At 63.1% G+C, this 55,780-nt stretch carries 50 protein-coding genes, 3 tRNA genes, 1 other RNA gene and 1 pseudogene (1 of these 55 cut by a window edge); 24 read left to right on the plus strand and 31 right to left on the minus strand.

Annotated elements, in window-relative coordinates; genetic code table 11:
* The 3 genes from ACW5W4_RS05245 to ACW5W4_RS05255 form a co-directional block, all read right to left on the minus strand.
* Positions 1 to 527: GTP-binding protein (locus ACW5W4_RS05245; protein ID WP_456688651.1), on the minus strand; the 527-nt coding region annotated here is incomplete at its 3' end.
* Positions 528 to 699: 172 nt separating this feature from the next.
* Positions 700 to 774: transfer RNA gene (locus tag ACW5W4_RS05250), tRNA-Gly, on the minus strand.
* A 38-nt stretch (positions 775 to 812) separates the two neighbouring features.
* Positions 813 to 897, minus strand: a tRNA-Tyr gene (locus tag ACW5W4_RS05255).
* A gap of 259 nt (positions 898 to 1,156) precedes the next feature.
* Between ACW5W4_RS05255 and coaA the strand changes: the two genes are divergently transcribed.
* A complete protein-coding gene (coaA, locus tag ACW5W4_RS05260; RefSeq protein ID WP_408795957.1) occupies positions 1,157 to 2,095 on the plus strand; it encodes a type I pantothenate kinase in 939 nt (312 codons plus the stop codon).
* Between the two features lie 63 nt (positions 2,096 to 2,158).
* On the opposite strand, the gene birA is transcribed toward coaA, so the two are convergent.
* Together birA and murB are read right to left on the minus strand one after the other, a co-directional pair.
* Positions 2,159 to 3,124, minus strand: a complete 966-nt coding sequence (gene birA / locus ACW5W4_RS05265; RefSeq protein WP_456688652.1) for a bifunctional biotin--[acetyl-CoA-carboxylase] ligase/biotin operon repressor BirA — start codon at positions 3,122 to 3,124, stop codon at positions 2,159 to 2,161.
* The gene (murB, locus tag ACW5W4_RS05270; RefSeq protein ID WP_456688653.1) at positions 3,121 to 4,155 is read right to left on the minus strand and encodes a UDP-N-acetylmuramate dehydrogenase; all 1,035 of its coding nucleotides are present in this window, start codon (positions 4,153 to 4,155) and stop codon (positions 3,121 to 3,123) included. The genes birA and murB overlap by 4 nt, the downstream gene beginning before the upstream one ends.
* 197 nt (positions 4,156 to 4,352) lie before the next feature.
* Between murB and ACW5W4_RS05275 the strand changes: the two genes are divergently transcribed.
* Positions 4,353 to 5,006 carry a potassium channel family protein gene (locus ACW5W4_RS05275; protein WP_427261259.1) on the plus strand — a complete coding sequence of 218 codons (654 nt, stop codon included), beginning with the start codon at positions 4,353 to 4,355 and terminating at the stop codon, positions 5,004 to 5,006.
* Entirely contained in the window at positions 5,003 to 6,361 is a 1,359-nt protein-coding gene (locus ACW5W4_RS05280; RefSeq protein ID WP_456688654.1) for a TrkH family potassium uptake protein, read from the plus strand. Before ACW5W4_RS05275 ends, ACW5W4_RS05280 begins: the two co-directional genes overlap by 4 nt.
* A 78-nt stretch (positions 6,362 to 6,439) precedes the next feature.
* Here ACW5W4_RS05280 and ACW5W4_RS05285 read toward each other — a convergent pair whose 3' ends face one another.
* On the minus strand, positions 6,440 to 8,440 hold the full coding sequence (locus ACW5W4_RS05285) for a DNA topoisomerase III (RefSeq protein ID WP_456688655.1): 2,001 nt from the start codon (positions 8,438 to 8,440) through the stop codon (positions 6,440 to 6,442).
* A 361-nt stretch (positions 8,441 to 8,801) separates the two neighbouring features.
* Between ACW5W4_RS05285 and ACW5W4_RS05290 the strand changes: the two genes are divergently transcribed.
* Together ACW5W4_RS05290 and torA are read left to right on the plus strand one after the other, a co-directional pair.
* Positions 8,802 to 9,932 carry a NapC/NirT family cytochrome c gene (locus tag ACW5W4_RS05290; RefSeq protein WP_427261256.1) on the plus strand — a complete coding sequence of 377 codons (1,131 nt, stop codon included), beginning with the start codon at positions 8,802 to 8,804 and terminating at the stop codon, positions 9,930 to 9,932.
* Positions 9,933 to 9,954: 22 nt separating this feature from the next.
* On the plus strand, positions 9,955 to 12,435 hold the full coding sequence (gene torA / locus ACW5W4_RS05295) for a trimethylamine-N-oxide reductase TorA (RefSeq protein WP_456688656.1): 2,481 nt from the start codon (positions 9,955 to 9,957) through the stop codon (positions 12,433 to 12,435).
* A 160-nt stretch (positions 12,436 to 12,595) separates the two neighbouring features.
* On the opposite strand, the gene ACW5W4_RS05300 is transcribed toward torA, so the two are convergent.
* From ACW5W4_RS05300 to ACW5W4_RS05315, 4 genes are all read right to left on the minus strand, one after another.
* Positions 12,596 to 13,057: a hypothetical protein gene (locus ACW5W4_RS05300; protein ID WP_456688657.1), complete on the minus strand. Its 462-nt coding sequence runs from the start codon at positions 13,055 to 13,057 to the stop codon at positions 12,596 to 12,598.
* Between the two features lie 113 nt (positions 13,058 to 13,170).
* On the minus strand, positions 13,171 to 14,520 hold the full coding sequence (locus ACW5W4_RS05305) for a sensor histidine kinase (RefSeq protein ID WP_427261253.1): 1,350 nt from the start codon (positions 14,518 to 14,520) through the stop codon (positions 13,171 to 13,173).
* A gap of 37 nt (positions 14,521 to 14,557) precedes the next feature.
* The gene (locus tag ACW5W4_RS05310; RefSeq protein WP_408795973.1) at positions 14,558 to 15,214 is read right to left on the minus strand and encodes a response regulator transcription factor; all 657 of its coding nucleotides are present in this window, start codon (positions 15,212 to 15,214) and stop codon (positions 14,558 to 14,560) included.
* A gap of 24 nt (positions 15,215 to 15,238) precedes the next feature.
* Positions 15,239 to 15,565, minus strand: a complete 327-nt coding sequence (locus ACW5W4_RS05315; protein ID WP_427261252.1) for a PepSY domain-containing protein — start codon at positions 15,563 to 15,565, stop codon at positions 15,239 to 15,241.
* A 69-nt stretch (positions 15,566 to 15,634) separates the two neighbouring features.
* Between ACW5W4_RS05315 and ACW5W4_RS05320 the strand changes: the two genes are divergently transcribed.
* Complete coding sequence (locus ACW5W4_RS05320) at positions 15,635 to 15,889, plus strand: PepSY domain-containing protein (RefSeq protein ID WP_408795975.1); 255 nt, start codon at positions 15,635 to 15,637, stop codon at positions 15,887 to 15,889.
* A gap of 39 nt (positions 15,890 to 15,928) precedes the next feature.
* Here ACW5W4_RS05320 and ACW5W4_RS05325 read toward each other — a convergent pair whose 3' ends face one another.
* Positions 15,929 to 16,579, minus strand: a complete 651-nt coding sequence (locus ACW5W4_RS05325) for a protein-methionine-sulfoxide reductase heme-binding subunit MsrQ (protein WP_456688658.1) — start codon at positions 16,577 to 16,579, stop codon at positions 15,929 to 15,931.
* 97 nt (positions 16,580 to 16,676) lie between these two features.
* Positions 16,677 to 17,678: a protein-methionine-sulfoxide reductase catalytic subunit MsrP gene (gene msrP, locus ACW5W4_RS05330; RefSeq protein ID WP_456688659.1), complete on the minus strand. Its 1,002-nt coding sequence runs from the start codon at positions 17,676 to 17,678 to the stop codon at positions 16,677 to 16,679.
* Between the two features lie 382 nt (positions 17,679 to 18,060).
* Here msrP and ACW5W4_RS05335 point away from each other — a divergent pair, with 382 nt between their 5' ends.
* On the plus strand, positions 18,061 to 18,546 hold the full coding sequence (locus tag ACW5W4_RS05335) for a DUF1097 domain-containing protein (protein WP_427261248.1): 486 nt from the start codon (positions 18,061 to 18,063) through the stop codon (positions 18,544 to 18,546).
* A gap of 7 nt (positions 18,547 to 18,553) precedes the next feature.
* Here ACW5W4_RS05335 and ACW5W4_RS05340 read toward each other — a convergent pair whose 3' ends face one another.
* From ACW5W4_RS05340 to ACW5W4_RS05355, 4 genes are all read right to left on the minus strand, one after another.
* Entirely contained in the window at positions 18,554 to 19,834 is a 1,281-nt protein-coding gene (locus ACW5W4_RS05340) for a sigma 54-interacting transcriptional regulator (RefSeq protein ID WP_456688660.1), read from the minus strand.
* Positions 19,831 to 20,349 carry a hypothetical protein gene (locus tag ACW5W4_RS05345; protein WP_456688661.1) on the minus strand — a complete coding sequence of 173 codons (519 nt, stop codon included), beginning with the start codon at positions 20,347 to 20,349 and terminating at the stop codon, positions 19,831 to 19,833. Before ACW5W4_RS05345 ends, ACW5W4_RS05340 begins: the two co-directional genes overlap by 4 nt.
* 5 nt (positions 20,350 to 20,354) lie before the next feature.
* Positions 20,355 to 21,755, minus strand: coding sequence for a sensor histidine kinase (locus ACW5W4_RS05350; RefSeq protein WP_456688662.1), 1,401 nt, complete (start codon positions 21,753 to 21,755; stop codon positions 20,355 to 20,357).
* Positions 21,756 to 21,851: 96 nt separating this feature from the next.
* Positions 21,852 to 21,944, minus strand: coding sequence for a YnhF family membrane protein (locus tag ACW5W4_RS05355; protein WP_427261244.1), 93 nt, complete (start codon positions 21,942 to 21,944; stop codon positions 21,852 to 21,854).
* 128 nt (positions 21,945 to 22,072) lie between these two features.
* On the opposite strand from ACW5W4_RS05355, the gene folK reads away from it, so the two are divergent.
* Complete coding sequence (gene folK / locus ACW5W4_RS05360; protein ID WP_427261243.1) at positions 22,073 to 22,603, plus strand: 2-amino-4-hydroxy-6-hydroxymethyldihydropteridine diphosphokinase; 531 nt, start codon at positions 22,073 to 22,075, stop codon at positions 22,601 to 22,603.
* On the opposite strand, the gene ACW5W4_RS05365 is transcribed toward folK, so the two are convergent.
* Positions 22,529 to 23,233 carry an SDR family oxidoreductase gene (locus ACW5W4_RS05365; RefSeq protein WP_456688663.1) on the minus strand — a complete coding sequence of 235 codons (705 nt, stop codon included), beginning with the start codon at positions 23,231 to 23,233 and terminating at the stop codon, positions 22,529 to 22,531. The two genes, folK and ACW5W4_RS05365, sit on opposite strands and share 75 nt — an antisense overlap.
* 177 nt (positions 23,234 to 23,410) lie before the next feature.
* Between ACW5W4_RS05365 and ACW5W4_RS05370 the strand changes: the two genes are divergently transcribed.
* Both ACW5W4_RS05370 and ACW5W4_RS05375 read left to right on the plus strand, forming a co-directional pair.
* Positions 23,411 to 23,815: a CBS domain-containing protein gene (locus tag ACW5W4_RS05370; RefSeq protein WP_456688664.1), complete on the plus strand. Its 405-nt coding sequence runs from the start codon at positions 23,411 to 23,413 to the stop codon at positions 23,813 to 23,815.
* Between the two features lie 90 nt (positions 23,816 to 23,905).
* Positions 23,906 to 24,667, plus strand: a complete 762-nt coding sequence (locus ACW5W4_RS05375) for a substrate-binding periplasmic protein (RefSeq protein WP_456688665.1) — start codon at positions 23,906 to 23,908, stop codon at positions 24,665 to 24,667.
* A 374-nt stretch (positions 24,668 to 25,041) separates the two neighbouring features.
* Here the strand turns inward: ACW5W4_RS05375 and asnC are convergent, their stop codons facing one another.
* A complete protein-coding gene (gene asnC / locus ACW5W4_RS05380) occupies positions 25,042 to 25,503 on the minus strand; it encodes a transcriptional regulator AsnC (protein WP_427261239.1) in 462 nt (153 codons plus the stop codon).
* 153 nt (positions 25,504 to 25,656) lie between these two features.
* Here asnC and asnA point away from each other — a divergent pair, with 153 nt between their 5' ends.
* Positions 25,657 to 26,649 carry an aspartate--ammonia ligase gene (gene asnA / locus ACW5W4_RS05385; RefSeq protein WP_456688666.1) on the plus strand — a complete coding sequence of 331 codons (993 nt, stop codon included), beginning with the start codon at positions 25,657 to 25,659 and terminating at the stop codon, positions 26,647 to 26,649.
* A 480-nt stretch (positions 26,650 to 27,129) separates the two neighbouring features.
* Here asnA and clpB read toward each other — a convergent pair whose 3' ends face one another.
* From clpB to rluD, 3 genes are all read right to left on the minus strand, one after another.
* On the minus strand, positions 27,130 to 29,703 hold the full coding sequence (clpB, locus tag ACW5W4_RS05390; RefSeq protein ID WP_456688667.1) for an ATP-dependent chaperone ClpB: 2,574 nt from the start codon (positions 29,701 to 29,703) through the stop codon (positions 27,130 to 27,132).
* 358 nt (positions 29,704 to 30,061) lie between these two features.
* On the minus strand, positions 30,062 to 30,811 hold the full coding sequence (gene pgeF / locus ACW5W4_RS05395) for a peptidoglycan editing factor PgeF (RefSeq protein WP_456688668.1): 750 nt from the start codon (positions 30,809 to 30,811) through the stop codon (positions 30,062 to 30,064).
* A 100-nt stretch (positions 30,812 to 30,911) separates the two neighbouring features.
* A complete protein-coding gene (gene rluD / locus ACW5W4_RS05400) occupies positions 30,912 to 31,892 on the minus strand; it encodes a 23S rRNA pseudouridine(1911/1915/1917) synthase RluD (protein WP_427261235.1) in 981 nt (326 codons plus the stop codon).
* Positions 31,893 to 32,008: 116 nt separating this feature from the next.
* Here rluD and ACW5W4_RS05405 point away from each other — a divergent pair, with 116 nt between their 5' ends.
* Positions 32,009 to 32,764 carry an outer membrane protein assembly factor BamD gene (locus ACW5W4_RS05405; protein WP_427261234.1) on the plus strand — a complete coding sequence of 252 codons (756 nt, stop codon included), beginning with the start codon at positions 32,009 to 32,011 and terminating at the stop codon, positions 32,762 to 32,764.
* A 108-nt stretch (positions 32,765 to 32,872) separates the two neighbouring features.
* On the opposite strand, the gene ACW5W4_RS05410 is transcribed toward ACW5W4_RS05405, so the two are convergent.
* From ACW5W4_RS05410 to yqhD, 4 genes are all read right to left on the minus strand, one after another.
* On the minus strand, positions 32,873 to 34,171 hold the full coding sequence (locus ACW5W4_RS05410; protein WP_456688784.1) for an L-cysteine desulfidase family protein: 1,299 nt from the start codon (positions 34,169 to 34,171) through the stop codon (positions 32,873 to 32,875).
* 263 nt (positions 34,172 to 34,434) lie between these two features.
* A complete protein-coding gene (gene pntB, locus ACW5W4_RS05415; protein ID WP_041997926.1) occupies positions 34,435 to 35,919 on the minus strand; it encodes a Re/Si-specific NAD(P)(+) transhydrogenase subunit beta in 1,485 nt (494 codons plus the stop codon).
* Between the two features lie 11 nt (positions 35,920 to 35,930).
* The gene (locus ACW5W4_RS05420; protein ID WP_456688669.1) at positions 35,931 to 37,457 is read right to left on the minus strand and encodes a Re/Si-specific NAD(P)(+) transhydrogenase subunit alpha; all 1,527 of its coding nucleotides are present in this window, start codon (positions 37,455 to 37,457) and stop codon (positions 35,931 to 35,933) included.
* Between the two features lie 507 nt (positions 37,458 to 37,964).
* Positions 37,965 to 39,125 (minus strand): alcohol dehydrogenase, encoded by a 1,161-nt coding sequence (yqhD, locus tag ACW5W4_RS05425; RefSeq protein ID WP_456688670.1) that lies wholly within the window; start codon positions 39,123 to 39,125, stop codon positions 37,965 to 37,967.
* Positions 39,126 to 39,243: 118 nt separating this feature from the next.
* Between yqhD and ACW5W4_RS05430 the strand changes: the two genes are divergently transcribed.
* Both ACW5W4_RS05430 and ACW5W4_RS05435 read left to right on the plus strand, forming a co-directional pair.
* On the plus strand, positions 39,244 to 40,167 hold the full coding sequence (locus ACW5W4_RS05430; RefSeq protein ID WP_456688671.1) for an AraC family transcriptional regulator N-terminal domain-containing protein: 924 nt from the start codon (positions 39,244 to 39,246) through the stop codon (positions 40,165 to 40,167).
* Position 40,168: 1 nt separating this feature from the next.
* The gene (locus ACW5W4_RS05435; RefSeq protein ID WP_456688672.1) at positions 40,169 to 40,681 is read left to right on the plus strand and encodes a lipocalin family protein; all 513 of its coding nucleotides are present in this window, start codon (positions 40,169 to 40,171) and stop codon (positions 40,679 to 40,681) included.
* 54 nt (positions 40,682 to 40,735) lie between these two features.
* On the opposite strand, the gene ACW5W4_RS05440 is transcribed toward ACW5W4_RS05435, so the two are convergent.
* Together ACW5W4_RS05440 and ACW5W4_RS05445 are read right to left on the minus strand one after the other, a co-directional pair.
* The gene (locus ACW5W4_RS05440; protein WP_456688673.1) at positions 40,736 to 42,628 is read right to left on the minus strand and encodes a methyl-accepting chemotaxis protein; all 1,893 of its coding nucleotides are present in this window, start codon (positions 42,626 to 42,628) and stop codon (positions 40,736 to 40,738) included.
* Between the two features lie 618 nt (positions 42,629 to 43,246).
* Positions 43,247 to 43,323: transfer RNA gene (locus tag ACW5W4_RS05445), tRNA-Trp, on the minus strand.
* A 201-nt stretch (positions 43,324 to 43,524) separates the two neighbouring features.
* Here ACW5W4_RS05445 and ACW5W4_RS05450 point away from each other — a divergent pair.
* The 8 genes and pseudogenes from ACW5W4_RS05450 (at position 43,525) to ACW5W4_RS05485 (ending at position 50,021) form a co-directional block, all read left to right on the plus strand.
* Positions 43,525 to 44,067, plus strand: coding sequence for a hypothetical protein (locus ACW5W4_RS05450; RefSeq protein ID WP_456688674.1), 543 nt, complete (start codon positions 43,525 to 43,527; stop codon positions 44,065 to 44,067).
* 274 nt (positions 44,068 to 44,341) lie between these two features.
* Positions 44,342 to 45,262 (plus strand): aspartate carbamoyltransferase, encoded by a 921-nt coding sequence (gene pyrB, locus ACW5W4_RS05455; protein ID WP_427261227.1) that lies wholly within the window; start codon positions 44,342 to 44,344, stop codon positions 45,260 to 45,262.
* A gap of 14 nt (positions 45,263 to 45,276) precedes the next feature.
* Positions 45,277 to 45,741 (plus strand): aspartate carbamoyltransferase regulatory subunit, encoded by a 465-nt coding sequence (gene pyrI, locus ACW5W4_RS05460; protein WP_427261226.1) that lies wholly within the window; start codon positions 45,277 to 45,279, stop codon positions 45,739 to 45,741.
* Between the two features lie 135 nt (positions 45,742 to 45,876).
* Positions 45,877 to 47,205, plus strand: a complete 1,329-nt coding sequence (locus ACW5W4_RS05465) for an IS4-like element ISAeme12 family transposase (protein WP_456688675.1) — start codon at positions 45,877 to 45,879, stop codon at positions 47,203 to 47,205.
* Between the two features lie 241 nt (positions 47,206 to 47,446).
* Positions 47,447 to 48,301 (plus strand): hypothetical protein, encoded by an 855-nt coding sequence (locus ACW5W4_RS05470; RefSeq protein WP_456688676.1) that lies wholly within the window; start codon positions 47,447 to 47,449, stop codon positions 48,299 to 48,301.
* 119 nt (positions 48,302 to 48,420) lie between these two features.
* Positions 48,421 to 48,789, plus strand: a pseudogene (locus ACW5W4_RS05475) (L-threonine dehydrogenase); the annotation flags it as partial.
* 133 nt (positions 48,790 to 48,922) lie between these two features.
* Entirely contained in the window at positions 48,923 to 49,261 is a 339-nt protein-coding gene (locus tag ACW5W4_RS05480) for an outer membrane protein assembly factor BamE (protein ID WP_041997680.1), read from the plus strand.
* Positions 49,262 to 49,388: 127 nt separating this feature from the next.
* A complete protein-coding gene (locus ACW5W4_RS05485; protein WP_408794426.1) occupies positions 49,389 to 50,021 on the plus strand; it encodes an NAD(P)H-binding protein in 633 nt (210 codons plus the stop codon).
* Between the two features lie 102 nt (positions 50,022 to 50,123).
* Here the strand turns inward: ACW5W4_RS05485 and ACW5W4_RS05490 are convergent, their stop codons facing one another.
* On the minus strand, positions 50,124 to 50,483 hold the full coding sequence (locus tag ACW5W4_RS05490) for an RnfH family protein (RefSeq protein WP_456688677.1): 360 nt from the start codon (positions 50,481 to 50,483) through the stop codon (positions 50,124 to 50,126).
* Complete coding sequence (locus ACW5W4_RS05495; protein ID WP_408773233.1) at positions 50,476 to 50,910, minus strand: SRPBCC family protein; 435 nt, start codon at positions 50,908 to 50,910, stop codon at positions 50,476 to 50,478. Before ACW5W4_RS05495 ends, ACW5W4_RS05490 begins: the two co-directional genes overlap by 8 nt.
* A 157-nt stretch (positions 50,911 to 51,067) precedes the next feature.
* Between ACW5W4_RS05495 and smpB the strand changes: the two genes are divergently transcribed.
* Both smpB and ssrA read left to right on the plus strand, forming a co-directional pair.
* A complete protein-coding gene (gene smpB / locus ACW5W4_RS05500; RefSeq protein WP_041997675.1) occupies positions 51,068 to 51,556 on the plus strand; it encodes an SsrA-binding protein SmpB in 489 nt (162 codons plus the stop codon).
* Between the two features lie 221 nt (positions 51,557 to 51,777).
* Positions 51,778 to 52,137, plus strand: a transfer-messenger RNA (tmRNA) gene (gene ssrA / locus ACW5W4_RS05505).
* A 131-nt stretch (positions 52,138 to 52,268) separates the two neighbouring features.
* Here the strand turns inward: ssrA and ACW5W4_RS05510 are convergent.
* Both ACW5W4_RS05510 and ACW5W4_RS05515 read right to left on the minus strand, forming a co-directional pair.
* Complete coding sequence (locus tag ACW5W4_RS05510; RefSeq protein WP_456688678.1) at positions 52,269 to 55,418, minus strand: efflux RND transporter permease subunit; 3,150 nt, start codon at positions 55,416 to 55,418, stop codon at positions 52,269 to 52,271.
* A 17-nt stretch (positions 55,419 to 55,435) separates the two neighbouring features.
* Positions 55,436 to 55,780 carry the end of an efflux RND transporter periplasmic adaptor subunit gene (locus ACW5W4_RS05515; RefSeq protein ID WP_427261630.1) on the minus strand. 828 nt of this gene lie beyond the right edge of the window, so 345 of the gene's 1,173 nt are visible here — the last part of the coding sequence; its start codon lies beyond the right edge, outside the window; its stop codon occupies positions 55,436 to 55,438.

Raw genomic sequence — 55,780 nt, forward strand, 5'->3', positions numbered from 1 at the left:
AGCGCGGAACCGCGAACTACCGGCAGGTCATCACCCGGGAAGTCATACTCGGACAGCAGTTCGCGAACTTCCATCTCGACCAGTTCCAGCAGCTCTTCGTCATCAACCATGTCGCACTTGTTCATGAACACGATGATGTAAGGTACGCCTACCTGGCGGCCCAGCAGGATGTGCTCACGGGTCTGCGGCATCGGGCCGTCAGTCGCGGCTACTACCAGGATTGCGCCGTCCATCTGGGCAGCACCGGTGATCATGTTCTTAACGTAGTCGGCGTGGCCCGGGCAATCTACGTGCGCGTAGTGGCGGCTCGGGGTGTCGTATTCTACGTGGGAGGTGTTGATGGTGATGCCACGCTCACGCTCTTCCGGGGCCTTGTCGATCTGGTCGAAGGCGAAGGCTTTACCGCCGTAGTGCTTGGCCAGCACGTTGGTGATGGCAGCAGTCAGGGTGGTTTTACCGTGGTCAACGTGGCCGATGGTACCCACGTTAACGTGCGGTTTACTACGCTCAAATTTTTCTTTAGACATGATCGTCCCTCTAAACTAACGCTGAGTACGCGGTGGCAAGCTAACCACAGAACAGTTTATATGATGGATTTGAATTGGGTGGGAAAGAGAGGCTGGTACTGACTGGCCGATTTGAACTGCCGACCTCACCTGAGGTGTGGCTCTCGGCATTGCCTGAGCCATATCAGCATCTTGGAGCGGGCAGCGGGAATCGAACCCGCATCATCAGCTTGGAAGGCTGAGGTAATAGCCATTATACGATGCCCGCATTTCTCTAACCCAAAGCACTCAAACCGCAGAGAAATATGGTGGAGGGAGAAGGATTCGAACCTTCGAAGGCAGAGCCGTCAGATTTACAGTCTGATCCCTTTGGCCACTCGGGAACCCCTCCATACTCGATTGTCACAACGGTAATTCTGCTTGCACCCGTTGTTTTGTCGCTCTTGTCTAGCAAATAGACGACTGACATCTAAGCGTCGCGCATTTTATTGTAAGGTTTTTGGTGATGCAACTGTTGCGCTCGGCAAAATGGTGATTATTGCCGCCATCCCGCCAAAAAACCGGCCCTGGCCGCACGATCCTGACGTGTCCCTTGTCGCTCTCCCCCCCTTGGTGTATGGTCGCCCAGCCCCAGAAACAGTGATGAACCCATGACGACAGAGCACAACCCCTATCTGCAATTTACCCGCGAACAGTGGGCTGTGTTGCGCGATGCAGTCCCCCTGACTCTGACCGAGCCCGCGCTCAAGACCCTGCAGGGCATCAACGAAAAGGTATCGCTGCAGGAGGTGGAAGAGATCTATCTGCCCCTCTCCCGCCTGCTCAATCTCTACGTCAAGGCCAAGCAGCGCCGCAGCCGGGTGCTGGAGCAGTTTCTCGGTCAGTCCCGGGGCAAGGTGCCCTATGTGATCAGCATCGCGGGCAGTGTGGCGGGGGGCAAGAGCACCACGGCCCGCATCATGCAGGCCCTGCTGGAGCGCTGGCCCGAACACCCCAGGGTGGAGCTGGTCACCACGGACGGCTTCCTCTACCCCAACAAGGTGCTGGAAGCGCGCGGTCTGATGCGGCGCAAGGGCTTTCCCGAGTCCTATGACATCCGCCGCCTGGTGGAGTTTGTCGCCGACATCCGCGCCGGACACGAGCGGGTCGAGGCCCCCGTCTACTCCCATCTGATTTATGACGTCATCCCCGATGAGACCAAGGTTATCGAGCAGCCGGACATTCTGATCCTGGAGGGGCTCAACGTGCTGCAAAGCGGCATGGATTACCCGCAAGACCCCCACAGGGTCTTCGTCTCGGACTTCGTCGACTTCTCCATCTATGTGGATGCGGATGCCGAGCTGCTGCGCACCTGGTATATCGAGCGCTTCCTCAAGTTTCGCAGCGGCGCCTTCGCCGACCCCGACTCCTACTTCCACCACTATGCCAAGCTGGCAGAGAGCGAGGCGACCCGGATCGCCGGCAATATCTGGCAGGAGATCAACTACCTCAATCTGCAAGAGAACATACTGCCGACCCGGGAGCGGGCCAACCTGATCCTCACCAAGGGGCCAGAGCACGCCATCGAGCAGATCAAGCTGCGTAAATAACGGCAGCAGAGCGCAAACGAAGAGGGGGCCCGCAGGCCCCCTCTTCCGTTATCGGGGGTCTCTTCAATCGCCCCGCCGCAGGGAGAGCTCCCCTCCCAGATAGAATTTGATCCCCTCCTCCGTCTCGAGGCGCAAGGCGCCGCGATCATCTATGCCACGGGCGATGCCCCGGATCTCCTGCTCCCCCATCAGGAGGCGCACCGGCCGGCCGGCGAAGTGATCGAGCCGGTTCCAGGCATCGACGAAACGGGCCAACCCGTGCTGCTCGAAGGTCTGCATCGCCCGCTGCAGATGGACCATCATGCGGGCGGCCAGCAGATTTCTGTCCACCAGCTCGGGCTGGATATGGCGCAGCTCGGCCCAGGCCTGATCTATCTTCTCCCCTTCCCGGCTCGGCATCGCCAGGTTGAGGCCGACCCCGATCACCAGGTGGCAGCTGGCGCCCGCGCTGCCGCTCATCTCCACCAGGATCCCGGCCAGCTTGCGCCCTTCATAGTAGAGATCGTTCGGCCACTTCAGCTCCACCCCGGGATAGCCGAGGGATTCGAGCGCCTCGACCACGGCCACCCCCACCGCCAGGCTCAACCCCATGGCGGCGGCCATGCCCTGCTCGAGCCGCCAATACATGCTGAGCAGCAGCTGGCAACCGAATGGCGAGACCCAGGGCTTGCCCCGTCGTCCGCGGCCTGCGGTCTGGCATTCGGCCAGGCAGCACTCGCCGGGTTGCAGCCGGGCGACCCGCTCCAGCAGATACTGGTTGGTGGAATCGATCACCGGGAAGCTGTGGATGGGGGCCAGGGGCGCCAGACTCTGCAGCAGCTCCCGATCGTAGAGCGCGAGGGGGAAGGCGAGGCGATACCCCTTGCCGGTCAGGCTGAACAGGTCCAGCCCCAGCTCCTTGAGGGCCGCCATGTGTTTGCTCACCGCCGCCCGGCTGATGCCGAGCTGCTCGCCGAGCTGCTCGCCCGAGTGAAACTGGCCGTCGCTGAGCAGGCCGATCAGGGTCTGGCGAATGGGGGTCAGGCTCATGCCAGCACCTCGTCGAGCCAGGTCTCGCCACGGGGCCCCATGAAGCGCACCTCGTGCTCGAGCAGGACCCCGAAACGCTGCTGCACCGCATCGCGCACATGGGCGGCCAGGGCGATCAGCTCTGCGGCCGTCGCGCCGCCGCGGTTGACCAGCACCAGGGCCTGCTGCCCATGGACCTGGGCGCCGCCGATGGCGAACCCCTTGAGGCCGCACTGATCGATGAGCCAGCCCGCCGCCAGCTTGGCCTGCCCCTCCCCGGCCGGATAGATGGGCAGCGTCGGCCATCGCTCCTTGAGCTGGTCGGCCCGAGCCGCGGACACCAGAGGATTCTTGAAGAAGCTGCCGGCATTGCCGAGCACGGCCGGATCCGGCAGCTTGGCCATGCGGGTGGCGCAGACGGTCTCGAAGATGGCCTGAGGGGTGGGCGCCGCCAGGGCGCCCAGAGGGCCATAGCCGAGCACGGGCAGCCAGGCCTTGGGAAGCGCCAGCCCCACCGCGGTGATCAGGTGACTCTCCTGATAATCGTGCTTGAAGATACTATCCCGGTAGCCGAAACGGCACGCCTCGACCGGGATCCGCTCCTGCTGGCCGCTATGCCAGTTGAAGGTGTCCACATGGCGACAGAAGGAGGCCAGCTCCACCCCGTAGGCCCCGATGTTCTGCACCGGGGCGGCGCCCACAGTGCCCGGGATCAGCGCCAGGTTCTCCAGCCCGGGCATCCCCTGGGCCAGGGTGTGGCAGACCAGCTCATGCCAGGATTCGCCGGCAGCCACCTGCAGCAGCCAGTGATCCCCGCCATCCTCCACCTGGATGCCCCGCAGGCGATTGTGGATCACCAGCCCCTCGAAATCGCAGGTAAACAACAGATTGCTGCCGCCGCCCAGGATGAGGCGTGGCTGACCCTGCCACTCGGGGGTGGCCACCAGGGAGGGCAGCTCGTCCAACCGGGTCAGTTCGGCCAGCCAGCGGCAGCGGGCCGCGAGGGAGAAGGTATTGAGGGCCGACAAGTCGGCGTGAGCGGTGAGTTTCATCTGCGGGTCCCGGCAATGACAGGGCGCCAGTCTACCTCAACTCGGTTCGCGGCGAGAAATCCCGCAGGCGACCAGACCTGCCTTCGCCTCCGAGCGGGCCTGGTGATGTCGATCTGCCCCCCCGGCAGAGCGGGTTCCCTTTGCGGACTCACTCGGCTGGTTTAGAGTAACAGGCTCGCTCTGCGGAAGGACAACTGATGAACAACCAATTTGCCGTGATCGGACTGGGGCTGTTTGGCACCGCCCTGTGTGAAGAGCTGGAGCGTCAGGACGCCGAGGTCCTGGCCATCGACATCGATGAGGTGAGGACCCGCCAGGTGGCCACCTTCTGCAGCCATGTGATAGTGGCGGACGCCACCGACGAGAACACGGTCGCCGAACTGGGCCTGGCCGAGTTTGACATCGTCTTCGTCGCCATCGGCAACAGCCTGGAGACCAGCATACTCACCACCCTCGTCTTGAAGGAGGCGGGGGTGAAGAAGGTGTGGGTCAAGGCCCGCGACAAGTTCCACGCCAAGATCCTGAAGAAGGTCGGGGCCGACAAGGTGATCAATCCCGAGTGGGACATGGGCCGCCGCGTCGCCCAGAGCATGTTCGACACCCGGCTGGTCGACTACCTGGAGCTGGGGCACGACATGGTGCTGACCGAATTCGTGATCGGTCTGCAACTCAACGATCGCACCCTGGCCGACCTGGATCTGCTGCAACAGACCGAGTTTCAGCTGCTGGCGATCAAGCGGGGGCAGACCCTCCACAACGTGTTGACCGGCACCCTGACCCTGGCCCTCGGCGACATCCTGATCCTGGCGGGCAACAAGCATGCCATCGACCGCTGGCTGGACAAGCAATGAGTTCCCTGTGGCGTGACACCTACGCCTTCGCCATCCGTCCTGATAACGCCTCCCGCTGGAGCGAGCCCAAGCTCATCCTCGGCAGCTTCCTGGCCATACTGGCGCTGGGTACCCTGTTTCTGGCCCAGCCCTCCAGCCATCATGGCGAGGTGAGCTTCATCAACGCCCTGTTCACCGCCACCTCGGCCATCAGCGTGACCGGGCTGGGGGTGGTGGACACCGGCAGTGCCTTCACCCTGCAGGGGCAGCTGTTCCTGCTGGTGCTGATGGAAATTGGTGGTCTGGGGCAGATGACCATGACGGTGCTGTTGCTGGCCCTGCTCAGCAAGCGGGTCGGGCTGCGCCAGCAGGTGCTCGCCAAGGAGGCCCTGGGTCAGGAGGGGTCGATCAACATAGTGCGCCTGGTCAAGCGCATCATAGTGTTCGCCTTGCTGGCCCAGTTGATCGGCGCCGCCATCATGGCGCTGCGCTGGGTGCCCGAGCTGGGGTGGCATCATGGTCTCTACGTCAGCTTCTTCCACGCCGCCTCGGCCTTCAACAACGCCGGTTTCTCGCTGTTTGCCAACAATCTCATGGACTACCGGGACGACCCCCTCATCAGCCTGACCATCTGCGCCCTGCTGATCCTGGGGGGCATCGGCTTCACCGTCATCATGGATCTGGTGCGCACCCGCAAATTTCGCAGGCTCAAGCTCCACAGCAAGCTGATGCTGGTGATGACCCCGGCCCTGTTGCTGGTTGGCACCCTGATGTTCTGGCTACTGGAGCACAACAACCCGGGCACCCTGGGCGGCCTCACCCCGGGCCAGCAGTGGCTGGCCGCCTTCTTTCAGTCCGCCAGCGCCCGCACCGCCGGCTTCAATACGGTGGATCTGGGTCAGTTCGGTCCACCCGCCCTGCTGTTCATGATGATGCTGATGTTCATCGGCGCGGGGACCACCTCCACCGGGGGCGGCATCAAGGTGACTACCTTCGCCGTGGTGATACTGGCGACTCGCGCCTTCCTCACCAAGCGGCCCCATGTCACCGCCTTCGATCGCACCATAGCGTCCCAGGTGGTGACCCGGTCCCTCGCCATCATCATCGTCAGCGCCATGGTGCTGATGCTGGCCATGTTCCTGCTGATGGTGACCGAGGATCTACCGTTCGATCGCATCATGTTCGAGACCATCTCGGCCTTCGCCACCGTGGGACTCAGCACCGGGATCACGACCCAGCTCAGCGAGCCGGGCAAGCTGATCCTGGTGCTGGTGATGATCTGTGGCCGTCTCGGCCCCCTGACCCTGGCTTTCATGCTGGCCAGGCCGAGCGAGACCCGCATCCGTTATCCGGAAGAGAACGTGCACACCGGCTGACCGTCGGCCGCATGAAAACACCGCAATACCAGCGGGGCCCTCGGGCCCCGCTGGTATTGCGCTTTGACCTGTGGTCCCTCAGGCCGCCTTCCCCTTGCCGGCCCTGCGCGGCGCACCGCGCCCTGTCGACGAGGTGGCGGAACCGGGTTTGGCGCCGGGCTTCCTGCCCCGCCCCGCCCCGGCCGACTTGCGTTTCGGGAAGGGGCGACGCCCGGCGCTCTCCTTGGGCAGGCCGCCGAAATCGGCCCCTGAGCTGTGGCGAGCCCCCTCAATCAGGCCATTGAGCTGCTCGGTGAGCGGCCCCATGAAGTGCTGGTAACTGCCATGACGCTCGGCAATCTGTCCCAGGCTCTGCTCCCACAGCGCCGTCATGTCCGGGGTGGTGGCACTCTCGGGCAGGGCCTGTATCAGGGCACGGCCGGTCGGGGTCGCCTTGATGCTCTTGCCCTGGCGATGCAGAAACTGACGCTTGAACAACAAGTCGATGATGCCGGCCCGGGTCGCCTCCGTGCCCAGGCCATCCGTCTCTCTGAGCGTCTTGCGGATCTCGGGATCCTGTACGAAGCGGGCGATCCCCGTCATGGCGGCCAGCAGGCTGGCATCGGTGAAGGCCTTGGGGGCCTGGGTCATCTTCTCCAGCAGCTCGCCCCGCTCGCAGAGCAGCTGCTCCCCCTGTTTCAGGGCAGGCAGGGTGCCGGCCTTCTCGTCGTCGTCCTCTTCTTCCACCCCGAGCAGCGCCTTCCAGCCCGCCTTGACGATGCGTCTGGCCTTGGCCTGAAACAGGCCCCCCTCGATGCGCAGCAGCACCCGGCTGTCGTTGTATTCGAACATGGGATAGAACTGCAGCAGATATTGGCGCGCCACCAGGCCGTAGATCTTGCTCTCATCCGCCGACAGGGTGGCGCCGTTGCCCTGTTTCTCGGTCGGGATGATGGCGTGATGGGCGTCCACCTTGCTGTCGTTCCACGCCTTGCTGCGCAGGCTGCCATCCGCCTCGCTCACCGCCCTGGCCAGCGCCGGTGCCGTGGCGGCAATGGCATCGCGCACCCGGGGGGCCCGGCCGAGGTGATCCCCGGGCAGGTGCCGGCTGTCGGATCTGGGATAGGTGATGAGCTTGTGGCGCTCGTAGAGGCTCTGGCAGATATCCAGCACCCGCTTGGCATCCATGCCGAACCGCTTGGCGGCATCGATCTGCAGGCTGGAGAGGTTGTAGGGCAGCGGCGGCGCCTGCTTGCGGGCCTGCTCCTCCACCTCCTCGACCCGTGCGGCCTTGCCCGCGATGCGATTGACCACGTTCTCGGCCAGGGCGCGCCTGAGCACCCGCCCCTCCTCGTCCTGCCAGGGCTGGCAGGCCTCTGACGGCAGCCACTTGGCGCAGAAGCGCTCATTACCCGCGGTCACCACATGGGCCAGCACCTCATAGAAGGGTTTGGGGACGAAGGCCTCTATCTCGCGATCCCGGCGCACCACCAGGCCGAGCAGGGGAGTCTGCACCCGGCCGACCGAGAGCAGGGCGCTGCAACCAGCCTTGCGCCCCAGCAGGGTATAGGCCCGGGTCATGTTGATGCCATAGAGCCAGTCGGCGCGGCTGCGGGCCAGAGCCGACACCGCCAGCGGCACGAACTCCTTGTTGTCGCGCAAGCCGTCGAGGGCGCGGCGCACCGCCGGGGGGTTGAGATCGCTGATGAGACAGCGCTGCACCGGCCTGGACTTGGGGTAGCCGAGAAAGTCGATCACCTCGTCCACCAGCAGCTGCCCCTCCCTGTCCGGGTCGCCGGCATTGACCACGCAATCGGCCCGCTTGATGAGCCCCTTGATGACATTGAGCTGGCTGCGGGTCTTGGGCTTGGCCACCAGTTGCCACTGGGCCGGGATGATGGGCAGCTGCTCCATGCGCCACTGCTTGTAGGCGGCGTCGTAAGCATCGGGCTCGGCCTGCTCCAGCAGATGGCCGATGCACCAGGTCACCACATCTCCCTGGGCCGTTTCGATGTAGCCCTCCCCCTTCTTGTGAGGCTTGGGCAGCACATCGGCGATGGCACGCCCCAGGCTGGGTTTTTCCGCGATGAAGAGTCGCATGGCTGACACACCTGAATACTGTATATGTAGCCAGTATACCCAGTCGACCGACAAAGCCCAAGCCGGCACCGACCGATGTGACTCGTCGTGACCCAGCCCGGGCAGCTTGGACTAAGCTGCTGAAGATCGCCCGCTCCCCATGGGGCCAGAGGCCGCCGCCAGGCCCCCGGATAGGGTCCCCTGCGGCCTCCCGGCCTCGTAACGATCGGGACTCATTCGTGGAAAAACCACGAGATTATTTTATGCTATGCAGGAAAACGCAGAAAAATAACGGCTTTTGGGTTTTGCAATGATGGGTGTCAAGCTTTGACCTGGCGCCACCTACTACCATATGGGTAATACTCACCTAGGAACTGCCACCATGCTTGGGTCCCTCTTCAAGAAGACCTGGTTCTGGCTCCTGCTGCTCGGGGCCCTGCTGGGCGTCGCGGCACTGGGCGTCACCGCCACCATACTGCACAAGACCAGCTCCACCGAGTTCTGCGTCTCCTGCCACTCCATGCAGACCCCGCTCGCCGAGTACCAGGGCAGCGTCCACTTCCAGAATCCCAGGGGCATAAGGGCCGAGTGCGCCGACTGCCACATCCCGGGGGACCCCACCTCCTACCTCTGGACCAAGATCCGCGCCGTGAAGGACATCTATCACGAGGCGATCGGCACCCTGGATACGCCGCAGAAGTATCAGGATCGCAAGCTGCTGATGGCTCAACATGTCTGGGACGAGCTCAAGGCCAATGACTCGGCCACCTGCCGCAGCTGTCACAGCTATGAGGCGATGGACGTGCTGGCCCAGCGCCCCAACGCCCGCGCCGAACACCCGGTCGCCATCAAGGAGGGGCAGACCTGCATCGACTGCCACCGCGGCGTCGCCCACATCATGCCGGACATGAGCGGTCTGGCCGCCGCCGGGGCGAGCGAGCTGGCCCAGGCCGCCGCCAAGACGCCGGCCAGCGTCACCACCCGTTACGCCATCGCCACCACGCCGCTGTTTCTGGATGCCAAGACAGACGCCAACCAGGGCAACCTGATGCCTTCCACCCGGGTCGAGATCCTCGGCAATGACAATGGCCGGGCCCGAGTCGAGATCGCCGGCTGGCAGCAAGATGGCGTCACCGATGTCTTCTATGCCGCCCCCGGCAAGCGCATCCTGAGCGCGCTGCTCGGCGACGAGGCCAAGCAACAGCTGGTCACGGGGGCGAGCGAGACGGATGCCAGCACCAAGCTCACCTGGCATCAGGTCAAGCTGACCGCCTGGGTCGACGAGACACAGCTGATCGGCGACCAGGAGAAGCTGTGGCAATACGCCTCCTCCCTGATGTCCGCCAACTGCACCGGCTGCCATGGCCTGACAGCCCTGGATCACTTCAATGCAAACCAGTGGATCGGCGTCATCAAGGGCATGGAACCGCGTACCTCCCTCACCCCGGAGCAGGCGCGCATGCTGACCCAGTACGTGCAAAAACACGCCAGTGACACGAATTCGGCTCTCTGAGGCAGGACACCAAGGAACTGTTATGACTCTCTTCAACGATAAAACCGCGAACCTGTCCCGCCGCCGCCTGCTCAAGGGCATGGGGGCCTGCGCCGCCCTGCCCCTGCTCGGCGGCCTCTTTCCCAAGAGCGCACTGGCCAAGGCCATCAGCACGGCGCTCGATCAGTTCACCACCCTGGTCCCGGCCCAAAAAGGCATACTCACCGGGGCCCACTGGGGCGCCTTCGAGGCCATCGTCGAGGATGGCCGCATGGTGCGTGTCCAGCCGGTGGCGGACGATCCAGCCCCGAACGACCTCATCGACATGGCCCCCTATCAGGTCCATGCCAAGAACCGCATCAAGTACCCCATGGTGCGCAAGAGCTGGCTCGAGCATGGCCCCGGGGCCAGCCCCGAGCTGCGCGGAGCTGACGAGTGGGTGCGGGTGAGCTGGGAGCAGGCCATCGACCTGGTGGCGGGCGAGATCACGCGGGTGCAGAGCCAGTTCGGCCCCCAGGCGATCCACGCCGGCTCCTACGGCTGGAAGAGCGTGGGCCTGTTCCACAACAGCCGCACCCTGCTGCACCGGCTGATGAACCTCTCTGGCGGCTTCACCGGCTATGCCGGCGACTACTCCACCGGGGCGGCCCAGGTGATCATGTCCCACGTCATGGGCTCCATCGAGGTGTACGAGCAGCAGACCGCCTGGCCCAATGTGGTCGAACATGCCGAACTGGTGGTGCTGTGGGGCGTCAATGCCCAGGTCACCCTCAAGAACAGCTGGAACATGCCGGACCATGAAGGGCAGGCCGGCTTCCTGGCCCTGAAGGAGAAGGGCACCCGGGTCATCAGCATAGACCCCGTCTACAACGAGACCGCCAAGCTGCTCGGCGCCGAGTGGATTGCGCCCAACGCCTACACAGATGTGGCCATGATGCTGGGGGTGGCCCACAGCCTCTACCGCGCCAAGAAGCACGATCAGGCCTTCCTGGATCGCTACACCAGCGGCTTCGACCAGTTCCTCGACTACCTGCTGGGCAAGACGGACGGCCAGCCCAAGAGCGCCGAGTGGGCGGCGGCCATCTGCGGGGTCGAGGCCGGGCAGATCACCCAACTCGCCCTGGACATGGCCGCCAAGCGCACCATGATCATGGCCGGCTGGGGCATGCAGCGTCAGCACCACGGCGAGCAGCCGAACTGGATGCTGGTGACCCTGGCCGCCATGCTGGGCCAGATCGGCCTGCCGGGGGGCGGCTTCGGCTTCAGCTACCACTACTCCTCCGGCGGCAGCCCGACCGCCAAGGGGGGCATACTGTCCGGCATCTCGGCCGGGGAGGCGCCCAAGAACGGTCCGGCCCCCATCCCGGTGGCCCGCATCGCCGACTGCCTGGCCAATCCGGGCAAGACCATCGACTTCAACGGCCGCAAGGTGACCTATCCGGACATCAAGCTGGTCTATGTGGCGGGCGGCAACCCCTTCCATCACCATCAGGACACCAACAACCTGCTCCAGGCCTGGCGCAAACCCGAGACGGTGATCGTCCACGAACCCTACTGGACCGCCACCGCCAAGCACGCCGACATAGTGCTGCCGGCCACCACCAGCTACGAGCGCAACGATCTGGAGATGGGGGGCGACTACTCCCAGCGTTACGTCTTCCCGATGCACCAGTGCGTGCCGCCCCAGTTTGAGGCCCGCAACGATTTTGACATCTTCCGTGCCGTGGCCGCCAAGCTGGGCATGGAGGAGGCCTATACCGAAGGCAAGGACGAGACCCTCTGGCTCAAGCAGATGTATGACGCCATGGCCCTCCAGGCCCGGGGCGCCAAGGTGGCGCTGCCGCCCTTCACCATGTTCTGGGAGTCGAACAACTATGTGCGCTTCCCGGTACCCGAGGCGAACAAGCAGTGGATCCGCCACGGTGATTTTCGCGAGAACCCGCTGCTCAACCCCCTCGGCACCCCGTCCGGCAAGATAGAGATCTTCTCCAACACCATCGCCAAGATGGGCTATGCCGACTGCGCGGGCCACGCCAAATGGTTCGAGCCCAAGGAGTGGAAGCAGGGCCCGGCGGCGGCTCAGTATCCCCTCTCCCTCAACACCTCCCACCCGACCCAGCGGCTGCACTCCCAGCTCGACAACACCCCCCTGCGGGACAAGTTCGCGGTGGCGGACCGGGAAGCCATCATGATCCACCCCGATGACGCCAAGGCCAGGGGCATAGCGGCTGGGGATCTGGTGCGCGCCTTCAACGATCGCGGCCAGATCCTGGTGGGGGCGCTGGTTTCCAGGGACGTGCGCCCCGGGGTGGTGCGCATCTGCGAGGGGGCCTGGTTCGACCCCGCCGAGCCGGGCAAGGTGGGCGCCCTGTGCAAGAACGGCAACGTCAACTGCCTCACCTTCGACGAAGGATCGTCGAGCCTGGCCCAGGGCAACTGCGGCCACATGGCCCAGCTGCAGATAGAGAAGTACACAGGCCCTGTGCTGGCCAATACCGCCCACGCGGTACCGGCCAATGCCTGATCCTGTCTGCTGACCATGAAAAAACGGCGCCGAAAGGCGCCGTTTCTTTGTCTGTCTGCCAAAGAGCAGACATGGTCGGGACAGATTCAAAAATCCCCTTCCTCCATATACTCCTGGGCACACTCCACCCACGAGGGGGGCCAGAGCCCTGGCCGATAATTCAGAAGTCCCCTTCTTCCATATACTCCTGGGCACACTCCACCAGCTGGGGCCAGAGGTCTTCCGGCACCCAGGCATCCGGGTCATCCTCGTCACCGTCATACTGGGTCCAGAAATAGGTACGCAGCCCGCTGGCGAACTCGTCGCTCACCTCGGCCAGCTCGGAGAGGGGCCCCAGCCAGGCGATGCGGCGCAGGCCGCTGGCGAGGTCATTGATGGCATCGACCAGGGCGCGGTTGTCCGGGTTCTGCTCCACCAGCAGGGTGAAGCGCTCCCTGGCCTGCTCGGTCTGATCCTCATCCAGCTCCCCCACATCGGCCAGCAGGTCGACAAACTCTTCCAGCAGGTACTCGATCAGGCTCTCTCTCTCTTCAAACCACTGGATCTGGGCCCCTTTGGTACCCAGCACGGAGGCATCGAACGAATCATCAAGATGGCACAATGCCCACGGATCGTCGGTCATGAATCTCTTCCTCAGGCGTCAACAGATGCCACATAGTAAGCCCGGCCCGCCCCCCTCGCCACTCCGGATGGGGGGCGGGCCCGGCATGAAACAAGGGGCGGCGTCGCGCGGCCTCAGCCGTCGACCCGCGCCACCTTGGGCAGGGAGAGGGAGGCCGCCAGCCCCCCCAGTTCGGCACGGCCCATGATGAGGCTGCCGCGATAGGCTTCGGCCAGGTCTGATACGATGTTGAGGCCGAGCCCGGAGCCGGGCACCTTCTCATCGAGGCGCACCCCGCGCAGCACGGCGCGGGCGATCTGATCCTCCGTCATACCGGGGCCGTCATCCTCGATGCGCAGGCTGATCCAGCCTCCCAGCTCGGCGCTGGAGACCCGCAACCGGCCCGCCGACCACTTGTAGGCGTTTTCCAGCAGGTTGCCGACCATCTCGTCAAAGTCCTGCTCCTCCACACCGACCGCCAGGGTGGCGGGCACCTGCAGATCCAGCTCCCTGCCCGGATAGAGGCGGGAGAAGGCGCGGCAGATGTACTCCACCCGGGCCCGCACCGGGGTGGAGACCCCGAGCACCTTGGCGGCGCCGGTCACCCGCGCCTTGCCCAGGTGATAGTCGATGTGGCGCTGTATCTTGTCGAGCTGCTCCAGCATGGCCCCCTGCTCCTCGGGGGGCAGCTGGGCCAGCTGGTTGCGCATGATGCTCAGCGGCGTCTTGAGGGCGTGGGCCAGGTTGCCGGTGTGGGCCCGGGCCCGCTGCAACAGCTCGCCATAGTGGTGCAGCAGGCGGTTGATATCCTCCACCAGGGGCTGGATCTCCAGGGGATAGCGCAGGCGGAACCCCTCCTGGTGTCCCTGATGGACCCGCACCAGCTCGCGCCGCAGCAGGTGGAGCGGGCGCAGGCCATAGACTATCTGGAAGGTGAAGCCGAGCAGCAGGCCGGTGGCGGCGAAGCCCAGGCCGAGGAAGAGGCCGATCCGGGTCTTGCGCAGCGTCTCGGTCAGGGCCGTGCTGTCCTTGGCCATCACCAGGGTAAACACCCGATCCGATCCGGGCAGCAGGACATTGCGGGTCATGATCAGCAAAGGCTCGTGATTGGGCCCCCTGCCGAGGAAGAGATCCGGATCCCCGAAGGCGGACTTGAGGCCATGGCTCTTGAGGTTGGTGTCCCAGAGCGAGCGGGAACGGCTGACGATCTGCTCCCCCAGCTCCAGCTGCCAGTAATAGCCGGAATAGGGCTGCCGGTAGCGGGGATCGGCCATGGGCTCGGTGACCGCGGGCAGGCCGCTGTGCTGCACCTCCAGTCGCGCCAGCAGATCATAGAGCTGCAACCTCAGGCTGTCGGCTTCCGCCTCCTGCCAGTAGTTGCGCATCATGGTCTGCAGGCTGAAGCCGGTGGCGGAGAGAAAGAGACCGCACCAGATGAGGGCGATGGCCACCAGCCGTCCCCGCAGGGTCCGTACCAGCCTCATTCAGGGTGCCCCTGTGCCCCTTGCTGCCGGGTCTGACTCATTCGTTGATCCGGTAGCCAAGGCCGCGCACCGTCTCGATCAGGTCGGCATGGGTCTTCTTGCGGATCCGGCCGATGAACACCTCCACCGTGTTGGAGTCGCGGTCAAAGTCCTGGGCGTAGATGTGGTCGATGAGCTCGCTGCGGGACACCACCTTGCCCTTGTGCTGCATCAGGTAGCCGAGCACCCGGAACTCGTGGGCGGTGAGCTTGATGGGGGTCCCCTCGTACCACACCTGGGAGGCGGCCATGTCCAGGCGCACGCCGCCCATCTCCAGGATGGAGCTGGCATTGCCGGCGGCGCGGCGCACCAGGGCATGGACCCTGGCCACCAGTTCGGCGACCTGGAACGGCTTGGTGAGATAGTCATCGGCCCCGGCGTTGAGCCCCTCTATCTTCTCGTGCAGCTGGCCGCGGGCGGTGAGCACCAGCACTGGGGTCGTCATCTCCTTGCTGCGCCACTCCTTGAGGATGCTCAGGCCATCGCGCCCCGGCAGGCCGAGATCCAGGATGATGGCGTCATAGGGTTCCGTCTCCCCGAGGAAACCGGCCTCGTTGCCATCGTGGCAGAGATCGGTGACGAAACCGGACTGTCGCAGTTGCTCGGCCAGCTGGTTGGCCAGGGTCTTTTCATCTTCAACGATCAGAATGCGCATGGATTGGGTCCAATGAATGGGATGTCACTCGGCGACGGGCGCCGGCGGAATGAAGAGATGTTCGAGATGATGGCCCTTGAGCCACACCATTTCCAAGGTATCGGCGCGGTAACCGACCTTGATGACGCTGTTTTCCCGATCGATCATCCTGAGCTCGTAGAGCCAGCGCCCGTCCTGTTCGCTCAGATCGACCCGCAGCACTCGCCCCGGCAGATGGGCCGCCGCCGCCATCACCTCGTGGAAGGGTTTCACCCGTCCCTCGCTGACCGCCTGTTGCAGCTGCGCCTCGCTCGGCTCGCCATGGGCAGCCAGGGAGCACAGCAGGGCAAACAGACCCAGGGCTCTATTCATGGGGGATTCATCTCCAGAAACCTAGCATGATCGCGGTTATAGTCTGCCAGCCCTGAATCCGGAATGAATATGATCCCGCGCACGATTTTCCCCATACTGGCCCTGTTGCTCAGCCTGACACCGCTCTGGGCGGGGGCACAGCAGGGGCGGCTCGAGATGGCAGAACTGATGAAACTGCTGGTGGCGAAAGGGTATCACGATATCCGGGAAGTCACCCTGACCGAAGAGCGGTTCGAGGTCGATGCCCTGGACGACGCCTCCCGACGGGTGCGCCTGGTGGTGGATGCCCGCAGCGGCGAGCTGCTGAGCCAGGAGCCGCAGTAAGGGCCACCCCCTCCCCAGCCGCCAATGCAAGAGAGGCCATCAGGCCTCGCTTGCATTGAGCTTGTCGCGACGCTGCCCCTTGGGGCGGCCGCGCCAGGGCTTGAGCAGCCTGTCCCGCCGCGGCCAGAGCAGCGCCAGGGCCAGCAACAGATAGATGAGGGGCTCCTGCCAGCCGCTCTTGACCGACCACCAGTAGTGCACCGGCACCAGCAGGGCCACGGCATAGATCCAGTTGTGCAGCCGCTGCCAACTCGGCCCCATGGCCCGCAGCAGGGCCGGGATCGAGGTGATGCCGAGCGCCAGCAACAGCAGCAGGGCGATGGCCCCCACCACTATGTAGCTGCGCTTCACCAGCTCGCCGCCAATCAGCCCCCAGTCGAACTGCAGATCCAGCCCCAACCACACCATGAAGTGCAATGACGCCCAGGCCGCGCACCAGAGCCCGAGAGGGCGGCGCAGCTTGACGAGCTGGCCCTGGCGCCAGCGCTTGGCGAGCGGCGAGACCAGCAGGGTGAGCAGCAGCAGATGCAGGGCCCCCTTGCCGAGATAGTGGGTCAGCCCCTGCACCGGATCCCCCCCCAGCAGGCCGGCCGGCACGGCATAGCCGAGCCAGAGCAGACTCCCCAAGGCGCCCAGGTGCACCAGCAGGCGCAAGCCATTGATATGGGCTGTTTTCAGTCTCGGCGTCATATCGCTGTTCCCGTTATGTTTTTCCCACCCCTCATCCCCAACCCTTCTCCCGCCAGGGGAGAAGGGGGCAAGAGACCATTCGGGCAGAGCGTCAGTCTCAATACCATTTGCGCAGATCCATGCCCTGATAGAGGGAGGCGACCTCCTCCCCGTAGCCGTTGAACATCAGGGTGGGCTGGCGCTTGGCGCCAAAGATCCCCCCCTCGCCGATGAAGCGTTCGCTGGCCTGGCTCCAGCGCGGGTGATCCACCTCTGGATTGACGTTGGCGTAGAAGCCATATTCGTTCGGCGCCAACAGGTTCCAGGTGGTGGGTGGCATCTCCTCCACCAGCCGGATGGAGACGATGCTCTTGATGCTCTTGAAGCCGTACTTCCAGGGCACCAGCAGCCGGATGGGGGCGCCATTTTGCCCAGGCAGCGTCTTGCCATAGAGGCCGACCGCCAGGAAGGCGAGTGGATGCATGGCCTCGTCGATGCGCAGCCCCTCCACATAGGGGTAATCGATGCCGCCGCCAAGGGAGCGGGAAGCCTGTCCCGGCAGCTGCTCAGGATCATACAGGGTCTCGAACGCCACGAACTTGGCACGGCTGGTGGGGGCGGCCCGCTTGATGATGTCGGCCAGGGAGATGCCACTCCAGGGCAGCACCATGGACCAGGCCTCGACACAGCGCAGCCGGTAGATGCGCTCCTCCAGGGGCTCCTTGTCCACCAGATCCTTCACATCCAGGGTGAAGGGGCGCTCGACCTCGCCGCCGACCTTCAGGGTCCAGGGCTCTGTCTTGAGGTAGTGCGCGTTGCGCGCCGGATCCCCCTTGCCGGTGCCCAGCTCGTAGAAGTTGTTGTGACTGGTCGCCTTGTCATAGGGGGTCAGCACCAGGCCCTCTGGGCGCGGCGCCGGACTGGCCTTGAGGGGTTTGCCTGCCGGGGCCGGCGCGGCGTCGCCCTTGAACAGATCGAGCAGGCTGGCCTGGGCGGGCAAGGCCAGGCTGGCGGCCCCGAGCCCCAGGCCCTTGAGCACCAGGCGCCGGTCCCGGTAGACCTGCTCCGGGGTGACATCGGCCTCGGTCGGATGATGGGAAGAAGAAGACTTGATCAGCATGCAGGGCTCCCGTCGGGATGAGGTGTTAATGATGAGACCGCGTCACCGCCAGATCCCTTTCATCCCGTGACAAAAAAGGCAACCGAGCGGGTCATGGGGCGTAAGGGAGCCCCTTGCACAGGGTGCCGACCAGAAACAGCATGACGAAGACAAGCAGGGGAACCAGGACGTTTGACGACATGAGACTCACTCCTTCGAGGCGACGGGGCCCATAACTATGGTGCAGCCAGGAGGGGTCGGCCAGTGAATCTTTTTCGCGAGCGCAAGCGTATTCCTGCCGGTCGAAGCGTGATCTGGATCACGGCTCGCTGTGCCCCGCCTTGCCGCTGCTTTGCACAGGGGTATTCTCCCGCCCTTTCCACATTGCCAGGGGTGTATCGCCATGTCTCCGCTGCTTGCCATTGCCCTCACCACGGGCCTGCTCTCTGCCCTCTGGGGCTGGCTGGCCGTGGCGCTCGGTCTCCTCTCCTGGGTTGGTTTCCTCGGCTGCACCAGCTATTTCGCCTCCCAGGGCGGCGTGCGCGCCCTGGGTCAGACCCTGCTGTGCAATGCCAGTGGCATGCTCTGGGCCCTGCTGCTCATTCATGGGGAGTCCTGGTGGGGAGCCGGCGTGGCCGGCTATCTGATGACCGGGGTGGTGGCGACTCTGATGTGCATGCAGGCCAGGCAGCAGTGGCTGGCCTATATTCCCGGCACCTTCGCCGGTTGCTGCGCCACCTTTGGCGCGGCGGGAGAGTGGCGCCTGGTCCTGCCCTCCCTGGTGCTGGGTGCCCTGTTTGGCTACCTGATGAAGGCGAGCGGCCTCTGGTTGTCGCACCGCAGCCAGCGGCCGGCCCCGTCCGCCCGGCAGACCAGCCCCTCGGCCTGATCCTCCCTCACCCCTTGGGCTTGAAGTTGGCGGCCTCTATATGGTGGCGGTTGAGCAGCTTGTAAAAGTCGGTGCGATTGCGTCCCGCCATGTTGGCGGCCAGGGTGACATTGCCCTCTGTGGTACGCAGCAGGCGGATCAGGTACTCCTTCTCGAACTCGGCCCTGGCCTCGTTGAAGGAGGGGATGCCGCCGCTGTGACCGCTCAGGGCGGACTCCACCATGACGGCCCCGATCACCGGGCTGCTGCACAGGCTCGCCAGCTGTTCCACCAGGCTGGAGAGCTGGCGCACGTTGCCCGGCCAGGCGGCACTGGCCAGCATGGCCAGCGCCTCGGGGGAGAAGCCCATCGCCAGACAGTCTGGGTGGCGCGCCCGGTAGCCATCGAGCGCCTGTCTGGCCAGCAGGGGGATGTCCTCGCTGCGGTTGCACAGGGGCGGCAGGGTAATGTTGGCGACGTTGAGCCGATAGAAGAGATCCTCTCGAAACCGCCCCTCGTCCATGGCCGCCACCAGATCCTGATGGCTGGCGCTGATCACCCTTACCTCGGGCGTCCCCTGGCCATACTCCTGCAGCACCTGCAACAGCTTGGCCTGCAGCGAGGCCGACAGGTTGCCTATCTCGTCGAGGAAGAGGGTCGCGCCCCTGGCCTGGTCGAACAGGCCGGAGCGGCCATCCTCGCCAAACAGCTCCCGATCCAGCGCCTCCCAGGAGAAGGCCGCACAGTTGATGGCGTGGAACGGCCGATCCCGCCGGCTACTGGCCTGGTACAGGGTCTGGGCCATGAGCCCCTTGCCCGCACCGGACGGTCCCAGGATCAGCACGGGCACCTCCATGCCGGCGATGGTGCTGGCCTGGATCAGGATCTGCTCCATCTGGGGGTTGCGGGTCAGGATCTGGGACTGCCACTCCCAGGTCTGCTTGGGACGGGTCAGGCTGAGGGCATGCTCTATGGTGCTCAGCAGCTCGTCCTTGTCGATGGGCTTGGTCAGGAAGCTGAACACCCCGGAGCGGGTCGCCTGAATGGCATCGGGAATGGTGCCGTGGGCCGTCATGATGATGACGGGCATCCCCAGCCACTGGGCCTGGATCTTCTCGAACAGCGCCAGCCCATCCATGCCTCCCATGCGCAGATCGCTCAGCACCAGATCGGCCCGCCGCTGGCGCAACCGATCGAGGGCCGCCTCGGCGCTGTCGGCGGTGTCCACCTCGTAACCCTGGCTGCGCAGCCGCATGCCCATCAGCTTGAGCAGGCTGGCATCATCATCCACCAACAAGATACGGCTCATGGCAAGGCGCTCCCCGTCTCCTGATACTTGCGTCGGTTGAGCTGCTCATCGATGGCGGAGAGCTGCTCTATCTGCCGCTTGAGCCGCTGCACCTCCTGGCTCTGGTCGTCGCGCCGGCTGTCGCGGGCCAGCAGCTGCTCGCCCAGGGCAATCCAGCTGCGCAGGAAGGCCTGAGCATCCAGGCCGAGTTCCGGCTGCAACCCCTTGAGGGCATCGAGTCCGGCGCGGCGGCTCGCCACCGACTCGGCGGGATGGCTGTTGACCATGGCCAGGCTGACCCGGCTCTCCAGATCCGGCTGGTTGCGCAGCCGCTCACGCTCCTGCTCCCGCTGTTGTGGCTGGCTGGCCAGCAACCAGTCGGAATATTGCAGGCGCACCTGCATCTCCTTGTTGGCAAACTCCATGCGCTGGGTCAGCTCGGCATCCGTGACCGAGGCGGGCTCCTGGCGCGGCAGCAGGCCGCACCCCGTCAACATGCCCGCCAGCAGGGCGGGAAACATCAGTCGTTTGATCATAGGTATCACTTCAGCGTCAACCGGAAACAGACGGCGGCCTGGCCATCGTCCACCAGACTCAGCTCGCCGCCGAGGCTGATGGCCGACTCACGGGCAATGGAGAGCCCCATGCCAGACCCTTTCAATACGCCCTCACGAGCGATACTGCCCTGCTCGAAGGGTTCGAAGATACGTTCACGTTCATCCTGGGGGATGGTGGGGCCCTCATTGGCCACCTCCAGCCAGCTTTGCTGCCCATCCTGGCCCCAGCGGATCCAGATCTGGCCACCCCGGGCGCCATAGCTGACCGCGTTGGAGAAGAGGTTGTCGATGATGAGCCGCATCCGGTAAGGGTCGGTCAGCAGGGTCAGCTCCCGCTCCGGCAGCTGCACCCTGCTCCCCTTGGATTCGAGCGCCAGCCGGTATTCGGCGCACAGGGACTCGAGCAGCGGCGTCAGCGCCACCGGCACCCGCTCGAACGCCTCCTGCTGGCTCAGGCGGTTGAAGTCGAGCAGTCGCTCGATCAGGGTCTGCAGACGGCGGCTGTTCTGTTCCAGCATCTGGCAGATCTCCTGCTGATCCGGGGTGAGGGGCCCCACCAGCTGCTCGCAGAGCAGATCCGCGCCCTCCCGCAGCACCGCCAGCGGCGTCTTCAGCTCATGGGAGACATGGCGCAGAAACTGATACTTCTGCTGCTCCAGCTCCTTCAACTTGTCGTGCAGCCAGCCGATCCGCTCCCCCAGCACCACCAGCTCCGCCGGACCATCGACCGGTTTCTTGTCCGGCTCTATCCCGGCGCCCAGGCTGAGGATTCGCGACTCAATCTGGCGCACCGGGTGGATGATCAGGTAAGTGAACAGCAGGATCAACAGCAGGCTGAGCACGGCGACCAGGCCGCTGACCCACCAGATCTCCTTCATGAGCGCATCGATGGCGAGCCGCACCCTGAGCACATGCTCATCCACCTGGCTGCGGGTCGCCACCTCCAGCTGCATGTTGGCCTCGCTGAGATCCTCGAAGCGCAAACTGGTCGACTCGGCCTTGGCCCGAGCCAGATCCTGCAGGCCATCGAGCCAGCCGATCAGCTCGTCCAGCTGGCCGTAGACGGGGGCGTTGGGGATGGAAGCCTGGTGCTCCTTGAGCAGGCCGCGATAGTGGCCGAGCTGCTGCTGATAGCTGGCGAGGATGCGATTGTCCCCGAGCACGGCGTAACGGCGCAGGGTGCGTTCCAGATCCACCGCCAGACTGGTGAGCAGGGTCGCCCGCCGCGTGTCGCGCACCGCCCGCTCCATCTCGTCACTGGTGAGCTGACTCAGGTGTTCGAGGGCGCGAGTGTCGTGCCAGATCATGCCGCCGAGCGGCATCAGCACCAGCGCGAAGCCCATCAGGACCACTTGTAACAGTGAGCGCGGTCTTACCCTTGTCATCTTGCACTCTCAGCTCATCATTGGGGTGGCAAGCATATCCGCAGTCGCACAAAAAACAAAACCGGCCCAGGGGCCGGTTGAATCACCGCTGCCTGACTAGGCAGAAAATACGGAGACGGCACTGATGATGAACACCAGGGCGAGGGCCCCCGTCGCCGTCACCACAGCCCACTTCATTTCTGCACTCATAACCCCTCCTGAGTTGCTCAATCAGAGCCCGATCACAACATATCGGATTGATGTTAATGCATAGTTAAGGTAATTAACGTGAGCCAGATAACCATTTTCAGATGAGCCTCAACGCAAGGGATAGCGCCATGTTCTATCTGTGTAGCATAGGATCCAACCTCGAACCCGAACGGCATGTCGATCGTGCGCTCGGCGAACTGCTGGCGCGTTTTCGGCGTCTGCAGCTGAGCTCGGTGATCAAGACCAAGCCTGTGGGCATGCAGTCGCGCCACGACTTTCTCAACTGTCTGTTCGTGATCGAGAGCGAGAGCGCCCCCCAGAGCCTCAAGGCGGAGTTCATCGCCATGGAGCAGGCCCATGGCCGCAATCGCGGCGATCCCCTGTGCAAGGTGCACGACAGGCCGCTCGACATCGACATCCTGGCCATGGGCGACGACGACGACTTTCACGCCGCCGAGGTCGATGCCTACCTCCAGGATCTGCTGGCCGAGCTCTATGGCGAGCAGCCTGCCAACGTCCAGAAAGTGGTGCTGAGCCCCTGCGGGGTGACCATAGGCCAGGCCCCGGTCTACCTCAGTCAGGGGTCAGATGATGGCCAGGGAGCGGCCACCGTCCACCTTGATGCTCGCCCCCGTCATGTAGTGATTGCCCAGCAGTAGCTGCACCGCCTGCCAGATAGGCTCTAGCCCCCCCTCCCGCGCCAGCGGCGTCCTGGCCAGCACCTGCTGGCGCCAGGCCTCATCGTGCTCGTCGAGAAACAGTATGGGGCCGGGCTCTATGGTGTTGACCCGCACCGCCGGGGCCAGCTGACGCGCCAGGCTCATGGCCAGGGAGTGAGCCCCCGCCTTGGTCGCCACATAGTTGGCAAAGCGAGGGGCAGGGCCGTGAATGTAGATGTCGGTGATCTGGATGATGCTGGCGTTGACATTGCTCGCCAGCCTGGGGGCCAGCACCTGGTTGAGCTGGAAGGGGGCCGCCATGTGCACCTGGTAGAAGCGATCGAACTGGGCCAGCTGCTCGGCGGGATCCTCGGCCAGGGGCTCGAATGCCGAGGCGTTGTGGATGATGAGCCCCAGACCCTCATGGCGCGCCGTGGCATGGGCCAGGGCGGCCACCTCCCCGGGCCGGGTGAAGTCGGCCTGGATAAGCTCGACCCCGAGCGCCCTCAGCCGCGCCAGCTCCGGGCGCTCGGAGCGATACTGCCCCGTCACCTGCCAACCCGCCGCCACCAGCTGCTCGCACAGATAAAACCCGAGTCGTCGACCCGCTCCCGTCACCAAGGCACGCATAACCCCTCCTCACCATCCCTGAGCCGATCGGTGCCATTTGTCACAAAATTGCCCGGCCGATCGCATCTTCACCCCATCGCCAATGATATTGTCTATCAATCCCTGCGGCACCACCCATTGGTGCCAGCGAAGCGGCTGTCTCATAGTGCAGGCAACCAGAACCGTGGAGCAATCAATATGTTACAAGTACGCGATCACATGAGCCGCCTGAGCCACTCCCTCAGCCCCCAGCAGGGGCTGGCCGCCGCCCTCGACAGCCTGTACGCCTCCGGCCTGAGTGGTCTGCCCGTGCTCAATGACCAGCATCAGCTGGTTGGCTTTCTCTCCGAGCAGGACTGCATCCCCAGCCTGCTGACCGGCAGCTACCACTGCGATACCCGCACCCAGGTGCAGGACATGATGAGCAAGACCCCCCTCTCCATCGGCCCCAACGAGAGCATCCTGGATCTGGCCCGCCAGATGACGGGAGCCAAGCCCCGTATCTACCCCGTGGTCGAGCAGGGCAAGGTGATCGGCATCATCAGCCGCCGCCAGGTGATGCAGGTGCTCAATCAGCAGCTCAAGGGGTGCCAGCAGACCTGAGTTCGGGACTCAAGCATCGACCAGGGATGGTCGATATGATCTCGACCACCGCGGCCAAGGCGCCGCCCCCGTGGCTTTTGGAGAAGCTGAGTGCGGATCTTGTTTCTGTTATGGCTGCTGCCCTGCGCTCTCGGCGCCAAGACGCTGGTGATTGGCGGCATGCTGGAGCCACCGCTCAAGTACCTCGATGCCCAGCAGCGCCCGACCGGCATGGACGTCGAGCTGCTCACCGAGATCTTCACCGCCATGGGGGTGCCCATCGAGATCATCCTGACCGATTCGAGCGCCCGCCTCACCCGCAATGCCAAGACGGGGCGCTACGATCTGCTGATGAGCCACTCCTTCCAGCCCGGACGGGAAGCCTACCTCCTCTATCCGAAGCAGTCTCACATCCGCCACAGCTGGCACTTCTTCGTGCGCAAGGCAGACAAGGCGCGCATCCAGTATCAGTCCATCGAGGATCTCAAACCCTGGCGTATCGGCCTCACCCGGGATTACGCCTACACCCCCGAGCTCAGCGCCATGCTGCATGCCCCCGGCTACCAGTTTCAGGAGATCCCCCTCAACCAGCTGCAACTGCGCAAGCTGGTGGCCGGGCGCATCGACCTGGTGCCCATGTCCCTGGTCACCGCCTTCGGCCAGATCCGTGAAGAGGGGCTGAGCGATCGGGTCGATTACCTGCCCAAACCCCTCAAAAGCAGCCCCTACTACCATGTCTGGTGCAAGGCCAGGGCCGATGCCGACACCCCGGCCCTGATGGCGGCCTACGATGCCGAGCTGCTGCACATGAAGCATGACGGTCGCCTCAAGGCCATCTACGACAAGTACGGCATCCCCTATATCGAGCCCTGAGCCCACCGATCCCGATACGGCGTTTCCAGCATCCAGCGCGTCCCTTATGCCCGACTCAGGGTTTCACAGGGGAGAGGGATCTTGCTCGACAGTCAGGGCCTCACATCTCGCAGGATGGGATTTTGCAGCGAGAGCAGGGTTTCGGTATGAGGTCTGGACCTCGCACACCCCTCCATGCGCTGCCCCCTCAGGGCTTCACGTCTCTCAATGTCAGGTTTTGCAGCGAGATCAACGTCTCGCATGAGGCCTGGATCTCGCACAACCCCCCATGCGCTATCCCCTCAGGGCTTCACGTCCCGCAGGATGGGGTTTTGCAGCGAGATCAACGTCTCGCATGAGGCCTGGATCTCGCACAACCCCCCATGCGCTGCCCCTCAGGGCTTCACATCTCTCAATATCGGGTTTTGCAGCGAGATCAACGTCTCGGTGGACTGGATCTCGTCTATGGTCTGGATCTTGTGGATCAGCACCGTCTGCAACTCGTCGATGGAGCGGGTCATCACCTTGATGAAGATGCTGTAATTGCCCGTGGTGTAGTAGGCCTCCACCACCTCGTCCAGCGCCTGCAGTCTGGCCAGGGCCGAGGGGTAATCCTTGGCACTCTTGAGGTTGATGCCGATAAAGCAGCAGACGTCATACCCCAGCCGCTTGGCATTCACCTGCACCCTGGTCCCCTCGATGATCCCCGCCTGCTTCATCTTCTCCACCCGCACATGGATGGTGCCCGGGCTGACCGCCAGCTGCTTGGCCAGCTCGGCATACGGGATCCGCGCATTCTCCATCAGGGCGCTGAGGATGGCCTGATCGAGATTATCGATCCGATAATTTTCTGGCACTTTTTTGCACTCCCGTTGAGGATATCTCATTAATGACCGGGTTATTTTGTAGAAAAAAACAGGCAAAGCCTATTTCTATTATCGAATATTGAATTTTATGTGCCATCTGTTGAAGAATCACCGCATTCAACGGGTTCGCAACAGGTATTCAGCATGAAACAGCACTACATTCGCAGCCAGCAGCAGATCAGCTTGGTCAAAGAGATCTTCTCCCGCCAACTCGCCCAGCAACTCGGTCTGATGGAGGTACAAGCCCCCATTCTGAGCCGGGTCGGCGACGGCACCCAGGACAACCTCTCCGGCCACGAGCATGCGGTGCAGGTCAAGGTGAAGACCCTGCCCGAGCACAGCTACGAAGTGGTGCATTCGCTGGCCAAGTGGAAGCGCCAGACCCTGGGCCGCTTCGGCTTCGGCCCGGGTGAAGGCATCTACACCCACATGAAGGCGCTGCGCCCGGATGAAGACAGGCTCACCCCCATCCACTCCGTCTACGTGGATCAGTGGGACTGGGAGAAGGTGATGCCGGGCGAGCGCCGGGATCTCGCCTATCTGCAGGAGACGGTGCGCGGCATCTGGGCCGCCATCAAGGCCACAGAGCGCGCGGTCTGCGCCGAGCACGAGCTGACCCCCTTCCTGCCGGCGGAGATCCAGTTCCTGCACAGCGAAGAGCTGCTGACCCGTTACCCGGATCTCGACGCCAAGGGGCGCGAGCGGGCCATCGCCAGGGAGCTGGGGGCAGTCTTCCTCATCGGCATCGGCGGTGCGCTGTCCCACGGCGAGCGCCACGACGTGCGCGCCCCGGACTACGACGACTGGAGCAGCGAGAGCGAACTGGGTCTGGCGGGTCTGAACGGCGACATCCTGGTGTGGAACCCTGTGCTGGAAGACAGCTTCGAGATCTCCTCCATGGGGATCCGGGTCGACGCCGAGGCCCTGCGCCGCCAGCTCGCCATCACCGGGGACGAGGATCGCCTGCAGTACGACTGGCACCAGGATCTGCTGGCGGAGCGGATGCCGCAAACCATAGGCGGCGGCATAGGCCAATCCCGTCTGGCCATGCTGCTGCTGCAAAAAGAACATATCGGTCAGGTACAAGTAGGTGTCTGGCCATCCGAGATGAAGGCTGCCATCCCGGGCATGTTGTAAGTCGGCTTTCTCGTAAAGGAGCATATCGACAAACAGGCACAGGTCGGTGTCTGGCCGGCCGAGATGAAAGCCGCTATTCCTCCGGGCATGCTCTAAGCCGGTCAACGCAGTGAGCCTTCTCACAAAGGAGCACATCGGGCAGCAGACACACGTGTCTGGTCGGCCGAGATGAAAGCCACCATTCCAGGCATGCTGTAAACGAGTTGATTTCATCGGTCTGGCTCGCGGGTCAGCCCTGACAGGTGTGTGGCGGTGCGGACTGAAAGAGCGCAGTCCGCACAGGCTGTAAGCAGAGTGGTCATCCTGGATGGCCCTCTGCGAAACCGGGGCTTGCCCCTGCGACCCGCTCAACCCACGCAAGGTCGCATTGAATACATTCCTCCCGGCAATCTTAGGATTGCCGTTTTTTTTGCCTTACCGCCACCAGACATGACAACGCCAGCCCGAAGGCTGGCGTTGTGGACACGCAGGGGAGATCCATCACTGGGTCATGGTCAGCCCGTTGCTGTCGGCCCCCAGCAGCAACTTCTTGCCGGGGATGACCCGGCCACTGAGCAGGGCCTGGGCCAGGGGGTTCTCCACCTTCTGCTGGATCGCCCGCTTGAGGGGTCGCGCCCCGTAGACGGGATCGAAACCGGCGTGGACCAGCTTGGTCAGCAGCTCCTCGCTCACCTCCACCTCGAAGCCCTGGGACTCCAGGCGGCCCATCAGGCTCTTCAGCTGGATGCGGGCGATGGACTTGATGTGATCCTCGCCGAGGGGGTGGAACACCACAGTCTCGTCGATCCGGTTGATGAACTCCGGGCGGAAGCTGCGGGTCAGCAGCTCCATCAACAGGGCCTTCATCTCCTCATAGTCCTTCTCCGCGTAGTGCTCCTGGATGAGATCCGAGCCGAGGTTGGAAGTCATGATGACGACTGTGTTGCGAAAATCGACGGTGCGACCCTGACCATCGGTCAGGCGACCGTCGTCCAGCACCTGCAGCAGGATGTTGAACACATCCGGGTGGGCTTTTTCCACCTCGTCCAGCAGGATCACCGAGTAGGGGCGACGGCGTACCGCCTCGGTGAGATAACCCCCCTCCTCGTAGCCCACGTATCCCGGAGGCGCCCCCACCAGCCGGGCCACGCTGTGCTTCTCCATGAACTCGGACATGTCGATGCGCACCATGGCGTCCTGGGTATCGAACAGGAACTCGGCCAGCGCCTTGCACAGCTCTGTCTTGCCCACCCCGGTGGGGCCGAGGAACAGGAAGGAGCCGATGGGGCGGTTCGGATCGGACAGCCCGGCCCGGGAGCGGCGAATGGCGTTGGAGACGGCGTCCACCGCCTCCTCCTGGCCGATCACCCGGCTGTGCAGTTGCTCTTCCATCCGCAGCAGCTTGTCCCGCTCCCCTTCCAGCATCCGCGCCACCGGAATGCCGGTCCAGCGCGCCAAGACGTCTGCGATCTCCACGTCGGTGACCCGGTTGCGCAGCAGGCTGGTCTCCTGCATCTCCGCCTGGGTGGCGAGGTCGAGCTGTTTCTCCAGTTCGGGGATGCGGCCATATTGCAGCTCGGACATGCGGCCAAGATCCCCGGCCCGGCGGGCCACCTCGAGATCCTGACGAGCCTGCTCCAGCGCCGCCTTGATGTGCTGGGTACCGGCCAGCGCCGCCTTCTCGGCCTTCCACACCTCTTCCAGCTCGTTGTATTCCCGCTCCTTCTCGGTCAGCTCATGGTTGAGCAGATCGAGGCGCTTGCGGCTGGCGTCGTCGTCCTCCTTCATCAGCGCCTGCTGCTCCAGTTTCAGCTGGATGATGCGCCGCTCCAGCCGGTCCAGGGATTCGGGCTTGGAGTCGATCTGCAGCCGTATGCTGGCCGCCGCCTCGTCGATGAGGTCGATGGCCTTGTCAGGCAGCTGGCGATCCGCGATGTAGCGGTGGGAGAGCTGGGCCGCCGCGACGATGGCGGGGTCTGTGATCTGCACATGGTGGTGCAGCTCGTAGCGCTCCTTCAAGCCGCGCAGTATGGCGATGGTGTCCTCCACCGAGGGCTCCTCCACCAGCACCTTCTGGAAACGGCGCTCCAGGGCGGCGTCTTTCTCCACGTACTGGCGATATTCATCCAGGGTGGTGGCACCGACGCAGTGAAGCTCACCGCGCGCCAGGGCCGGTTTGAGCATGTTGCCCGCGTCCATGGCCCCCTCGCCCTTGCCGGCGCCGACCATGGTGTGCAGCTCGTCCACGAAGAGGATGACGCTGCCCTCCTCCTTGGCGAGATCGCTCAGCACCGCCTTGAGCCGCTCCTCGAACTCGCCGCGGTACTTGGCACCGGCCACCAGGGCCCCCATGTCCAGCGACAACACCCGCTTGTTCTTGAGCCCTTCCGGCACCTCGCCGTTGATGATGCGCTGGGCCAGCCCCTCGACGATGGCAGTCTTGCCGACGCCGGGGGCACCGATCAGCACCGGGTTGTTCTTGGTACGGCGCTGCAGCACCTGGATGGTGCGGCGGATCTCTTCATCCCGGCCGATCACCGGATCGAGCTTGCCGAGTTCGGCCCGCTCGGTGAGATCTATGGTGTACTTCTCCAGCGCCTGGCGGTTCTCCTCGGCGTTGGCATCATCGATCTTCTTGCCGCCACGCACCTTGTCGATGGCCGCTTCGAGTTTTTCCTTGGTCAGGCCCTGGGCGCGCAGCAGCTCTCCCAGGTTGCCCTTCTCGTCCAGGGCCGCCAGCACGAACAGCTCGGACGAGATGAACTGATCCTTGCGCTGCTGGGCCAGCTTGTCGCAGACGTTGAGCAGACGGCCGAGGCCGCTGGACAGTTGCACGTCCCCTTCGACGCCACTCACCTTGGGCAGGCGGTCAAGCTCTTCCCCCAGACGGGAGCGCAGAGCATTGATGTCGAGCCCGGTCAGGGTCAGCAGCGGACGGATGGAGCCGCCATCCTGATTGAGCAGGGCGGCCATCAGGTGGACGGGTTCGATGAATTGGTGGTCACGACCCAGTGCGAGAGACTGGGCATCGGAAATGGCAACTTGGAATTTGCTGGTCAGGCGATCGAGGCGCATTGCACTCCCCCTTGAAAACGGACACCGCTTGTGCGGCAAACAACAGAACTTTCTGACTAGGAAGATGAGGCCCGTGCGGGTTATTTCAAGGGGCGGGGCTGGTTATTTTTTCTGCAAGGCGGGGAGAAGGCAGGATCCCCGCCCCTCTCGCGCGGATCTGGTCATGAGAGGGGCGGGGTATTACTTTTCGGATGCCTAACTGGCGCTTAGTGGGCCAACCAGATGAGGGAGGCCATGCGCCCGCTCTGGCCGTCATGACGACATGACGACATGACGACACGACGGCACGACGGCACGACGGCACGACGACATGGGCAGTAGAACTGCGCTCTGCACGGGAGGCAATCCCCAGAGACAACTACTCGGCCAGCCAGATGGCGGAGGCCATGCGGCCGGTCTGGCCGTCGCGGCGATAAGAGTAGAACCGATCACTATCGCTGAAGGTGCAGAACTCGCCGCCATAGATGGCGGTGACGCCGGCGCGGGCCAGGCGCAGCCGGGCCAGCAGGTAGATATCCGCCAGCCACTTGTCCTCGTTGGCCGAGGGCACGAAGGCATCAGCCGACTCGGCCTGCACCGCCATGAAGGCATCGCGCACCTCGCCCCCCACCTCGAATGCAGCAGGGCCTATGGCGGGGCCAAGCCAGGCCAGGATCTGGTCCGGCGCACAGCCCATGGCGGCGATACTCGCCTCCAGCACGCCACCCTCTTCATCGCCCAGCAGCCCGCGCCAACCGGCATGGGCGGCGGCCACCACGGTACCGGCCCGGTCGCAAAACAGCACCGGCAGGCAGTCGGCGGTCATGACGATGCAGGCCAGCCCGGCCTCGTGGGCGCAGGCGGCATCGGCATCCGGGGCGTCTTCATACTGGTTGCTGACCGGATGAACGGTGGTGCCATGCACCTGATTGAGCCAGTTGAGAGGGGCCGGGATCCCCGCCGCCTGCTGCAATCTGGCCCGGTTGGCCGCGACCCGTGTCGGCTCGTCCCCCACATGGGCACCCAGATTGAGGCCGGCGAAGGCCCCTTCGCTCAGGCCACCGTCCCGAGTGGTGGAGAGGGCTCGCACCCGCGCCGGGGCGGGCCAGTCCGGTTGAATGGTCTTCATCTGTCACTCCTTTATGCTGCCTCTGCCTGCTGCCATAAAAAGCGGGGCACCCACTGGGTGCCCCGCCGCCATGCTCACGGGATCGCCGCGAAGCGGACCCTCAACCCCAGATCAGATCATCCGGGTTGGCCAGGGTATCGGCGCGCATCGCCTCCATCAAGTCCACCATGTCCTGAGGGGTGGGGGAGTGCCACTGCATCACCTCACCCGTGATGGGGTGTGCCAGTTGCAGCATGGTGGCGTGCAGGGCCTGGCGATGGAAGCCTCGCAGCGCGGCGGTCAGCTCCGGGGTGGCGTTACGCAGCAGACGCATGCGACCACCATAGACGGGATCACCGACCAGGGGGTGCTTGATGTGCGCCATGTGAACCCGGATCTGGTGAGTTCGGCCGGTTTCCAGCCGCAGCCGCAGCCGGGTATGGCCGCGGAACTTCTCGTGCACCCGATAGTGGGTCACGGAATCACGGCCGTTGGGAATGACGGCCATGTGGGTACGCTGGGTCGGGTGACGGCCGATGGGGGCGTCGACCGTGCCCCCTGCGGTCATGTGGCCGATGGCGACCGCCTCGTACTCACGGGTGATCTGGCGCGCCTGCAGCGCCTCCACCAGGTGGGTCTGGGCGGGAATGGTCTTGGCGATCACCATGAGGCCCGTGGTGTCCTTGTCCAGACGGTGCACTATGCCGGCACGGGGAACCTCGGCGATGTCGGGATAGCGATGCAGCAAGGCGTTGAGCACGGTACCGTCCGGCGTGCCCGCCCCCGGGTGCACCACCAGACCGGCCGGCTTGTCGATCACCAGGATGTGTTCGTCTTCGAAGACGATGTTGAGGGCTATGTTCTGGGCATCCCAGCGGGTGTCATCTTCCAGCTCGACCGTCACATGGACCTGCTGCCCGGAGATGACTTTCTCCCTTGGTGTGTTGGCAACCTGACCATCCAGGGTCACTCTGTCTTGCAGGATCCACTCCTTGATCCGGGTGCGGGAGTAGTCGGGAAATATTTCTGCCAGAGCCTGATCGAGTCGCTGCCCGAATTGGTGATCCTGGAATTCGCCTGTTAATTCAATATGCTGGCTCATGTATGGTCTCTTGAGCGGGGGTTTCAATTCGAAATAATCCGGGTATTCTAGCTTTTCTTTTAGCCAAGCATAACGGATACTTTGCCAATTTCGTGGAAATGGACCGGATGTTGTTGATGGGAAAGAAGTCTCACCTGCTGATGTCGCTCGCCTTGGTCGCTACCCTGATCACTGGCTGTTCCAGCACCAAACCCAAGGTTCCCGACGAACCGCCGGAAACCCTGTACCAGAAAGCACGCCTCAAGCTGGATGCCGGCAACTATGTGAATGCCATCGAGTTATTGGAAGCATTGGACTCCAGATACCCGTTCGGTGCTTACTCCAACCAGGTGCAGCTCGACCTCATCTATGCCTACTACAAGCAGGATGACACCGCCCAGGCGACCGCCAATATCGACCGTTTCATCCGCCTCAACCCGGCGCACAAGAACATCGATTACGTCTTCTACATGCGCGGCCTGACCAACATGGCGGCGGATTACAACTTCTTCCAGGACTTCTTCGGCATCGATCGGGATGACAAGGATCCCTCCTACGCCCGCCAGGCGTTCCAGGACTTCAAGACACTGCTGCAGAACTACCCTAACAGTAGCTATGCCGCCGATGCCCGCGCCCGTATGATTGGCCTGAAGAACCGTCTCGCCCGCTACGATCTCAGCGTCGCCCAGTATTACGTGAAGCGTGATGCCCTGATCGCCGCCGCCAACCGGGCCAAGCAGGTGGTCGAGACCTACCCGGACACGCCCGAGACCGAAGCGGCGCTCGAGATCATGATCGAGTCTTACGAGACCCTCAAGATGCCGACCCTGGCCCAGCATGCCCGTGAGGTGCTGGCCAAGAACTACCCGGAGAACCGCCACGCCAAGGGGTGATGGCGCCGCACTCCCGACAAAAAACCGATGACCATGGTCATCGGTTTTTTTTTGCCTGACGCTGGGGCGGCGGTGCCGTTCTGCCGCCCCTCTGTTCCAGCCGCTGGCTCAGTTGCGCTGCTTGGCCCGCATGATGTTGATGATCTCGATGTCGGTATCCAGCATGCCCTGCCTGGAGAGCTGCCCCAGATTGGCGATGGTCTGATCCACGTCATCGGAGACGATGCCCTCGCTCTGGGGCACCCTCAGGTTGTTGACCGCCATCAGGGAAGACTTCACCGCCGCCGAGGTGGAGGTGGAGACCTTCATGGAGCAGGCGCTGCCGGCGCCGTCGCAGATGATGCCGGACACATCCCCAATCATGTTGTTGATGCAGTGACTGATCTGCTCGAACCTGCCCCCCAGCAGCCAGGTGATGGCGGCGCCGGCCCCCATGGCGGCCGTGCTGGCGGCGCACAGGGCGGAGAGCTTGTTCTGGTACATCTTGATGTAGATGGCCACCAGATGGCTCATCACCAGTGCCCGGGTCAGCTGCTCCTCGCTGGAGCCGAGGAAACGGGCGGCGGCCACCACCGGCATGGTGGCGGCGATGCCCTGATTGCCCGAGCCCGAGTTGGACATGGCGGGCAGCATGGCGCCATCCATGCGCGCGTCCGATGCGGCAGACGACAAGCGCATGGCGAGCGTCATCAGATCGTCGGAGAGCAGCTTGCGCTCCACCTGATCGGTCAGCATCTTGCCGATGCTCAGGCCATAGCCCTGCAAGCCTTCGTCCGCCAGGGCCTGGTTCATGGTGGCGGCCTCAGCGATGAAGGCTATCTCGGCGAGCGGGACCTCGAGGGCAAACTCGACTATCTCCTTCAGGGTCAAAGCCGGCCTGGCTGACCTGGCTGGCTGGATCTGCACCCCGGGCGCGCTGGCTTGCGTCATCAGCACCTCGCCATCGCGCTCCATCAACACGATGCGGGTGTGATCCGTGCAGATCACCACCCGGGCACTGTGGCCATCGGCCTCGGCCAGCACCTCGGCGTAGAGCACATCGGGCACGTCCTTCACATCCACCTTGATGAGGGGCAGCAGCGCCTTGGCGGCGTCCACCTGGGCCGGGGTGAGGCCCTTGAGCACCTCCAGCCCCGCATCCGGGTTGCCCCCCGTGATGCCGACTGCGGCGGCCACCGGCAGGCCTATCATGCCGGTGCCGGGTACCCCGACCCCCATGCCGTTCTTGAACAGGTTGCCGCTGACCCAGACGCTGATGCGGGTCGGATCCTGCCCCAGCAGCCTGCGGCAGTTGGCGGCGGCCAGGGCCACCGACATGGGCTCGGTGCAGCCCAGGGCAGGCACCACTTCGCGCTTGAGCAGGGCAATAAATTCGATCCATTGTGACTTCATCTGCGTGTGCTCCATGGTCGGGCGCTGCCCCTGTTGCATCTCATCAAACATCTATTATTGCGGAAAATCTCAAATTTAGTTGAGTCGTCCCGCGCGGATGGCAGGCATTATGCCCGACTTTTGAGCGATTGCCACGGCCGGTTGGCGACGCCGGCGTCACCTGGCTATCGGGTGATGCCAGAGGCGGGAGGATGAACGATACCATGGACTGCGGGGGGCGTGCGGAGATGAAAAAGGGGGGCCTGAGCCCCCCTGGATATGCGTTGCGAAACAGGCGATCAGAGCGCCTTGAGGATCGCCTCGACGCTGGCCTTGGCATCGCCAAACAGCATCTGGGTGTTGTCCTTGAAGAACAGCGGGTTCTGCACGCCGGCGTAGCCGGTGTTCATGGAGCGCTTGAAGCCAATGACGTTCTGCGCCTTCCACACTTCCAGCACCGGCATGCCGGCGATGGGGCTGCCCGGATCTTCCATGGCTGCCGGGTTGACGGTGTCGTTGGCACCGATCACCAGCACCACGTCGGTGTCGCCGAAGTCTTCGTTGATCTCGTCCATTTCCAGCACGATGTCGTACGGTACCTTGGCTTCCGCCAGCAGCACGTTCATATGGCCCGGCAGACGACCGGCAACCGGGTGGATACCGAAGCGCACCTTGACGCCGCGCTCGCGCAGCTTGTGGGTGATCTCGGCCACCGGGTACTGGGCCTGCGCCACCGCCATGCCGTAGCCCGGGGTGATGATGACGGAGTGGGCGTTCTTGAGCATGTCGGCCACATCTTCGGCGTTGGTCTCGCGGTATTCACCCATCTCCTGATCCGCCGTGGAGGCGACACCGTCGGAGCCGAAGCCACCGGCGATGACGGAGATGAAGGAGCGGTTCATCGCCTTGCACATGATGTAGGACAGGATGGCACCGGAGGACCCCACCAGGGCACCCACCACGATCAGCAGGTCGTTGGAGAGCATGAAGCCCGCCGCCGCCGCCGCCCAACCAGAGTAGGAGTTGAGCATGGAGACCACCACCGGCATGTCCGCGCCACCGATGGAGGCGACCAGATGCCAGCCGAACGCGAAGGCGATCAGGGTCATCAGGATCAGCGCCATGGTGGAGCCACCGACGTTGACGAAGTAGACCAGCAGCGCCAGGGAGACCAGTACCGCCAGCAGGTTCAGCTTGTGGCGGTGCGGCAGCATCAGCGGCTTGGAAGAGATGAGGCCGCGCAGCTTGCCGAACGCCACCACGGAACCGGTGAAGGTCACGGCACCGATGAAGACGCCCAGGAAGACTTCCACCAGGTGGATGTTCAGCATGGCGCCGGAGAGGTGCTCGGCCTGTACGGCCTGGGCCGCCTGCTCGAACGCCGCCCGGGCCGCGGCCAGGGTCGCATCCAGGTTGGAGCCGACGGAGACGACGACTTCAGCCGGCGCGGAGGGGTGCAGGTCGATGAAGCTGTTGAAGCCCACCAGCACCGCCGCCATGCCCACGAAGCTGTGCAGCACGGCCACCAGCTCGGGCATCTCGGTCATCTCGACCTTGAGCGCCAGACGCACGCCGATGGCGCCGCCGATGACCATGGCCAGTACTATCCAGTGCACGCCACTGGTTTCCGGGTTGAGTACGGTGGCGATGAGGGCGATGGCCATCCCCGCGATACCGAACAGGTTGCCATGCTTGGCCGTTTCTTGCTTCGACAGTCCCGCGAGACTGAGGATGAAGAGCACGGCGGCAACGATATAGGATGCTGTTACCAGTCCTTGAGACACGTTAAACCCCCTTAATCCTTACGGAACATCTTCAGCATGCGCTGAGTGACGGTGAAGCCACCGAAGATGTTGATACTGGCAATCAGCACGGCGACAAACGAGAGCGCGGTGACGAGCGTTGAACCCTGACCAATCTGCAGCAGAGCGCCGACCACTATGATGCCGGAGATGGCATTGGTGACCGACATCAGCGGCGTGTGCAGGGCGTGAGAGACGTTCCACACCACGTAGTAACCGACCACGCAGGCCAGGATGAAGACGGTGAAGTGGGAGAGGAAGGCGGCAGGTGCCACCGCGGCCACCCAACCGAAGGCGGCGATACCGAGGGCACCGAACACGAACTTCTTGTTGGAGGGCTTCTTCTCTTCGGCCTTCTTGGCCTCGACCTTGGCGGCAGGCTTCTGCGGCGCGGCGGAGACGGCGATGGCGGGGGGCGGGAAGGTCACGTCACCGGCCTGGATCACCGTCATGTTGCGCTGCACCACGTCGTCGAAGTCGATGGCAACCTGGCCGTCCTTCTCCTTGCACATCAGCTTCATCAGGTTGACCAGGTTGGTGCCGTAGAGCTGGGAGGATTGGGCGGGCAGACGACCCGGCAGATCGGTGTAACCGATCACCTTGACGCCGTTGTCGGTGACATGCAGTTCACCCGATACCGTGTATTCGCAGTTGCCGCCGGCCTGGGCCGCCATGTCCACGATGACGGAGCCCGGCTTCATGCTGTCCACCATCTCCTTGGTGATCAGCTTGGGTGCCGGCTTGCCCGGGATCAGGGCGGTGGTGATGATGATGTCCACTTCCTTGGCCTGCTGGGCAAACAGCGCCATCTCGGCCGCGATGAACTCTTCGCTCATCACCTTGGCGTAACCATCGGAGGAGGAACCATCCTCGCCGCCGAAGTCCAGCTTGAGGAATTCCCCACCCATGGACTCGATCTGCTCGGCTACTTCCAGACGGGTATCGAACGCACGCACGATGGCACCGAGGGAACCTGCGGTCCCGATGGCGGCCAGACCGGCCACACCGGCACCGATCACTAGTACCTTGGCGGGCGGGACTTTACCGGCGGCGGTGATCTGGCCGGTGAAGAAGCGACCGAACTGGTGGGCGGCCTCGACCACGGCGCGATAGCCGCCGATGTTGGCCATGGAGGAGAGGGCATCGAGGGACTGGGCACGGGAGATCCGCGGCACCATGTCCATCGCCATCACATTGATGTTGCGCGCGGACAGCTTCTTGACCAGCTCGGGATTCTGGGCGGGCCAGATGAAGCTCACCAGGGTGGCACCATCCTTAATTTCGGCGATCTCGGCATCGGTCGGCGCGTTGACCTTGAAGACAAGGTCGGCTTGCCAGACGTTCGGCACCACGCTGGCACCGGCCGCCTCGAAGGCGGCATCATCGAAGCTGGCCAGCTGGCCGGCGCCGGCCTCGACAGCCACCTCGAAGCCGAGCTTTTTCAGCTGCTCGACAGTGGCCGGGGTCGCTGCGACCCGGGTCTCACCGGCGAGACTCTCTCTCGGTATTCCAATCTGCATGACTATTCCCTGATGGTTAATAATTAATCGCGACCTAGTGTCTCATTTCTGGCGAAACAAGGCGCGGCCAAATTGCAGGCCAAGGACTCTTTGTTATGAAAATCAGCAGGCTCTCCCGCAACCTCCTGTCATGGTCAGGCCCCCGCTTTTCAGGTGCGAAGGTGATTAGTATCAAATTTTGGAGTTTTATTACAACCACGGTCCCGGGCGGGCGGGTAAAGAATTCGGTCCATCGTGAACCCTGATTAAAAAAAACAAACCAAATTAGAGGCTTAATACCAGCAAAATGCGCTGAAAAAAGTGATCCAACCAGTCAAAAAAAATGTTTTGCCGGCCCTCTATCTTAGCGTTTTTTGTTCTTATGAAATCTGCCGTTGGCGCATCTGATGAGGCGAAAGGGGAAAAAGTAACCTTTTTGCAACGACAGAGGGACCCAGCCCCCGCCATCGGGCGGGTTCGGGTCCCCTGGTTCAGCCCCTGGCAGAGCCCGGGATCCGCGCTCGCCTGTTACCAGGCGGCTTCATAAATATGCCGGCTCTGCACCAGATCGATGTCACCGTGCTCGCCGAGGGCGATCATGCCGTGCTCTTCTAGCTTGGCCAGCAGGGTATCGATACGGGCGTCGGCCACGTAATCCCGCAGCCGGGTCTTGATCCCCATCCGCTCGAAGAAGTCGCGGGTGGCTTTGATCGCGCCGTCGATGCGTTCCTCGTCACTGCCGCTGCGCAGATCCCAGACCCGCTCGGCGTATTGCAGCAGCTTGGCGCGCTTCTGCTCGCGCTTGGCCTGCAGCAGGGCGGGCAGCACCACCGCCAGGGTCTGGGCGTGATCCAGGCCGTGCAGGGCGGTCAGCTCGTGGCCCAGCATGTGGGTGGCCCAGTCCTGGGGCACGCCGGCGCCGATCAGGCCGTTGAGCGCCAGGGTGGCGCTCCACATGATGTTGGCGCGCACGTCGTAGTTTTCCGGCTCCACCAGCGCCTTGGGGCCCTCCTCGGCCAGGGTCAGCAGCAGCCCTTCGGCGAAGCGATCCTGCACCTTGGCATCCACCGGGTAGGTGAGGTACTGCTCCAGGGTGTGGATGAAGGCATCCACCACGCCGTTCGCCACCTGACGGGCGGGCAGGGTGTAGGTGAGCACGGGGTCGAGCACGGCGAAGCGCGGCATCACCAAGGGCGAGAAGAAGTGCTGCTTGTCCCCTGTGCTCTTGCGGGTGATCACCGCGCCCATGTTCATCTCGGAGCCGGTGGCCGGCAGGGTCAGCACGCTGCCCAGGGGAATGGCGGAGGCCACCTCACCCCCGACGGTCTCGAGGATGTGCCAGGGGTCTTTGGCCGGATCGTAGTGAGCGGCCGCGGCGATGAACTTGGTGCCGTCCAGCACTGAGCCGCCGCCCACGGCGAGCAGGAAGTCGATGCGCTCGGCGCGGGCCAGCTCGACGGCGCCCATCAGGGTCTCGTAAGCCGGGTTGGGCTCGATGCCGCCAAATTCAAACAGGGTCAGGCCCGCCAGCTCGCTGCGGATCTGCGCCAGCAGGCCGCTGCGCACCACGCTGCCGCCACCGTAGGTGACCAGGATGCGGGCGTCGGCCGGGATCTGGCCGCGCAGCTGGGCCACCTGGCCCTTGCCGAACAGCACCTTGGTGGGGGTGTGCAGGATGAAGTTGTTCATGGGATCTCCCGGGGTGATCGTAGTCGGTAAGGTATGGGTTGCATTTTTCTCTTATAACCACCTACCATCAAGGGAACTTTCTGCCGATTTCTTGCCTATTTCTACTGAGCCTGGATAAATGAGTACAAATCAGCCCGTCGCGGCGACCCAGCAGTCCGCCCTCGCCAGCCGGCTCGCCGCCCTGGCGCCACACCCGGGGATCACCGCCGCCCCCGTGCCCGGCGTGCACCTCATCTACACCACCGAGCACCACGACCGCATCCCTGTGCTCTACCGCCCGCGCATGATCATCATCCTGCAGGGGCACAAGGTGGGTTATCTCTCGGACTTCACCTTCCGCTACGACCCCGAGCACTACCTGATGATGACCCTGCCGCTGCCGTGCGAGTGCGAGTGCTTCGCCTCCCCCGAGTCCCCCCTGGTGGGGCTCTCGCTGGAGATCGACGTGGCGGCGCTGCAGGCCCTGCTGCTGGAGATGGGGGACGCCGCCCCCGCCCCGGCGGAGCCGGGCCGCGGCGTGGTCTCCGTGCCCCTCTCCGAGACCATGCTCTGCGCGGTGGAGCGCCTCATCGAGGTGATGGACAAGCCGCTCCACGCCCGGGTGCTGGGGCCCCAGATAGTGCGCGAGATCCTGTTCCACGCCCTGCACGAAGGGGGGGCCCCCGCCCTGCTGGCCATGGCCAGCCGTCACAGCCAGGTGAGCCAGATAGCCCGGGTGCTGCGTATCATGGAGCAGCGCTTTACCGAGAACCTGACGGTGGAGGAGCTGGCCCGGGAGGCGAACATGAGCGTCTCGGCCTTCCACCACCACTTCAAGGCGGCCACCGCCACCTCGCCACTGCAGTACATCAAGACCCTGCGCCTGCACAAGGCGCGGCTGATGATGCTGCACGATGGCCTCAAGGCCGGGGTGGCGGCGGACAGGGTAGGCTACGAGAGCGGCTCCCAGTTCAGCCGCGAATACAAACGCTTCTTTGGCAACACCCCGAGCGAGCACGCGGCACGCTTTCGCTCGGGACAACTGCGTATCGTGGAGGGATGACATGCGCACACCGATCCTGCTCGTTCTGGCCCTGCTGACCACCGCCTGCACCGGCCTCGCCGATGGCATCCGCCCCGTCACCGGCTTCCAGCTCGACCGCTACCTGGGTACCTGGTACGAAATCGCCCGCCTCGATCACGGTTTCGAGCGGGGGCTGGAGCGGGTGAGCGCCAGCTACAGCCTGCGGGATGACGGCGGGGTCAGGGTGATCAACCGGGGGCAGGACGAGCAGGGCGTCTGGCGCGAGGCCGAGGGCAAGGCCTACTTCGTGGGCAAGCCGGATGAGGGGCGGCTCAAGGTGAGCTTCTTCGGTCCCTTCTACGGCGGCTACAACGTCATCGATCTGGACCCCGACTACCAGCTCTCCCTGGTGACCAGCTACCACCATGACTACCTGTGGATCCTCGCCCGCTCCCCCCAGCCGCCCAGGGAGAAGATGGATGCCCTGGTGGCCAGGGCAAAAGGGCTGGGCTTTGCCACCGACCAGCTTATCTGGGTCAGGCAGGCCCCCTGAGCAGACAAGGGCAGCCCGTGGGCTGCCCTTGTCGTTGCTGGAATGGCGGGATGATCAGAGCCGGAAGCGACCCACCTCCTGCTCCAGCCGCTCGGTCAAAGACTTGAGCTCGGCGGCCTGGGCGGCCTCTTCCCGCGCCTGCTCCGCCAATTCCTGGGAGACGTGGCGGATGTTCTCTGTGTTGCGGCTGATCTCGCCGGTCACCGAGGTCTGCTCCTCGGCCGCCGCCGCGATCTGGGTCGCCATGTCGCTGATGGAGCCGATAGCCTCGTTGATCCGCGCCAGGCTGAGATTCGCCGCTTCGGCGTCCTCCACGCTGGTGCCCGCCAGCTGACGGCTGGTCTCCATGCCCCCCACGGCGCGGCGGGTGGTCTGCTGCAGCGCCTCGATCATCTGCTGGATCTCGGCGGTGGAGTCGTGGGTGCGGCGCGACAGCACCCGCACCTCGTCCGCCACCACGGCGAAACCACGGCCCTGCTCCCCGGCCCGGGCCGCCTCGATGGCGGCGTTGAGCGCCAGCAGGTTGGTCTGCTCGGCGATGCCGCTGATGGTGGCCAGGATGCCGCTGATCTTCTGCGCGTGGCCATCCAGCTCGTGGATGGTCTGGCTGGCATCGGCCACCTCGTCCGCCAGACCCGTGATGCTGCGCTGGCTCTGGCCGACCTGGGACTGACCGGCTACCGCCAGCCTGACCGCATCCCCTGAGGTGGTGGCGGCAAACTCGGCGTTGCCGGCAATCTCCTGAGTGGCGGAGGCCATCTCGGTCACCGCGGTCGCCACCATGACGATCTCGTCCTGCTGCTGGCGCACCCGCTGGCTGCGGGCCTGGGCCCCCGCCGCCTGGGTGCGGGACTGGGCCGCCAGCTCGACGGTCACATCCCGCAGCCGGCTGACGATGCCGTGCAGCCGGGCCACGAACAGGTTGAAGTTCTGGGCCAGCTGCCCCACCTCGTCCTTGCTGTTGGCGGTTATCTGCACCGTGAGATCCCCCTCGCCGTGGGCGATGTCGGCCAGCGCCTTGGAGACCCGGCCGAGATCGGCGAACAGGTAGTTGAACATGGCGATGAGCAGGGCGCCGAACACCAGCAGCAGCACCAGGGTCAGCCCCACCAACTGCCACAGCAGGGTGGCGAAGGGTGCCTCCAGCACCTCCTTGTACATCACCATGGCCAGCAGCCAGTCGGTGCCGGGCACTCCCTGCACCGACATCAGCACCTCGCGCCCGTCTATGGTGGCACCATGGAGCTGGTTGCTGCTCTCGCCCCACTGGCGGAAGGTGGCGGCAGAGAGCCCGGGCGCCAGCTCAGCCACCGGCTTGAGGGCCAGATCCTTGTTCGGGTGGCCGACGATGAGGCCGCTGCTGTCGAGCAGCATGGCGTACCCCTCCCCCTGCACCTTCATCGCCAGCACCTCGTCGATCAGCGTGTCGAGGGCCAGGTTGGCCCCCACGGCGCCCACCAGCTCGCCCTGATGGCGCACCGGCTCGGCCAGGGTCACCACCAGTTTTTGCATGGTCACGCTGACGTAGGGGGCTGTGACGATCAGCCTGCCCGCCTTGACCGCGTCCTGATACCAGGGGCGCTCGCGAGGGTCGTAGTCGCCGGTGTTGAGGGAAGGGTCCTGGCGCGTCATCACCCCCTGCACAGAGCCAAAGTAGGTGAGACCGAAGCCGCCCGAGGTATAGGCCTGCTTCAGGTGGGGCACCAGGGTCGCCTGGGGATTGTCGGCGATGACGGCGGTCAGGGCCTCGACCGCGTGCTTGCGGTCCGCCATCCAGCTGCCGATGGCCACCGAGTGGGCATGGCCATAGTTGACCGCCTCGCTCTGGATGGCGCTCATGGTGCGGGATTTGAGGGTGTGGAAGGCGACGATGCCGAGCAGGGCTGCCATCAGCAGCACTACCCCCAGGCTGGTCGCGAGCAACTTGCCGCGCAAAGAGAGTGTCATGACTACGGATCCTTGTGATGACGGGAGGCCAGAAACACCCCCATCTTGCTAGAGGATATCGGCGACGGCATCGCTGGACTTTAGTCAATCACCTCAGTTTCCTGATCCTCTGCAACAGGATCTGCCGTGAGTCACGAAAATCTCGCCCCCGCCCCATCTCTCACCGCCCTGACGTCCCCACCGCCCAATCGTGATGGTGACCAGGGGCGGACGAGTGCTCGGCACTCCCCAGCCAAGGTGCCTGGGATGACAAGTCGGAGTCCTATCGTGAATGCTGTGCAAGGTATCGACCCCATTGCCTCAGGCTATCGGGGCCCACCTCATCACTCGATTTGCCCAGAAGAAGGAAGATAAGGCGATGGCTGAAGGGTGGCTCCATCTCACCCACTCAGGTGTATAGGGCGCCCTCAACGGGTATCAGGTTCGGGCGGCACCCAAGGGGAGACGGGCGATGCAGACAAGGGGCCAATCGGCGAGCAGGCCCTGGCGGCGGCCCCTCGATGACCGAGGGGGCTGAGCTCAGGCCCAGGGCACCCGCCTGGGCTGTCATGCGAGGGGAACAATCAGCTAAGCACAGAAATGCGAAAAGCCAGCTCAATGAGCTGGCTTTTCTGAATCTGGCAGGGGCGGAGGGATTCGAACCCCCAACCATCGGTTTTGGAGACCGCTGTTCTACCAATTGGAACTACGCCCCTGCAACAAACGAGGCGAATTATACAAAGCCGGGATCAAAGGTAAAGGCTTTTTTCAGGATTGTGGCGCGATTGCACGATTGCTGTACAACGAGGCCGATTTTGCCACCCCACCGAGGATAACTGGCTGTATTTGCAGCCGGTGCCAACTAGGAAAGCCGCAGAATAGGGATTAGGGTAGAGGGTGAGCAGGGAGGTACGCATATGCTCAACTATCGACTATTGCAGCTGTTGGCCCCGCTCAACTTCAGGGATGAGCGCAAGACGGAGTCTCTGCCCGACTATCTGGCCCGGGTTGCCCCCCTGGTGCCGGCCATTCCCGAGAATGTGCTGGCCCAATGGATTTACCGCCATTGGCGCGGCTTTGAGTCCAACTGGAGTTTTCTCGATCTCGCCTGCCACGGCTTCGAGTGCCAGGCCTGGGATACGGCCCGCGTCGTGAGCCAGATAGGCTCCCGCCATATGGAGGTGATAGCGCGTTGGCAGGAGCTGTTTTGCCACAACCGCTATGTGCGCCGCTCCTGGCTGGGCGCCGACATGCTGAGCCGGGGCAGCTGGCCCGAACCCATCATAGTGCTCGCCCCCGAGCCTGGCGGCCGCTATCCGGACGGCCAACCTCTGCCACAACCCTATTGCCTGCTGGAGGGACACCACAGGCTGGCCTATCTGCGCGCCATGGTCGCCGAAGGAGCGCCCCTGCAACCCAGCCATCAGGTCTGGATTTGTCGACCCGTTCACGACAGTTAAACGTTTTTTTGCCGCTAAAATGCCCGAAAAATAAATTTTTGACAATTCAAAAACCAGCCCTATAATCGGTGCGGTTTTGAAAAAGGTCGGGACAGGACGATGCCGTTTTTGATGAAAAAAGCAGCCTTGCAGACGGGTGGAGCGCACCAGAGCGGCCCCGTTGTTTCCGGTTCCCGCCCCGCAGATCCCCCGTTTCTTTTGAAAAGAGCCCCTGTTTCAGGGGCTTTTTTTTGCGCCAGAAAACCCTCCATTGATGTCAAAGGGAATGCAGACGATGACCAATCCTCTCTATAACAAACACGTCATCTCCATCTCGGACCTGTCCCGCGCCGAGATGGAACTGGTGGTCGAAACCGCACAGCGGCTCAAGGCCGAGCCCAACAACCTGCTGTTGAAAGACAAGCTGATCGCGAGCTGCTTCTTCGAGGCCTCCACCCGTACCCGCCTCTCGTTCGAGACCGCGGTGCAGCGCCTGGGGGGCAACATCATCGGCTTCGCCGACGGCGGCAACACCAGCGCCAAGAAGGGTGAGACCCTGGCCGACTCCATCAAGATCATCAGCTCCTACACCGATGCCGTGGTGATGCGCCACCCGAAGGAAGGGGCGGCCCGCCTCGCCTCCGAGTTCTCCCGGGTGCCGGTCATCAACGGCGGTGACGGCTCCAACCAACACCCGACACAGACTCTGCTCGACCTCTTCTCCATCCATGAGACGCAAGGGCGCCTGGACGGCCTCAACGTCGCCTTCGTCGGCGACCTCAAATACGGCCGCACCGTCCACTCCCTGGCCCAGGCCCTGAGCCTGTTCAACTGCCGCTTCTTCTTCATCTCTCCCGAGGCGCTGGCGATGCCGGATTACCTGTGCGAGGAGCTGGAAGAAAAAGGCATCCAGTTCAGCGTCCACGAGACCATGGAGGAGGTGATGCCCATGCTCGACATCCTCTACATGACCCGGGTGCAGAAGGAGCGCTTCGACGAGACCGAGTACAAGCACATGGCCGCCAAATTCGTGCTGGAGCTGGCGACCCTGGAGGGGGCCAAGCCCACCATGAAGATCCTGCATCCCCTGCCCAGGGTCGACGAGATCGAAGTGGCCGTCGACAAGACCCCCCACGCCTACTACTTCCAGCAGGCGGAAAACGGGGTCTATGCACGCCAGGCACTGCTGGCACTGGTACTGAACGAAACTGTCTGAGCCGAGGGAATATCATGTCCGACAAGAACCAACTGCAAGTCGAAGCCATCCGTCACGGCTCCGTCATCGACCACGTCCCCGCCGGCCAGGGCATCAAGATCCTCAAGCTGTTCCAGCTGATCGAGACCCAGGAGCGGATCACCGTCGGTTTCAACCTCAAATCCGGGGCGCTCGGCAAGAAGGATCTCATCAAGATCGAGAACACCCGGCTGACCGAACAACAGGCTAACCAGCTGGCGCTGTTCGCCCCCAAGGCGACCGTCAACATCATCGAAGACTTCAATGTGGTGAAGAAACACCAGCTGGCCCTGCCGGAGTTCATCGCAGGGGTCTTCCACTGCCCCAACTCCAACTGCATCTCCCACAACGAGCCGGTGGACAGCTACTTCAGCGTGCGCGAGGTGAAAGGGGCGGTGCGGATGAAGTGCAAATACTGCGAGAAGTCCTTCACCCAGGACATCGTCAGCGAGCGCTACTGATGGCGCCTGCGAGGCGAGCACGTACGGATCTGATATTGGGCCCCGAGGGGCTAATGCCGATCAGTTAAGGATCCATTGACCGATCCTCCTGATGTGTAAAAATCCGAAACCTGTTGATTTGGTTTCGGATTTTTTATGCGTATCGAACAGGCTCTCGACTTCCTCCACGCCAGCAATATGGCCCAGTTTGAGTCACTCTCTGACCTCATTCCCCCCGCGCTCATCACCTCCCTGCTCGGCGAAGAGGGCGTCGCCACTCTGCGCCGTCGCCGCATGCCCATGGAACGTCTGGTCTGGGCCATCATCGGCATGGCCATGTTCCGCAACGTCCCCATGACCCAGCTGGTCAATCAACTCGATATCCTGCTGCCCGGTGACCGCCCCTTCGTCGCCCCCAGCGCCTTCCTGCAAGCTCGCCAAAAGCTTGGCCACAAGAGCATTGCGCGGCTGTTTCACGAGACTGCCACAGGTTGGCACCAGCAGGCCAATCACCCCGGTTGGGCCGGGCTGCAACTGCTCGCCGTCGATGGCGTGATGTGGCGCACACCCGATACTCCGGACAATGCCGCCGCCTTTGCCAAGCCCGGCACCCAGCATGGCGAGACCGCCTATCCCCAGGTGCGCATGCTCTGTCAGATGGAGCTGACCAGCCATCTGCTGGTTCAGGCCGTGATGGAGAGTTGTGCCGTCAACGAGATGGTGCTGGCCGAGCAACTTATTGCACGCACACCGGACCACTCGCTGACCCTGTTTGACAGAGGCTTCTACTCCTTTGGCCTGCTCCACGCCTGGCAGCGTGCTGGCAGTGAGCGGCACTGGCTGCTGCCGCTCAAGAAGGGCACCCAATACGAGGTGGTACGCAAGCTGGGGCGCCAGGATGCGCTGGTGCAGCTCAAGACCAGTCCGCAGGCGAGGAAGAAGTGGCCGCAGTTGCCAGAGGCAATAGAAGCCCGCTTGCTGACGCGCACTATCAACGGCAAGGAGCGCCAAGTGCTGACCTCGATGGTCGACCCGATGCGCTTCCCGGGGGCTGACATCGTGGAGCTGTATGGCCATCGCTGGGAAATCGAACTGGGGTATCGGGAGATGAAACACAGCCTGCAGCAGCACAGACTGACCCTGCGCAGCAAGAAGGCGACGGGGATACGGCAAGAGCTGTGGGGCGTGCTGCTGGCCTATAACCTGCTGCGTAGCCAGATGGTGAAGATGGCGGCGAGCCTGAAGGGATACACGGCGAGCCAGCTGAGTTTTCACATGGCGTCGGTGTACCTCATCCATGAACTGAGCTGCATGCCGTATGTGTCACCGGGGAATATCCCGGGGCGGGTGGCGGAGCTGGAGAAGCAGGCGGGGCAGTTTGTGCTGCCGGCACGAAGAGAGCGAAGTTACCCTCGCTGCGTGAAGCCAAGACCACAGAAGTACAGTGTGAAAAAAGCCAATAAAAACAATGCCAGTCAGCCTTAACTGACTGGCATTACCGCTACACTCGGGGCTTTCTAGCAGGCAGTGTAGAGGGCACCAAAGGATCCATGGGCTGCCGATCATGAAACATCTTCTGCAATCCCTTCAGAGGGCCGGGGGGATGGTGTGCTACATCTTCTCCGTGACACCGAAACCTCTCGATGATAAAGTGCCAATAGAGTCTTTTAATTGAACGCTGTCATACTTTAACGCATCGATCACCAGTACACATAAGGAACATGGTATGACTGGTCTGTTTAAGCAGCTAAGAGATCATGGTGTTGATATTTTAACCTACCGAATGATCGGGATTGAACGTATTGAATCATTCAACAGCAAACGTAAACTATCATTTAACCCTACTATCATAAATCTTTTCCAGCCTGTGGTTCAGGACATTCATATAGCATCAATATTTAGATCACGCCAAGTCAATCTCCCGTCCATCGCCATTGAAGGTCAGCCACGGCTATTGGAGATTTTATATCGACCACAGGAGGCTGTCCCCCCCACCAGTTTTTATAATTCATGTGACTCAATATCACTTATTGAGTTAACTCTTCTACAGTTAAGTGACGCACTTATTAATGCTTTAAAGGAAAAAGTCACCATGTTTTTCTTTAAAGTTGAATACCGAATACTACACGCTGTAGAAGAGGCTCTAATTTATTTCTCCAACATTTTCTCTTCATATAATATTTCTTTATACATTGAGATAAGCCACTGCCCAATCATTGACAACAACATCACCATTAATAGCTTGGTGAGGCTCAAAGAGCATGACATTAATTTGGCTGTCGATAACTTCTTGTGGCAGGGGGGGGATTGGCGTAAACGGTATCTTTCAAGTGGGATATTCAATTGCGTAAAATTTGGCGCGCCTCCATCATCGCAGCAAGAGATAAATAATTTCAAAGATTGCGTGCTATCACTTCAGGAAAAATACAGCCTAACAACTATCATCAGTAAAATTGAAACAAAAAAACAACACGATATTGCTCTGTCCAGCGGCAGTTGGGCGATACAGGGATTTTATTATTCAAAACCCAGAGCAGTTAAACTAATGGATCTCTATTCTTTTCACACCGAAAAACTCTAATCTCCCCCCACGGACTGATAGGGCCGTCGTTTAGATTAACGAAGCGTAATAAGACGGTCACGATATATGAAAAACCGCAGATTTTCCCGCCGTCTTCCCTTCCCTACCCGTCACGCCGTCTCCGGGTGATACAGCTGATTGCCAGACACCTGCGTACCGCCGTCGACCGGGGGGATGATCTGCACGCCCGCGAGCAGATGGCCTACGCCCAGTTCCTGGCCGGCATGGCCTTCAACAACGCGAGCCTGGGTTACGTGCACGCCATGACGCACCAGCTCGGCGGCTTCTACGACCTGCCCCACGGGGTCTGCAACGCCGTGCTGCTGACCCGTGACGTGGCGATCCCGGCCGGGCTGGCGCAGCTCGGGATCAGGGCCGATGACTTCGACGTGCTGGCCGAGAACGCCCTGAAAGATGCCTGCGGCTTCACCAACCCCAAGCAGGCGAGCCACGCCAAGATCGTCGCCATCTTCCGCGCCGCCATGTGACGGGCACGGCGTTGCCAGGGCCGCCGTCCGGCCCTTTTTATTGGCTGATGGATCAATGGCTTTTTACTTCCGCACGGGGAGTGGGTATGATTTGCCGAGCTAAAAAAGACTGTATGGATGACTTGAACCCGATATGCGGATGAAACACCTGATTGCCGCGGCGCTGACCGCCCTCACCCTCTCTGGTTGCAGCCTGGTCTATCGCATCGATATTCCCCAGGGCAACTATGTGGAACAAAAGCAGGTCGACAAGCTGCGCCAGGGCATGACCCGCGAGCAGGTCGAGTTCGTGCTGGGCTCCCCCATGATGCGCGACAGCTTCGATCCCGACACCTGGTACTATCTGTATGAGTTCCAACCGGGCCGTGGCGACAAGGAGCGCAAGGAGCTGACCGTCAAGTTTCTCGGCGACAGGCTGAGCACGGCCAGTGGCGACTTCCCGCTGCCTGCGGCCTTCACCACCCCGCTCTGATCCCCTCCACGAAACCGGCCTCGCGCCGGTTTTGTTTTATCTCCTTCAGCCAGAGAGGCGCCTGGCAGATGGCCACCCCTTGTCCGATGCTGAAGTGCGTCCCATGCCATGAAACAGGGAGAACCTCATGAGCCGGATCCTGATAGCCGGTGCCACCGGCCTCGTCGGCCGTCAGCTGCTGCAACAGTTGCCCGCGGAGCATGAGCTGATCTTGCTCTGCCGCACACCGGGCATCGCGCAGCCTGCCCGGCACTGGCTGCCGGTCGATTTTGATGATCTGGCCAGCGTGGCCTTGCCCCAACCAGTCACCCTCGCCTTCTGCTGCCTCGGCACCACCCGCAGGGAAGCGGGCTCGGCCGCCGCATTTCGCCGGGTCGATCTCGATTATGTGCTCGCCTTCGCCGAGCTGGCCCGTCGCCATGGTTGCCGACGGCTGGTGGTGATCTCCAGCATGGGCGCCAATGCCGCCTCTCCCCTGCTCTATCCCCGCACCAAGGGCGAGATGGAGCAAGGCCTGCAAGCCCACGACTGGCAGCGCCTGGCCATACTGCGACCCGCCATGCTGCTCGGCCAACGCCAGCCGCCACGCCTCTCGGAGCAGTGCTTTCAAGGGATCTACCCGCTGTTGCGCCCCCTGCTGGTGGGCAAGTTGCGCCGCTGGCGCGCCATCGAGGCGAGCCAGGTGGCCAGCGCCATGGTGATCCTGAGCGAGGGGGACGGGGTCGAGGTGGTGGAAAACGAGCGGCTGCTTGGCCTGTGAGCGGGCCCCATATGCACATATGCAAAAGAGGCGCCATGGCGCCTCTTCTTGTATTGGTGAATGCCTTGATGCCTGCGCCGAGGGCGCCCCAGGCAGCCACCTTCAGCTCCCCTCTTCCTCGCCGCGCTTGCGGCTGGCATTGGGGCGACCACCGGTGACCACATCGGCACGACCCTCTTCCTTGGCCTTCTCCGCCCGCTTCTTGCGCATCTCCTTGGGATCGGCGGTGAGCGGGCGGTAGATCTCGATGCGATCCCCGTCCTGAAGCAGATCAGTGGCCTTGGCCAGGCGGCTGTAGATGCCGAACTTGTTGACCGAGAGATCGATCTCGGGATGCCTGGCCAGGATGCCGGACTGCTCGATGGCCGCCTGCACGCTGGTGCCGGCCCCGACTCTCAGCGTCAGCACCGTCTGGCGCTCCGGCAGGGCGTAGACCACCTCAATCGTCAGGGCATCAGACACCGTAGACCTCCTTGGCCCGGTTGGAGAAGGCGAGCACCATGGAACCCACCAGATCCCGGAAGATCTGGCCAAAGGCCAGCTCGATCAGCTTGGAGGTAAATTCGAAGTCCAGGTCGAACTCCACCTTGCAGGCGTCCACATCGAGGGGGGTGAAGGTCCACCAGCCGGCCAGCTTGCGAAACGGGCCATCGACCAGTTCCATCCTGATCTGGCGGTTGGCATCGAGCTGGTTGCGGGTGGTGAAGGTCTTGGCGATGCCCGCCTTGGCCACATCCACCGACGCCGTCATGAAGTCGTCGCCACTCTCGTGGACCCGACTGCCGACACAGCCGGGCAGGAACTCAGGGTAGGCATGAACATCGTTGACCAGCCGGAACATCTGTTCCGCGCTGAACATCACCAGGGCACTGCGGGTAATACGGGGCATGGGGTTTCCTCATCCAATCCCCGGGATTTTATCACCATATCCCCGAAAATCACCGCCGAAACTGCTCACAAAGTCGCCACTCGAGCGGCTGCGCGTTTTACAGCCGCCGCCACCCACGTATAATGCGCCTTCCACGTCATCGCCGAAGGCGCCCGTCATGAGCAAAAAAAACAGTAAAAACAAAGCCGGGTCCAGCACCATTGCCCTCAACCGAGCCGCGCGCCACGAATACTTCATCGAAGAGAAGGTCGAAGCGGGCCTGGCGCTGCAAGGGTGGGAAGTCAAATCCCTGCGGGCGGGCAAGGCCAACATCAGCGAAGCCTATGTCATCTTCTTGCAGGGAGAGGCCTTCCTGTTCGGCGCCAGCTTCCTGCCGCTCAATGCCGCCTCCAGCCATGTGGTGTGCGACCCGACCCGCACCCGCAAGCTGCTGCTGAGCCGCCGCGAGATAGACAGGCTCGAGAGCCTGACCGCCCGTCAGGGCTACACCATAGTGCCCCTCTCCCTCTACTGGAAGCAGTGCTGGGTCAAGGTCGAGATCGGCCTGGTGAAGGGCAAGAAAGAGCACGACAAGCGGGAAGACACCAAGGCCCGCGAATGGGATCGCGAGAAGTCCCGCATCATGAAGAACAAGCGCCTGGGCTGATGACCCTTGCCCAGGTTAGCGCCTTGCTGCCACGCCGGACCTTGTGTCCGGCGTGCTGCTTCTTGCGTCGCGCCATGGCAGACGGGGGTTCATCTCCCCCCAACACGGCCCAGACCCGTCATAGCGAGTAATAAATCGGCAAACGACCGGCCAATTTGGCTCATTGCCGGCCAACGCCTTGCCATGGCTGGTTTTTTGCGTACAATCCCTCTTAACAACTTGGGGCTGATTCTGGATTCGACAAGATTCACGAAACCCAAGGTGCATGCCGAGGTGCGGTAGGCCTCGTTAATAAACCGCAAAAAAATAGTCGCAAACGACGAAAACTACGCACTCGCAGCTTAATAACCTGCGCTGAGCCCTTCTACCCTAGCTTGCCTGTGTCCTAGGGAATCGGAAGGTCATCCTTCACAGGATCGTGTGGAAGTCCTGCTCGGGGCGGAAGCATTAAAACCAATCGAGCTAGTTGATTCGTGGCGTGTCTCTCCGCAGCGGGTTGGCGAATGTAAAGAGTGACTAAGCATGTAGTGCCGAGGATGTAGTAATTTTGGACGGGGGTTCAAATCCCCCCAGCTCCACCAAACGTTTGGAAAGGGCCACTTCGCAAGAAGTGGCTCTTTTTCTATGGGCGATGAGCATGCCCAACCCCACAAAAGAAGAGGGAGGCCAGGCCTCCCTCTTGCATCTGCGATTCATCGGTTCACGCGCCGGCTCACGCCTGCTTGCTCGCCCTGATCGGCGTCTCGCCCTCTTGATCCTCTCTCTTCTTGGTGAAGTAACGCATCACCAGCACGAAGAAGAGGGGGACGAAGAAGATGGCGAGCACGGTGGCACTGATCATGCCGCCCATGACGCCGGTACCGATGGCGTTGCGGCTGCTCGCCCCCGCCCCGCTGCTGATGACCAGCGGCAGTACCCCGAGGATAAAGGCCAGGGAGGTCATCAAGATGGGGCGCAGTCGCAGGCGCGCCGCCTCGACCACGGCCTCACCCAGAGCCATGCCCTTGTCATGGAGCTCCTTGGCGAACTCGACGATGAGGATGGCGTTCTTGGCCGACAGCCCGATCGTGGTGAGCAGACCCACCTGGAAGTAGACGTCGTTCTCCAGGCCCCGCAGGGTGGCGGCCACTATGGCCCCCAGCACCCCGAGCGGCACCACCAGCATGACGGAGAACGGAATGCTCCAGCTCTCGTACAGGGCCGCCAGGCAGAGGAAGACCACCAAGAGCGAGATGGCGTAGAGCGCCGGCGCCTGGGAGCCGGCCTGACGCTCCTGGAAGGAGAGGCCGGTCCACTCGATGCCGATCCCCTCGGGCAGCTGGGACACCATCCGCTCGATGGCCGCCATGGCGTCACCCGTACTCTTGCCGGGGGCCGCCTCACCGACGATCTCCATGGCGGGAACGCCGTTGTAGCGCTCAAGACGGGGCGAACCATAGCTCCACTGGGTGCTGGCGAAGGCCGAGAAGGGCACCATCTTGCCCTCGCCGTTGCGCACGTACCACAGCTTGAGATCTTCGGGGTTCATCCGAAACGGCGCATCCGCCTGCATGTAGACCTTCTTGACCCGGTTGCGATCCATGAAGTCGTTCACATAGGAAGAACCCCAGGCCGCCGACAGCGTGTTGTTGATGTCGCTGATGGAGAGCCCCTGGGCCAGCGCCTTCTCGTAGTCGATCTGGATGTCGAGCTGGGGGGTGTCTTCCATCCCGTTCGGGCGCACCCGCACCAGGTTGGGATCCTGCGCCGCCATGCCGAGCAACTGGTTGCGGGCCTCCATCAGCTTCTCGTGACCCAGACCGCCGCGATCTTGCAGGTAGAAGTCAAAGCCGGTGGCCGTGCCCAGCTCCGGGATGGGAGGCAGGTTGAAGGCGAACACCTGGGCCTCCTTGATGCTGAACAGATAGCCCATGGCGCGGCCAATGATGGCATTGGCGCTGCGCGCTTCACCCTGGCGCTCGCCCCAGTCTTTCAACTTGATGAAGGCCATGCCGCTGTTCTGGCCGCTACCGGCGAAGCTGAAGCCCGCCACCGTCAGCACAGATTCCACGTTGTCCTTCTCGTTCTCGAGGAAGTAGTCGCGCATCTCGCCGAGCACCGCCTCGGTGCGCTGCTTGGTCGCACCGACCGGCAGCTGCACCATGGACATGATGACCCCCTGATCCTCCTCCGGCAGGAAGGAGGTGGGCAGGCGCATGAAGAGCACCGCCAGCACCGCCAGCATCCCCAGATAGATGATGCCGTAACGTACCCCCTGCCTGATCACCTTGCCCACGCCGCGGCGATAACGCTCGGCACTGGCGTCGAACATGCGGTTGAACCAGCCGAACAGGCCGCGATGGCTGGCGTGTTCGCCGTGCTTCATGGGTTTGAGCAGGGTGGCGCACAGGGCCGGGGTCAGGATCAGGGCCACCAGCACAGAGAGCACCATTGCCGAGACGATGGTCAGGGAGAACTGGCGATAAATGGCGCCGGTGGAGCCGCCGAAGAAGGCCATGGGCACGAACACGGCGGAGAGCACCAGGGCGATGCCCACCAGGGCGCCGGTGATCTGATCCATGGACTTGCGGGTCGCCTCCAGGGGGGAGAGCCCCTCCTCGCTCATCAGCCTCTCCACGTTCTCCACCACCACGATGGCGTCATCCACCAGGAGGCCAATGGCCAGCACCATGCCGAACATGGTGAGGGTGTTGATGGAGAAACCGAACGCCGCCATGATGCCGAAGGTCCCCAGCAGCACCACGGGCACAGCGATGGTCGGGATCAGGGTCGCACGGAAGTTCTGCAAAAACAGATACATGACGCAGAACACCAGGAAGATCGCCTCGACCAGGGTCTGGACCACCTCCTCGATGGAGATCTGCACGAACGGCGTGGTGTCGTAGGGGTAGACCACCTTCATGTTGCTCGGGAAGTAGCGGGAGAGCTCTTCTATCTTGGCCTTCACCTGCTCGGCGGTATCCAGGGCGTTGGCACCGGTCGCCAGCTTGATGGCGACCGCCGAGGTGGGCTGGCCGTTGTAGAGCGCATCGGCGTCATAGTTTTCGCCCCCCAGCTCGACCCGGGCCACGTCCTGGAGCCGTACCTTGGAGCCATCCTGGTTGACCCGCAGCAGTATGTTGTTGAACTGCTCCACGGTGGAGAGCCGGGTCTGGCCCATGATGGTGGCGGTAAACTGCTGATCGTTCACCGAAGGGGTGCCCCCCAGCTTGCCGAAGGCCACCTGCGCATTCTGGCTCTGGATCGCCGCCTGCACGTCGGTCGGGGTCAGTTGCACCCGGTTGAGACGATGGGGATCCAGCCAGACCCGCATGGAGTACTGGCTGCCGAACAGGGTGATGTCCCCCACCCCGTCCAGGCGGCTCAGGGGCTCCTTGATGTTGGAGACCACATAGTCGGAGAGGTCATCGTTGCTCATCTTGCCGTCGGTGGAGATGAAGCCCGCCACCATCAGGAAGCTGCTGGAGGTCTTCTGCACCCGGATGCCTTGCTGTTGCACCTCTTGCGGCAGCAGCGAGGTGGCCTGTTGCAGCTTGTTTTGCACCTGCACCTGGGCGATGTCGGGATCCGTGCCCGGCTGGAACGTCAGGGTGACCGACACATTGCCGGACGAATCGGACTGGGAAGACATGTAGAGCAGGTGATCCAGCCCCGTCATGTTCTGCTCGATGATCTGGGTCACCGAGTCTTCCACCGTCTTGGCAGAGGCCCCCGGGTAGCTGGCAGAGATCCCCACCGCAGGCGGCGCTATGGTGGGGTACTGGGAGACCGGCAGCGTCAGGATTGCCAGGCCCCCCGCCAGCATGATCACCAAGGCGATCACCCAGGCAAATATGGGTCTATCTATAAAAAATCGTGCCATGAGGCGACTACTCCATCCTACTTGTTGGCCGGGGCGACTTGCGCCTGCACGGTTTGTTCACTGGGGGCCACATCGGCGCCGGGCCTGACCTTCTGCAGACCGGCGACGATCACCCGCTCACCCGCCTTGAGACCGGACTCCACCACCCAGCTGCTGCCGATGATGCGGCTTATCTGGATCTCCCGCTGTTCGACCTTGTTATCCGCCGTCACCACCATCACATTGGCCCCGCCATTGGGGGTGCGGGTCACCGCGGCCTGCGGCACCAGCAGGCCCTGACTGCGCTCGCCCTCTTTCAGGGTGGCGCGCATGAACATGCCGGGCAGCAGCAGTTGCTGCGGGTTCGGCACTATCACCCTCAG

The sequence above is a fragment of the Aeromonas crassostreae genome (assembly GCF_054052445.1).

What these genes read in the sequence shown, in the direction of transcription:
- ACW5W4_RS05470 (WP_456688676.1), top strand. Translation starts at nt 47,447, where the DNA reads ATGACTGGTCTGTTTAAGCAGCTAAGAGATCATGGTGTTGATATTTTA.
- rluD (WP_427261235.1), bottom strand. Translation starts at nt 31,892, where the DNA reads ATGAGCCAGCATATTGAATTAACAGGCGAATTCCAGGATCACCAATTC.
- ACW5W4_RS05350 (WP_456688662.1), bottom strand. Translation starts at nt 21,755, where the DNA reads ATGACAAGGGTAAGACCGCGCTCACTGTTACAAGTGGTCCTGATGGGC.
- coaA (WP_408795957.1), top strand. Translation starts at nt 1,157, where the DNA reads ATGACGACAGAGCACAACCCCTATCTGCAATTTACCCGCGAACAGTGG.
- ACW5W4_RS05275 (WP_427261259.1), top strand. Translation starts at nt 4,353, where the DNA reads ATGAACAACCAATTTGCCGTGATCGGACTGGGGCTGTTTGGCACCGCC.
- ACW5W4_RS05485 (WP_408794426.1), top strand. Translation starts at nt 49,389, where the DNA reads ATGAGCCGGATCCTGATAGCCGGTGCCACCGGCCTCGTCGGCCGTCAG.
- ACW5W4_RS05340 (WP_456688660.1), bottom strand. Translation starts at nt 19,834, where the DNA reads ATGAGCCGTATCTTGTTGGTGGATGATGATGCCAGCCTGCTCAAGCTG.
- clpB (WP_456688667.1), bottom strand. Translation starts at nt 29,703, where the DNA reads ATGCGCCTCGATCGCCTGACCAGCAAATTCCAAGTTGCCATTTCCGAT.
- pyrB (WP_427261227.1), top strand. Translation starts at nt 44,342, where the DNA reads ATGACCAATCCTCTCTATAACAAACACGTCATCTCCATCTCGGACCTG.
- torA (WP_456688656.1), top strand. Translation starts at nt 9,955, where the DNA reads ATGACTCTCTTCAACGATAAAACCGCGAACCTGTCCCGCCGCCGCCTG.
- yqhD (WP_456688670.1), bottom strand. Translation starts at nt 39,125, where the DNA reads ATGAACAACTTCATCCTGCACACCCCCACCAAGGTGCTGTTCGGCAAG.
- ACW5W4_RS05510 (WP_456688678.1), bottom strand. Translation starts at nt 55,418, where the DNA reads ATGGCACGATTTTTTATAGATAGACCCATATTTGCCTGGGTGATCGCC.
- ACW5W4_RS05420 (WP_456688669.1), bottom strand. Translation starts at nt 37,457, where the DNA reads ATGCAGATTGGAATACCGAGAGAGAGTCTCGCCGGTGAGACCCGGGTC.
- ACW5W4_RS05410 (WP_456688784.1), bottom strand. Translation starts at nt 34,171, where the DNA reads ATGGAGCACACGCAGATGAAGTCACAATGGATCGAATTTATTGCCCTG.
- asnA (WP_456688666.1), top strand. Translation starts at nt 25,657, where the DNA reads ATGAAACAGCACTACATTCGCAGCCAGCAGCAGATCAGCTTGGTCAAA.
- ACW5W4_RS05310 (WP_408795973.1), bottom strand. Translation starts at nt 15,214, where the DNA reads ATGCGCATTCTGATCGTTGAAGATGAAAAGACCCTGGCCAACCAGCTG.
- ACW5W4_RS05325 (WP_456688658.1), bottom strand. Translation starts at nt 16,579, where the DNA reads ATGACGCCGAGACTGAAAACAGCCCATATCAATGGCTTGCGCCTGCTG.
- ACW5W4_RS05300 (WP_456688657.1), bottom strand. Translation starts at nt 13,057, where the DNA reads ATGACCGACGATCCGTGGGCATTGTGCCATCTTGATGATTCGTTCGAT.
- ACW5W4_RS05450 (WP_456688674.1), top strand. Translation starts at nt 43,525, where the DNA reads ATGCTCAACTATCGACTATTGCAGCTGTTGGCCCCGCTCAACTTCAGG.
- murB (WP_456688653.1), bottom strand. Translation starts at nt 4,155, where the DNA reads ATGAAACTCACCGCTCACGCCGACTTGTCGGCCCTCAATACCTTCTCC.
- ACW5W4_RS05290 (WP_427261256.1), top strand. Translation starts at nt 8,802, where the DNA reads ATGCTTGGGTCCCTCTTCAAGAAGACCTGGTTCTGGCTCCTGCTGCTC.
- ACW5W4_RS05430 (WP_456688671.1), top strand. Translation starts at nt 39,244, where the DNA reads ATGAGTACAAATCAGCCCGTCGCGGCGACCCAGCAGTCCGCCCTCGCC.
- msrP (WP_456688659.1), bottom strand. Translation starts at nt 17,678, where the DNA reads ATGCTGATCAAGTCTTCTTCTTCCCATCATCCGACCGAGGCCGATGTC.
- ACW5W4_RS05320 (WP_408795975.1), top strand. Translation starts at nt 15,635, where the DNA reads ATGATCCCGCGCACGATTTTCCCCATACTGGCCCTGTTGCTCAGCCTG.
- ACW5W4_RS05435 (WP_456688672.1), top strand. Translation starts at nt 40,169, where the DNA reads ATGCGCACACCGATCCTGCTCGTTCTGGCCCTGCTGACCACCGCCTGC.
- ACW5W4_RS05285 (WP_456688655.1), bottom strand. Translation starts at nt 8,440, where the DNA reads ATGCGACTCTTCATCGCGGAAAAACCCAGCCTGGGGCGTGCCATCGCC.
- pgeF (WP_456688668.1), bottom strand. Translation starts at nt 30,811, where the DNA reads ATGAAGACCATTCAACCGGACTGGCCCGCCCCGGCGCGGGTGCGAGCC.
- ACW5W4_RS05305 (WP_427261253.1), bottom strand. Translation starts at nt 14,520, where the DNA reads ATGAGGCTGGTACGGACCCTGCGGGGACGGCTGGTGGCCATCGCCCTC.
- folK (WP_427261243.1), top strand. Translation starts at nt 22,073, where the DNA reads ATGTTCTATCTGTGTAGCATAGGATCCAACCTCGAACCCGAACGGCAT.
- ACW5W4_RS05365 (WP_456688663.1), bottom strand. Translation starts at nt 23,233, where the DNA reads ATGCGTGCCTTGGTGACGGGAGCGGGTCGACGACTCGGGTTTTATCTG.
- ACW5W4_RS05345 (WP_456688661.1), bottom strand. Translation starts at nt 20,349, where the DNA reads ATGATCAAACGACTGATGTTTCCCGCCCTGCTGGCGGGCATGTTGACG.
- ACW5W4_RS05335 (WP_427261248.1), top strand. Translation starts at nt 18,061, where the DNA reads ATGTCTCCGCTGCTTGCCATTGCCCTCACCACGGGCCTGCTCTCTGCC.
- ACW5W4_RS05465 (WP_456688675.1), top strand. Translation starts at nt 45,877, where the DNA reads ATGCGTATCGAACAGGCTCTCGACTTCCTCCACGCCAGCAATATGGCC.
- ACW5W4_RS05405 (WP_427261234.1), top strand. Translation starts at nt 32,009, where the DNA reads ATGGGAAAGAAGTCTCACCTGCTGATGTCGCTCGCCTTGGTCGCTACC.
- ACW5W4_RS05480 (WP_041997680.1), top strand. Translation starts at nt 48,923, where the DNA reads ATGCGGATGAAACACCTGATTGCCGCGGCGCTGACCGCCCTCACCCTC.
- ACW5W4_RS05495 (WP_408773233.1), bottom strand. Translation starts at nt 50,910, where the DNA reads ATGCCCCGTATTACCCGCAGTGCCCTGGTGATGTTCAGCGCGGAACAG.
- ACW5W4_RS05280 (WP_456688654.1), top strand. Translation starts at nt 5,003, where the DNA reads ATGAGTTCCCTGTGGCGTGACACCTACGCCTTCGCCATCCGTCCTGAT.
- pyrI (WP_427261226.1), top strand. Translation starts at nt 45,277, where the DNA reads ATGTCCGACAAGAACCAACTGCAAGTCGAAGCCATCCGTCACGGCTCC.
- ACW5W4_RS05315 (WP_427261252.1), bottom strand. Translation starts at nt 15,565, where the DNA reads ATGAATAGAGCCCTGGGTCTGTTTGCCCTGCTGTGCTCCCTGGCTGCC.
- ACW5W4_RS05370 (WP_456688664.1), top strand. Translation starts at nt 23,411, where the DNA reads ATGTTACAAGTACGCGATCACATGAGCCGCCTGAGCCACTCCCTCAGC.
- ACW5W4_RS05355 (WP_427261244.1), bottom strand. Translation starts at nt 21,944, where the DNA reads ATGAGTGCAGAAATGAAGTGGGCTGTGGTGACGGCGACGGGGGCCCTC.
- ACW5W4_RS05440 (WP_456688673.1), bottom strand. Translation starts at nt 42,628, where the DNA reads ATGACACTCTCTTTGCGCGGCAAGTTGCTCGCGACCAGCCTGGGGGTA.
- birA (WP_456688652.1), bottom strand. Translation starts at nt 3,124, where the DNA reads ATGAGCCTGACCCCCATTCGCCAGACCCTGATCGGCCTGCTCAGCGAC.
- smpB (WP_041997675.1), top strand. Translation starts at nt 51,068, where the DNA reads ATGAGCAAAAAAAACAGTAAAAACAAAGCCGGGTCCAGCACCATTGCC.